This window comes from Psychrobacter sp. 4Bb, assembly GCF_002836735.1.
In the GTDB taxonomy this organism is placed as follows: Bacteria; Pseudomonadota; Gammaproteobacteria; order Pseudomonadales; family Moraxellaceae; genus Psychrobacter.
This window is the reverse complement of sequence record NZ_PJAS01000052.1, coordinates 115,344-173,014: the sequence shown is the minus strand read 5'-3', so window position 1 is coordinate 173,014 and position 57,671 is coordinate 115,344. Positions and strand designations below refer to the sequence as shown.

The window sequence follows — 57,671 nt, the reverse complement described above, 5'->3', positions numbered from 1 at the left end:
TAGTAAGCGCAGTGCTTCATCCGATTCGTTTTGTTGCCACAAGATATCGGCTTGCATGACAAAAGTGTCAGGCGCGAATACTGTGAAGTCTTTGCGCAGCTTTTCTAAAGTCGCGATTGCTCCATCGACGTCGTTATCGAGTAATTCAAACGCTACTACCTTTCTACGCGCTTCTAATACCAAATCCTCTTGCATGACGCCATTGAGATAGTATTTGGCTTGATCGAACAACTGCTGACGCTCAGCACTGATACCTAGATAATAGTAGGCTTGATCAAGATAAGCTGGACTCTTAGCAAGCATATTGAGTAGCTCATCGGCACTAGCGTACTCTTCAATATCTAGGCTTACTAAAGCTGCGAGCAGCGTAATCTCAGAATCATCATTGAAACGGCTATGCGCTTCAAGTAGTAACTTCCAAGCTTGTTCGCTTTGCTTTAAATCTAATAGATAGCGAATCTCATATAAATATAAGCTTTTGCTATCAGGGTTGCGTAGACGAGCTTGACTGACATAATTGATGACGGTTTCTGCGGTCACTATTTTACGCAATATATCGGCTTTTAACGTAATGAAGGGCACGTAGTCTGGCTGACGCTCTAGCGCTCGATTGATATGAACGATAGCCACTTCAGGTTCGTTAAACTGATAGAGTAAACCCGCTTTTAATACAGATAATGAGGCATTTTGCTCGCTATCTAATGGCTGCAACGCGGCAAGCAGCTCGCGTTTGTCATCATCATTATTTGGGTAAATACCTATGAGGATTTCGCTTAAGTCTGCGCGTGGATCATAGCGCAAGATGCGGTTTAACGTTTCACCCGCTAATATATAGTCGTGGGCACGTAAGGCTAAATGCGCGACATAAAACCACGCAGGCACATGGTCAGGGTTTTGGTCCTGCCATGTCTTGGCAAACTGTAATGAGTCTTCAACCCTTTCGTTACGCAAAGACAGGCTAAGCGCTCTCTCAAACACCGCTGTCGCATCTTCTTTAAAAGACTGTTGCTTATAAATAGAGACCGCACGTCGTTTGTCATCGCGATCGGCAGCAAACTCGGCATCCAGTAGAGCGTACAAGCTTGGTTCACTAAGCTCAGGCTGCCATAGACTGGCTGGTGCTAGGCCATTAATGTTTTTTACGTTCTCTATGGTGAGCGTATCTTCATTATAAGGTGTATCAATCGCAGCACTACTATCATTTACTTTATTGCCATTTGGCTTATTGGCAGTTACCTTATTGTTAGCTGCCTTATTATCGGTAGCAACGGATACCTTAGGGATTTTTGCTTCTAGCAATACATCGGGATGGCTAGCATGAACAGGGGCTGCCAAACACAGGCACACAGCTAGAGACAACGCTAGCTTGTATCGTTGACACAGGCGCTCAATAGCAACATGCAACAAAGCACGGAAGCTAGAGTATTCGCTATAGGGATGTGGTGACCGAAGTAATGACCCAAAAAAAATCATAGATAGCCGTATTCGCCCATGGTTTACCTACACAGATAAGGCAAGTTTGTTTTAATCATTTTAAGTTAAATATTGGCAATATGTACCCATGACGAACATTATAAGAGTAGACCGATGAGATAAACAATAGCATCCGTGTTACTCAGATATTGGCATGTCTGACTATATGAATGTGCTACTAGTAGCGAGTACGTTACCAAAGAATGATGCTGAAGATGATTAAATATAGATATGTTTGTCGAACTGAATATTATAGAAATATAACAAGTTAAGATAGAGTAAGCGAATGATTTAACATTATATTATTGACCATAAGTCAAAACCCAGCTATTGATTTTATAAATCGTATGAGTAGTTGATTTGTTACATTTGCGACCAGATACAGAGATATGGTTATCATAGATGGGTGAGTGTTAATTAAAGCCCGCAATAATGATATAATAGGCGGTTTTTAGGGTCTTCCTTTTTAGCGCTGTCGTCAAAAACTGTCTTTTAAAAATAATAAGATAGCGTAAGGGGCAACTGAGCGTCATGTTTATGGTCTATCGATAATGAGATTAGTGGTCATTGGGGTCAATCACAAAACTGCACCAGTCGCTCTGCGAGAGCGCTTGGCGCTTGTGGGTGACGATGTAAATGTCGCACTCAAACAAATAGAAGCCTTTACTGATGGTAGCGTGATCGTCTCTACTTGTAACCGCACCGAAATCTATGCGCTAGTGCCGCAAACTTCAACGTCGCAGCCCGCTAATAGCCAATTATCTGACTCACAATTATCTAATGTGCAGGATATCAAAGCTGCTGGCCAATCATCATCCAATAATACTTTTAGTAGTAGCATGAATATCTCGTCTGCTGCGATTAGTGCGCACATTACCAAAATCAAAACGTGGTTGGCTGACTTCAAGCAATTGCCACTCGTTGATATTGATCCTTATCTCTATGTACATCGTGATACCCATGCATTGACTCATTGGTTAAGAGTAGCGGCTGGTCTCGATTCTATGATACTGGGCGAGCCGCAGATTCTCGGGCAAATCAAAAACTCTGTGCATCTGGCTCAAGACCAAAAAGTACTCAGCAATCAGCTCGGCTGGATCATCGATCAAGTATTCGCTGCTGCCAAACGAGTGCGTAATGAGACGCAGGTTGGCGCACAGGCTGTATCGCTTAGTTTTGCTGCCGCCAAATTAGTCACACAGATATTTGATGATTTACCCAGCCGTACTCTACTGGTCGTTGCGGCAGGCGAGATGAATCGCTTGGTGGCCACCCATATCGCAGGCCTAGGGGTTGGACGAGTCATTATCTGTAACCGTAACCCCGAACGCGCCGAAGCATTAGCGGCTGAGCTACGTGGCCCTAATCGCCGCGTAGACGTTAGACCCTTACAAGAATTGCCGCAAGTATTGGCGGAAGCTGATATCGTTAGCAGTTGCAGTGGTAGTATGGATTTGTTGATTGATAAGACAATGACCATACAAGCGCTCAAGCGTCGCCGTTATCAGCCGATGCTTATGATAGATTTGGCCGTACCGCGCGATATTGATTCTACCATTAGCCGTATTGATGACGTTTATCTGTACTCTGTCGATGATTTGCAGCATGTCATTGCAGGTAATATCGAACAGCGTCGCCAAGCCGCAGTGGATGCTGAGCTGTTAGTCAGTCAATTGGTGGTTGAGATAGATCGCCGCTTTCAGGTTCGCCAAGTTGGCAAAGACATTCAGCAGTATCGTGCGTGTACTCAAGGTCAGGTGGATAAGCTGCTGCATGAATCTATTGCTAAGCTGCAACAAGACGATGTCAGTCCAGAAGATATCATCACTGAGCTATCACGACGTTTGACTCAAACATTGACCCATGCGCCATCGAAATTGATGCGCAAAGCCGCACGCGAAGGTGATAGTGAGTTGCTAGACTTCGTAGTGTCAGGACTACAAGATGCTCATCGAGGGCATTGATGCTTTCATCGTGGCTTTATAAATCAAAACTTATCAATCAATCAATACCTACCAATAAATGCTCGATAGCGCAAGTCATATCGTTGCCTGAGCGTATCGTTGTCAACCTTCAGTATCAGTGCTAATATCAAGCTCTCATGGATGGCTTAGGTCAAGATATGTGCTGGTGTTTGCTCGTAATATGACTATAAATATATTAACTTCACGTTAGTAGACCTCATCAGTGTCCGTTGTTTTTTGTTTGTTTAAAAATAATGCATCTCTAGACAGCGCAAGATCTCACCATCAAAAATAATAGTACTTGATTATAGCGCTATCTAATCCATGTCGCATATTATCTAACTATACACTAGGAGTGTTCAATGCCTGCATTACGTCAAGATATCGATCCAAACGGCTTATTAGAGTATTCAGTGGTTTACACCGATCGTGCGCTGAACCATATGTCAAAAGCCTTTCAGCAAGTGATGAATGACCTATCTAGTGATCTAAAATCTGTGTATAACGCGGACGCAGTGGTGATCGTTCCTGGTTCTGGTACTTATGGTATGGAAGCCGTCGCTCGTCAGTTGGCAAATGATGAAGACTGCCTAATCATTCGTAATGGTTGGTTCAGCTATCGTTGGACGCAAATCTTAGAAAAAGGCAAAATCGCCAAGTCATCTACAGTCCTCACGGCCAATCGTGCTGATGATAGTGAGTCGCCAAAGCCGTTTGCTCCAGTCGATATCGACGTTGCTGTAGCCAAAATCAAAGAAGAAAAGCCAGCAGTGGTATTTGCGCCGCATGTCGAAACCTCATCGGGCATCATCTTATCAGATGACTATATCAAAGCGTTGAGTGAGGCTGTGCATAGCGTTGGCGGACTGTTAGTCATTGATTGCATCGCTTCAGGCTGTGTATGGCTAGATATGAAAGCATTGGGCATCGATGTACTGATTAGCGCACCGCAAAAAGGTTGGAGCAGTACGCCGGGCGCTGGTTTGGTCATGCTAAGCGATACTGCTGTCAAAAAAGTAGACAGTACTGAATCTGATAGCTTTAGTATCGACTTAAAGCAATGGTTGAACATCATGCGTGCTTACGAAAATGGCGGTCATGCGTACCATGCGACTATGCCGACAGACAGCTTACGTCAGTTCCGTGATGCCGTGAATGAAGCCAAAGCAATCGGTTTTGACAAATTGTGTGACGCGCAATGGGCACTTGGCAAACGTATCCGCGAAGTACTAGAAGCCAAGGGCGTTGAGAGCGTTGCTGCAGAAGGTTTTAAAGCACCTGGCGTTGTCGTCTCTTATACCGATCGTGATGACATACATAAAGGTAGTGCGTTCGCTGAAATCGGGGTGCAAATCGCGGCTGGCGTACCATTGAAAGTGGGCGAGCCTGATAACTTCAAAACTTTCCGTTTGGGTCTATTTGGTTTGGACAAATTGACTGATATCGATGGCACAGTAGAGCGTTTTGAAACGGCACTTGATAAAGTGCTGAGCCAGTAAAGATACCAATTAAGAGGGCTGATAAAGACAGTAATGTGATAGCTTATTAAGTCTTTTTTAAAGCCTTTACAGTATAGTCTTTACAGCTATAAAAAATACTGAACTATTAGTGTCATGCTAGGTTCAGTATTTTTTTACCTTTTTATTATATTTTATAATATAATGTATTTTTATAAATTAAAATTTGATCGTGTATTTAATAAACTTAATTAGGTAGTCCGTTATGAGCATACAAATAGACTGGCAAGCATTTACGTCGATCTCCTTAGTTGGGGGTCTGATGCTAGGCGTAGCGACGGTTATCTTACTGCTGGGTATCGGTCGTATAGCAGGTATCAGTGGCATTTTTTCAAGCCTACTAAAACCCAAGCGTGTAGAGATGTGGCAGGTGCTATTTATACTGGGTCTGGTCATCTCACCACTGCTATATCAGTTGGCAAGACCACTACCTGAGGTAGCTATCAGTACTTCCGTGCCATTATTGATTGGTGCAGGGTTACTGGTCGGTTTTGGCACGCGTTTAGGTTCAGGATGCACGAGTGGGCATGGTATCTGCGGTAATGCACGGCTGTCTCCACGGTCATTGGCAGCGACCGTCACCTTTATGCTGTTTGGGATTGTGACCGTTTATATCGGTCGTCACGTACTAGGCCTGCTATAGCTAACTCATGGCCTATTGCCAGATGAAGACTGATAGTCGGGCTCACGCGCGAACGACATATGATGGTTAATAAAAAATAATAATAGCGAGATACGACGATGCTAAAAAATATAATCGGATTGCTGGCAGGACTACTGTTTGGACTGGGACTACTGGTATCAGGTATGACCGATCCTGTAAAGGTACAAGGGTTTTTGGATATCTTTGGTGCATGGGATATCTCCCTTGCACTGGTGATGGGCGGTGGTCTGATCGTCGCTTTCTTCGGTGTGCGATTAGCAAAGCGTCAACAAAGCAGCTGGATCGGCACACCGATTGATATGCCAAGCAAAACTGTCATTAATAAAAAATTACTTATCGGTGCGATGTTGTTCGGTATCGGCTGGGGGCTGGTTGGTATCTGTCCAGGACCAGGAATTGTATTGCTTGGTACTGGCCAATGGCAAGCCTATGTGTTTATTCCTGCCATGATTATAGGAATGCTAGTTTATCAATGGCTTGAGCCTAAGCTTGGCTAATATAGTTAGTTCTCTATAAATTGGATACGGTGTCAGCCTCGTTTAGTCTACTATTTGTAGTACTTTCACTTGGCTTCCTTGTCTCCAAATTATATTGAACCAACTATAGTATAAATAGGCTAGCACTCGAAAAAAGGTCAGCTATATATCGCTGACCATTTTTAATGGGTGTTGATTGATGATATGACTTAATAAGTTGCCGTTTTATTTCACACTAGCGGTTACTTTTGGCGTTTCGTGTGCCAATGATTTTGCTGCTTGACGTAGCTCAAATTTTTGCACTTTACCGGTACTGGTCTTCGGTATTTCTGCAAAGACAATATATTTCGGCACTTTAAAACCTGCTAGGTGCTGACTACAATGTTCCATCACCGTATCACGTTGCAGAGTACTACCGGCGTGAATTTCGATAAAGGCGACAGGTACTTCGCCCCATTTGTCATGCGGCGCGGCGACGACAGCACAGCTTTCAATCGCAGGTAATTTATACAAGACGTTTTCTACCTCGATACTAGAGATGTTCTCACCACCTGAGATGATGATATCTTTGAGTCGATCCATAATTTTGATATAGCCATCAGGATATTTGACGCCCAAATCGCCTGTACGGAACCAGCCATCAGCGAATGCCTCTTCGGTAGCCTTGCGGCTTTTTAGATAGCCTTTCATCACCATATTACCACGTAGCGCCAGCTCGCCCATCTCTTCCCCGTCAGCGGCGACTGGTTCAGTCGTACCTTGCTTAAATACTTCAAACCCTGCCATCAAGTGTGACGTTACGCCTTGACGTGATTTCTTTTGGGCACGGGTAGCTACATCAAGCTCATTCCATTCTTCCTGCTCAGCGCAGACCGTCACTGGCCCATATACTTCAGTGAGACCGTAGACATGCGAGATATGAAAGCCCATTGCTTCCATTGCAGCCAGCATGGTTTCAGACGGCGGTGCACCCGCGACCCAACCTTTGACCGTATGGGTGATAGCTTCTTTATACTCTGGTTTGCCGCCAGCAATCATATTGTGCACGACTGGCGCAGAGCAATAATGGCTAACTTGATGCTTGGCAATCAGCTGCAATATCAAATCAGCATCAATTTTTCTCAAGCATACATTGACTCCAGCACGTTCAGCGATGGTCCACGGAAAGCACCAGCCGTTACAGTGAAACAGCGGCAGCGTCCACAGATACATCGGGTACTTGGGCATGTCCCAATCTAAAATATTAGAGATAGCATTGAGAGTTGCGCCGCGATGATGATAGACCACGCCTTTAGGCTTGCCTGTCGTCCCAGAGGTATAATTTAGCGCAATGGCATCCCATTCATCTTTCGGCATCTCCCAGTTATTCAGGCTGTCTGAACTGGCTACTAATGCTTCATAGCTCATGTGCCCAAAGCGCTCGACATCGACAGCCTTGTCCGTTGAGTGAATGACGATTAAGTCTGGAAAAGTCTCATTGATGATTTCAGCATGTTCAGCAAATTCGCTGTCTAAGATTAAGACCTTCGCTTCGGAATGCTGCAAACAAAAGGTAAGCGCATTGATGTCGAGACGAGTGTTCAAAGTACAGAGGACACCGCCTGACATCGGCACACCAAAGGCGCATTCGACCATCGCAGGCGTGTTTGGCAGCATCACGGCTACGGTATCATTTTTATCGATACCCAACTTGCGCAGGCCATCAGCCAGTTGACGACAGCGAGTATAGGTCTGTTGCCATGTCTGAGTCAGGTTATTGTGTTCTAGGTCGTCATAGATGATGGCAGTCTTATTAGGATAAACTTGCGCGCTGCGAATGATAAAATCAATAGGGGTAAGTGGTTGATGGTTGGCGGCGTTTTTGCCGAGACCTGTATGGAAATCTGTCATGATGATAGTCCTTTATCGTATTTCTATAATGCGTCAGTACATTAACGTCAGTATATTGTTTAGTACAGTAATCTAGCATAGAAATTATAGGTATAAGTCGATATTTATCGATTTATATCTTAGTCTAATTTTTAGGTGACATTAAGCTAACGGTATATAATCTACCTTAAAAGTTGGCTGGGTTTTGTGGTGTTTGCTTAACCATGTGCCACAGTACAGCCTGATACACAGTCCTGCTCGTTATAGCAATTAATATAGTGCTCACTCATCAGTCGCTTGTCTGCATAGCTGACAATAATCGCGGTGTGTTACGATATCGATGATGCTAAACCCCTTAGGCCCACTAATTCTAAAAAGCCGTTTTTAAAAATTAGCCTCATAAACTATTCATAAGGAAAATGATATGTCTGCCAGCCATAGTGCCAATACGATCCAAACCGCTAGCACCAATGAACACTATCCGCATTTGTTTGAGCCGCTAGATTTGGGCTTTACTACGCTAAAAAACCGTCTGGTGATGGGCTCAATGCATACTGGGCTTGAAGACCGTTTCTATAATTATGGCAAGTTGGCGGCGTATTTTGCAGAACGTGCCAAGGGCGGCGTGGCAATGATGATCACTGGCGGCATCTCGCCCAATCGCGAAGGTTGGTTGTTGCCTGCTGGCGGAACGATGAATACTAAAGCTGACGTTATCAATCACCAGCGCGTCACCCGTGCTGTGCACAAGCACGACAGCAAAATCATCATGCAGATATTGCACAGTGGTCGCTATGGCTATCATCCATTTGCCGTATCATCTAGCCCGATTAAGTCACCAATCTCACCGTTTAAACCACGCAAGATGAGCATCAAAAACATCGAGCAAACGGTAAAAGACTATGCTCGCTCAGCCAAACTTGCCAAGCAAGCAGGCTATGATGGTGTCGAAATCATGGGTTCTGAGGGTTATCTGCTCAACCAGTTTTTATCAAGCCATGTGAATAAGCGTAAAGACATCTATGGTGGTGATATTCATGGACGTATGAAGTTCGCTGTCGATGTGGTTAAAGCGGTACGTGAGGCGACTGGCGAAGATTTTATTATTTTATTCCGCTTATCAGTGATTGATTTGGTCAAAGACGGTAACGTCATGGATGAAGTCATCACCGTGGCTAAGGCGCTAGAAGAAGCGGGCGTGACCATCATGAACACGGGTATCGGCTGGCATGAAGCGCGTGTCCCGACTATCGTGACTAGCGTACCACGTGCCGCTTTTGTTGATTTCACCGCTGAAATCAAAAAGCATATTAGTATCCCGATGATGGCGGCTAACCGTATCAATATGCCAGAAACAGCAGAAGAAATCGTTGCGACTGGTCAAGCTGACATGATTCAGATGGCGCGTCCATTCTTGGCTGATGCACATTGGGTCAATAAAGCCAAAAATGGACAGACAGATCGCATTAACACTTGTATCGCCTGTAACCAAGCCTGCCTCGACCATACGTTTGAAAACAAACGCTCAACTTGCTTGGTCAACCCACAAGCCTGTTATGAGACTGAACTGGTCTATAAGAAAACCAAAAAGCCGAAAAAAGTCGCTGTCATCGGTGGCGGTGTCGCTGGTATGTCAGCCGCTCATGTGGCGGCCCTACGTGGTCATGACGTGACTCTGTTTGAAGCTAAAGATGTGCTGGGCGGACAGTTTAACTACGCCAAAGTCATCCCTGGTAAAGAAGAGTTCTTTGAGACTATTCGCTACTATATTAATGAGCTTGAGCATCTAGGTGTTGAGATTAAACTGAACACCAAAGTCGATAAAGACATGCTTGAAAAAGCCAAGTTCCATCATGTCATCGTGGCAACGGGTGTCGTACCGAGAAGTCTAGAAGGTAAGCTAGAAGGTGCTGAGCTGCCACAAGTCATGAGCTATGCTGAGCTGCTGTCTGGCGAAAAAGCAGTGGGCAATACCGTAGCTGTTATCGGTGCTGGTGGTATCGGCTTTGATGTCAGTGAGTATCTGACAGCCAATCATGGTAAGTCACTGGATGAGATCGGCCCTGAGGGACTCAAAGATCCAAGCTATCGTCCTGAGCCACAGTCTATCAGCGAATGGCGCGAAGAGTGGGGTGTGACCAACGATACCGACTATCAAAGTGATGGTGGTCTGGTCAGACCAGCAGCGATCAAACCAATCCGCCAAGTTTATCTCATGCAGCGTAGCAAGGGTCGTTTGGGCAGTGGACTAAACAAAACCTCAGGCTGGGTGCATCGTGCGCATATCAAATCTCATGGCGTCATCCAAGTCGCTGGCGTGCAATATGACAAAATCACCAACGAAGGTATCTGGGTGACTAATCCACAAGGTCAAAGCCAGTTATTACGCGTTGATAGCGTCGTTGTCTGTGCGGGTCAAGAGTCAGTCGTTGAGCTGATGCCAAACGTTGGTGATGCACCAGACGCGCAATACCATCTAATCGGCGGTGCTAAACTAGCAGCTGAACTAGATGCCAAACGTGCGATTCGTGATGGTGCTGAAGTCGCCGCTCAGATCTAAACTCTTTAGCATGAATGTTAAATAATGGACGGCGAGGGGATATCTCTTGCCGTCTTTTTTTATTTAGAATGAAAAATTGACTTATTAAATTAGATCTTCAGTTCAGCTTATGTTTATTCTGAGAGAATAGAGAGATCTTGTTCACTTACTCATGCTCTAATACAATACCGTCAAAATATCCTCGCGCACCACAACGCCCCCACCTAAACTGATCATCAATATCTTTTAATAACAAATGCGATTTACCTTTATAAGTTGCTGGATACAAGCGTAGTTCTAGGGTTTCATCTGGCTGATTATTATCGTTAATGACCCAATGGTTTTGTGACCACTTTGCGATACTATCTCCAATACTACAACTATGATAGTTAGTAAAAACCAAATCACTTTCAATCACAGAAAGGTAAGGTTTGTTATTAACCTCATTGATCGATAAAGTATTTTTTGCGTCTTGCAAAGTGTTTTTGCGCTTACCATCTACGTTATAGATCGAAAGCTGGAAATTCTTGGAAAATTCTCCAAAGGCGTTTTTGCTCGGTAAATCAGAAGAATTTAATTCATCTGAAAAATTCCAAGCCACACCGTAATTGGTTTGCTCTTCGATGTGTTCTGTATACTCACGAATGAGGCATTCGGTATCTTTACAAGTATTGCGTTGGAAAGTTAGCCATAATTTCTGATCTATAATCACATTGTTTCTATAGACTTCACTGTCTTCGTTGTTAGCTGCATTGTTGATATCTTCTCTATATTTTTTTGCCATAGCTTCGTCAAGATCAGACAATTCAGTGTTCGTACAAATAGTTTTTTCTATCCAAGTAGTCGCTTTATTGCAATCGAAACTTGCTGCATTTGCATGAGTGGAGAGTAGGCAAGTGCCTAAAATACCGATTGTAGCGATGCATAACTTTTTCATATTACCCTCATTTTTTAGAGCTTGATTGTATTTTAAAAACGCTATAACTGTGATATACGTGTCATCATCACTATCTTCAAAAAATGAATCAGCCTAGTCAGCCTCACTTACCTACCAACTGCCAATATTCTCCATCGAAATCCAAGGCTCAATAGGCTCTAGGTCTTCGCCATTTTGTAGCAGCTCAATTGAGATGTTGTTAGGGTCTTTAACAAAAGCCATATGGCCATCTCTAGGTGGTCTTAATATCTCGACCCCTGCCTGTATGAAGGTGTCGCACTGTGCGTATATGTTGTCGACTCTAAAGGCAAAGTGCCCAAAATTATCGCCATTGGCATATTCTCTTTCATCCCAGTTGTGTGTCACCTCAATCTCTGGCGCACCCTCATGCGTTGCTAAAAAATATAAGCTGAATCTGCCTGATTCAGAGTCTCTCTTTCTTAGAAGTTGTAAGCCCATAAGGTCACAATAGAAAAATAACGTTTCTTCTAGTTTGTTGGTTCTAATCATTGCATGTAAGTACTTCATGAAAATACCTTAATATTGATTATTCATAAAAAATGGAGTAATGGCAGGGTGCTTGTTATGCATCATTAATATACAAAATCTCAAATGGCGTATGTACGATGTCAATACCGTTAACTATATACAGCGCATTTGTGTCAGTAACTTTTTATCAAGCAGTGCAAGCGGCACACTCTGGGATACTTGCTAGATTAAATCTGACGTCGCAAAATCTAACCTTCCATCTCACCAACCAACCATTTTTCAAAATCGCTCACTTGCGTTGCCAATTCAGATTGCGCTATTGCTAGGTCATCGAGCTTGTTTTTAATCTCAGGCTTATTATATTTAACGCCCGTCAATGTATTCTTAAGCAGATCAATAAGCTCAACATTTAGCGCATCAGAGAAGATGACAACTTCGGTAATCATTGCCTGCTTCACATCCATATGTACATCCATCATGCCCCAATCAAAGCGAGTCTCGATATGATGAGTGAACTCAGGCGTTTTACCAAAGCGCCAATCCCAATCTGCCATTTGTTGATAGTAAGCGTTTAGAGTGGGCTGCTTAGCAAGGCTGGCCTCATCTAATTGCTCAACCTGTGCACTCTCTCCATGATATTCACAAAACGCTTCGATAATCGCATCAGACAATGTCTCGTGATTGATAGTCTCATTAAAATCTACCAAGTTTGCCACACGAGCACGCACAGACTTGATGCCTTTTGCTTTCAGCTTTAGCGGATGCGGGTTCAGATAGTCGCCAAGCTTTTGCATATTGGCATTGACCAGCAATGTGCCATGATGAAAGCTGCGATCGGCTGCATGTTTAAATGCGCTGCCCGATATTTTGCGGTCGCCGACCTGCATATCGTTACGACCAGACAGCGTGGCGTCTATGCCGAGTTTCTTAAGCGCATTGATGATGATGGTGAAGTTTGCTTCTTGGTCGTAAGCATCACTGGGGGATAAAAAAGTAAAATTGGTATTACCCAAGTCATGGAACACTGCGCCGCCGCCACTCTGACGCCGCGCTAAAAACACATCATCTGCTTCCATCTTATCGGTTTTGCACTCTACCCATGGATTTTGTGAGCGTCCAATAACCACGGTCTCAGAGTTACGCCATAAAAATAGAGTATGCGAGTCGGGGTTGAGCGTATTAAATATCCAATCTTCGGTGGCAAGATTAAACCAAGGATTGGTCACAGCAGATTTTAGAATGCGCAGTTTCATGTATTTGACTCGTTAATAAACTGGGTTGGTGAGTAGTTTTATAAATAGGTAGCACCATTCTTACCGATGCAGGGTTGTAATTCAATGGCTGTCTAACAGGGAGGAGGATTTTATCAGTGGCTTTGACAGTGGTGAAGACGTTGAGTATATAGAAAAACGGTGAAAAAATTTCATAGAAGAGAGTGCTAAGGTTGATGCTTCAGTTTTAGCGGGCGGTAATAAAAGCCAAGCAAAACGCTCAGCTTTATTACAGTTTAAAACAATAAATTTTGAGAATACTTTGTTCTATTTAGCACAAATCTCCCACTGCGATTTTGTACTAAGATAACATTGCATAACTGCTTTACCAGACTGCGCATAGGCATCACTGACGATACGCTGATTGGTTGGCAGACGATATCTGATGATCGCGGGCTCGTCATTGACGGTCGTCGTCCATCCAGTCACTTCATTACGGTCATTATAGTTTGCACTGGTAGAGGTTGCCATTTTGCCAAATCCTGGCAGGTTGTAGGAGACCTGTCTAAAACTATAACTCATCGCTGCACCCTCAGCGCCCTCATACTGACAGTTTAACTTCTTTTGCAGTTTATCTTGTTTATAAATATAGCAAGTGGTCTCATCTGAGAACTGACCAACCCCGCAAAAACCTGCCGTTGCAACTGACATCATACCGATAAATAACGCTATCCTTTTCATAATCATTCCTCAATAATTTATAAGTCCTACTAATGACGTTTGTCCTCTATTTTTTGTATTGCCAAATACTAACCAATACCTTGTAGATAGTAGAAAATTAGTAAACAAATATCAATTTATATATTTTAAGAAAATCTTGAACTGATGTATTAAAGCTACTTTTAACATCAGTATTATTAAGAGTAGCTGTTATAGGGTAGTGCTATAAGAAGGATTTACTATGACCATGAATCTGTTTTTATAGATATTGAACTGATCGTTTACTTAAGGATGACTTTGGAGTTCTTTAGTATATGAATAGAAAGGCGCTGGGATAGGCTAAAGTATAGGAGCTATAGGATAAGCGCTGCTTATTATATAGTACTTACTAAAAGGGATTTGTCCAGATTTATAAATTATCAAAAGGTGAAAACCTTAAAACTGTGCTAGGAAAATTAATAAGTGGATAAAAACTCACTATAAATTTTATAAAAAATTACCCATCAAACAATTAAAAAGTTATCATCATGAGTTTTTAACTACATGATAATTTTTACAACGCATCAGACGCTTATGACCGACACGAGTTGGCAAACGCAGTCTAAGCGCTTAATAGGATTACCCAATGACCAACCGTGACCTCATCATCTTTGTGACGCTCTCTTTTATGTGGTCACTCTCTTTTGTCTTTTATCGTATTGGCGTGCCTGAGTTTGGCTCATTGGCATTCGCCAGCTTGCGTGTGATATTCGCCGGATTGGTCATGTTGGTCTTTGTATTGCTCAATAAGAAAAACAGAGTAGGCATCAAGGAGCATTGGAAAATGCTAGCGCTCGTTGGCTTGTTTTCAGCAGCGCTGCCTTTTGTGTTGTTTTCGTTTTCCGCGCAATCAGTGAACGCAGGCGTGCTAGCCGTGCTAAATGCTTCTGTACCGATGATGAGTGGTTTTATCGCTAGAGTCTTCTTTAAAGATAGGCTATCGAAAAAACAAGCACTCGGTTTGGTCATTGGGGTGATTGGGGTAATCATACTGATGAGCGAAAGCTTGTTTGGTGGCGGCGAGCCAGGCAAAGGATTGATCGAAGGACTCCTACCGATGGGCTACGCGCTACTAGCCTGTGTAGGTTATGCGCTTGGGGCCAACATCACCAAAAACTACCTGTACGAAGTATCGCCAGTCGCTATCACGGCAGGCTCACTAATTATTGGTAGCCTCATCATGCTGCCGGTGGTTTTTACAGAGTTTCCTTATGGCAAAGCGATCAGCATAAAGGCGTGGGTATCGGTGATCTGTATCGGGGTATTTTCAACCGCCATTGCCCTTATTTTTATGAATCAGTTGATCAAAAATATTGGGCCAACGCGTGCCACGAGTATCACGTTAGTCATTCCAATTTTTGCGATTATTTTGGGCTATCTATTGCTTGGCGAGGCGCTAAATATACAAGCCATCATTGGTTCGATTGTGATATTGATCGGCACGTATTTGTCATTAGAGCTGTCAATTAAGAAAATGCTAAAGCCAAAAGACAAGACTCAGATGAACAGTATTTAAGGCTTAGTAAACAGTCTTCGTAGTAAACGAGTACGAAGATTTGTATAGGTGAATATTGTTGTATCTGTTTGTAAATATTGCTTGGAATAATGAAATCTGTTCCCTATAAAGGTAGGCGCTAAACGTAGATTTACTAATGATATTATAAGTTTTTCTAAACAGCATTCGATAATAATTAGTATGATTGATGGTTGCTATAACTAAAGATCATAGATAGCAGCAATAACCAATAGGACAGATTATGGCACACGATATTTTATTTGAGCCTGTAAAAATGGGCACACAAACGCTAAAAAACCGCATTATGATGGCCCCACTGACACGTCTGCGTGCCGTTGAGCCAGGCGATGTCCCTATCACATGGGCAGCAGAGTACTACTCGCAGCGTGCAGGGGCGGGCCTTGTCATCACTGAAGCGACGCAAGTATCGTTTCAAGCAAAAGGCTATGCAGGCGCACCAGGGCTACATACTCAAGATCAAGTCACTGCATGGAAAGCCATCGTTGACAATGTCCACGCTAAAGGTGGCAAGATCGTCGTCCAGCTATGGCACACAGGACTTGTCTCACATGAAAGCGTACAACCTGAACGCCGTGCGCCAATTTCAGCCTCAGATGTCGATGTAGGTATCCGTACCTCATTGCGTGATAGTGACAACCAAGCCATTCGCGCGGATGCCACGCCGCCGCGCCCAGCCAGTCTTGATGAGATTCAGCAAGTGGTTACTGACTTTGCGCATGCAACCAAGTGCGCGCAGGAAGCGGGGTTTGATGGTATTGAGATTCATGGCGCGCATGGTTATTTGCTGCATCAGTTTTGGGCCGAGCATACCAATCAGCGTGACGATGAATACGGTGGCAGCCGCGAAAACCGCGCGCGTCTAACCTTGGACGTGATTGATGCTTGCGTAGAGGCATGGGATGCAGATCATATTGGTATTCGTATCTCGCCACTGGGCACATTCAACAATGTTGAGGGAGGCTACGAAGAAGACGATAACATTTGGCTGATTGAACAAATCAATAAGCGTGGTCTAATGTATTTGCATCTGTCAGAGCCAGATTGGGCAGGTGGTACGCCGTATAGCGATGAGTTCCGTCAGCGTGTCCGTGATGCGTTCGATCAGACCATCATCGCGGCGGGTGGCTATGATGCGGACAAAGCTGAGAAGAACATCAAAGCAGGCTATATCGATGCGGTAGCATTCGGTCGTGATTATATTGCCAACCCTGATCTCGCTGAACGTATTCAAGAGGGCGCACCGCTCAACGAGCAGCATCCAGAGAGCTTCTATGGTGGCAGCACGGTTGGCTACACTGATTATCCGTTTATGAATGAAGTGTAAGCAATTATCCATCCGTCAGTATCACTGAATAGGCAGACAAACGCGTTATAAAAAAGCCCTTTGACTATCGATAGTTAGAGGGCTTTTTTTTACGCATTTATTTTGATTAATATCCAAAATTGCCTGTTTGATAATCACGGAACGTTTGACGTAGTTCTTCTTGGGTGTTCATGACAAAAGGACCATGACCTGCGACTGGTTCTCCGATTGGCTCACCGCTTAGCAGTAGCAACTTGATAGGTGTGTCTTCATCGGTAGTTGCAGGGTAGGTCAATTCGATAGTATCAGTAGCAGGTAATGATGAATGTTCAGATTGAGTGCCTACATGATTTCGAATAGGCGCTGAAAATTCAATTAGGCTGCCTGCGCTGACGGCTGTACCGTTGACCAATATTTGACCTTCTTGTACCAGGAGTAGGGTATTGTGCGTTTTCGGTACTTGTAGCGTGGTTGTACCTGCTGTATGTAGCTCAATATCCCACATATTGACTGGCGTAAAGGTCGTTGCTGCTCCCGCTATCCCATGCCAGTCACCGGCAATAATGGCAGCTTGGCCAATGACAGTTTGCTCGTCGCTATTGTCTATCAGATCAACGATAGGCATATCAGCACGTTTGATAGATTGATACTTGGGTTGGGTCAACTTGTGGGTACTTGGCAGGTTGACCCATAACTGTACCATACTAAATATGCCACCACGCTGACCGAATGCTTCAGAGTGGAACTCTTCGTGCAGAATGCCGCGTCCAGCAGTCATCCACTGTACATCACCTTCTAAAATATCACCGCGCCCACCTGTCGAATCTACATGACTAATCTCACCTGCATAAGCAATGGTGACAGTTTCAAAACCTTTATGTGGGTGTTGACCAACGCCATGTGGCTGCATTTTATAAGCGGGGTTGGGTGAAAACGTTGTTGGCTTGGCATAGTCTAATAATAAGAAAGGATCAGTATGGCTATAATTAAGGTCTGGATTATCATCTAGATGACTGATCAGAGTTTTTACAAAAAAGCCGTCACCTACCCAGTGCGACTTTTTTTCACCGTGAATGTGTTTAATTGAACGCATGGGTCACCTCATTAGTCTAATTAGAATTACTATCAATAGAAAAGCTATTATTAAGTAATACTACTATGAATATAAGAGTAGATTGTATGAGTTTTTATTACTATTTCATTCCTAGTGCTGTCAGCAGCGATTAAGCAAACGTTAAAAACTTATAAGTGTCCATGATTAGACGATCTCACCACTCACAAAACCACTTGCCCATGCCCACTGAAAATTATAACCACCAAGCCAGCCGGTCACATCAAGCACTTCACCGATAAAGTATAATCCGTCTTGTAAATTGCTTTGCATCGTTTTTGAAGAAACCTCATCAGTTTTGACGCCGCCGCGTGTGACCTCAGCGGTTCGGTAGCCTTCCGTGCCAGAAGGTTTGAGCTTCCAGCCATTAAGGGTAATACCAAGCTCTGTGAGACGTTCGTCTTTAATATTAGCAAGCTCCGTATCTTTGATGTCTTCCCACAGATGCGTCTGTAGTGCTGCTAATAGCTTCTTGGGTAGCGCATTGTCCGTATTCTCTGCCAATACGGTACGAATCAGTTGGCGTGGGTGTGATTTTTTGCGAGCAAGTAAAAGCTCAGTGACATCTATCTCAGGCAACAGATTGATACTGATGGTTTCGCCAGTCTGCCAATAGTTGGAGAGCTGTAGCATGGCAGGGCCAGAGAGACCGCGATGGGTAAATAGGACGGGCAATTTAAAAGAGATACGCTCGTTACTGGCAATAACTGGCAGACTGATACCCGCCAAGGCACGGATAAGCTCGCCTGTTTTATCAGTGAAGGTAAACGGCACAAGACTGGCATCAGTAGGCACGAGCGTATGCCCGAACTGCTGTGCCAACTCATAGCCGATACCACTTGCTCCCATGGTCGGGATAGACAGACCACCAGTAGCGACCACCAAAGATTCACAGCTATAGCCTGTTTGCGAAGATTGAGCACCGCGCGCGATGTCTTTTTTACCAAGCTTTTTGCTCGTCGTTAGACAAAAGCGTTCGCCGTTATCATGAGCAGCAGTTTTAACATGATCAATTTGAGCATTAAGCTTTACTTGTACGCCTACGGCCGCACATTCATCTAGCAGCATAGACAAGATGTCTTGTGCTGAGTCGTCGCAGAACAGCTGACCATGTTCGCGCTCATGGTAGGCAATCTTATGCGACTCTACCATACCGATAAACTCCCAACTCGGGTAACGACTTAGCGCTGATTTGCAGAAGTGGGGATTGGCACCGATAAAATGCTCAGGCTCCACAAAGTAATTGGTGAAATTACAGCGACCACCACCTGACATCAAAATCTTTTTACCAGCTTTATTGGCATGATCCAAAACCAATACGCGGCGACCGCGCCGTCCGGCAGTCAGTGCACAGTACAACCCTGAAGCGCCAGCACCAATAATAACGACATCATAGTGAGTATGGTTTTGTGCATTGCGTTGATTAGTCATTGCGGTCTCGTAAAAGGATGGGGTGAAAAAAGTATAACCAGGCCAAGCATTGTTTTTATTAAAAACGCGGCTGACATTTTGTTAAATGAAGCAGTATGTTTAGTGTAGCTATTGTCCATATTTCACTAAAGGTTACAAGGATTAAATGCCCTAAGCCATACGCTGTTACCGTGTGATCACAACCAGCTGTCATTTTAGTACTATCGTTATGATAGCTGCCCCTATGAATAGCATTATACGTACCAGTATAAGTACTAATATAATTATCTAAACATACAGATGTACAGTGAAATTGTTATGTTTGGCTTTTGATGTCTTGCAACCGTCACGCTTATTTGTCAAACTAACGATAAGTGTCACACATTATGGAAGATGACTCTTATCGCTTACATGGGGCGCGTCATAGACGTTTATCCGTGTAGGTCATAATAATTAAAAGGGACCCAACACTATGACTCAGAAATCATTTCCTATCTCAGCCGAGTTTATGGCTGCTGCCAATACCACACCTGATAAGTACCTTACAGACTACCAGCAATCTATCGAATCAGCCGAAGCCATTGATGCTTTTTGGGCGAAGCGTGCTGAGCTAATCGATTGGATAAAAAAACCGACCAAAGTCAGTAATGTCAATTATGACTTAGATGATTTTCGCATCAAATGGTTTGAAGATGGTGAGCTAAATATCTCAGTTAACTGTCTTGATCGTCACCTCGAAGAAAACCCATATAAGCCTGCTATCATCTGGGAAGGTGATCACCCTTCATTACATAAAATCATTTCTTTTAAAGAGCTGCACGAAGCTGTCTGCCGCTTAGGTAATTCATTACGCAAGCTTGGCGTTGTAAAAGGTGATCGCGTAACACTATATATGCCAATGATACCGGAAGCCATGGTAGCGATGCTGGCATGTGCGCGTATCGGTGCGGTGCATTCAGTGGTGTTTGGTGGTTTTTCTGCCGAGAGTTTGGGTAATCGCTTGATAGACAGTCGCTCAAAAGTTGTTATTACCTCTGACGAAGGTTTACGCGGCGGCAAGCACACACCGCTCAAAGCCAATGTCGATCACGCACTCGACATGGATGGCACTGAGAGTGTCGAAAAAGTCATTGTCGTTCATCGTACGGGTAACTCTATACCGATGAGTGGGCGCCGTGATGTGTGGTATCACAATTTGGTCGATGGTCAATCAGAGATCTGCGAGCCTGAAGTTATGAATGCCGAAGACCCACTATTTTTATTATATACTTCTGGCTCGACTGGTAAGCCAAAAGGTGTAGTGCATACTACAGGCGGCTATATCACCTATGCTATCTCAACGTTCCGTGATGTGTTTGATATTAAAGAAGATGACGTCTACTGGTGTACAGCAGATGTGGGCTGGATTACTGGCCACACGTATTCAACCTATGCACCACTGGCCAATGGCACGACGACGGTAATGTTCGAAGGTGTGCCAGAGCATCCAACATGGGCACGTATCGGTCATATTATCGATAAGCATGACGTGACTATTTTATATACTGCACCGACAGCCATTCGCGCGATGATGAAAGAGGGCGATGCTTTTGTTCGAGAGTCGGACCGTTCTAGTTTGCGTCTGCTAGGTTCGGTCGGTGAGCCGATCAACCCAGAGGCGTGGGACTGGTATTACAATGTCGTCGGTGATGGTAAATGTCCTATCGTCGATACATGGTGGCAGACCGAGACTGGTGGCATCTTAATGGCGCCAATACCAGGTACGGTCGACCTCAAACCGGGCGCGGCAATGACACCGCTATATGGGGTAAAACCAGAAATCGTTGATAGCGATGGTGCGATTTTAGAAGGCCCTGCAGAAGGCAACTTGGTGATCAGTAGCGGTTGGCCAGGGCAAATGCGTACTATCTACAATGACCATCCACGCTTTTTGAAGACTTACTTTAGCGATTATCCAGGTCATTATTTCACGGGTGATGGCGCTCAACGTGATGAAGATGGGCACTACTGGATTACTGGTCGTGTTGACGATGTACTCAACGTGGCAGGGCATCGCTTGGGTACAGCAGAGATTGAGAGCGCCGTGGTTGCGCATCCTGCAACTGCTGAAGCTGCGATTGTCGGTATGCCGCATGAGATACGCGGTACAGGTATCTGTGCATTTATCATTCTAAAGTCAGGTGAAGAAAAGACCGACGATCTAAAAGCAGAACTAAAACGTCATGTGCGTGCCGAGATTGGACCAATTGCGACGTTAGATGCCATCTATATGGTTGATGCACTACCAAAAACGCGCTCAGGAAAAATCATGCGCCGTATCTTGCGTAACCTTGCAGCAGGGCAATATGTGGGACTGGGCGATCTATCTACGCTTGCCGATAGCTCAGTGATTAATGATTTGGTCGAAGAAGTCAAAGCAGGTCGTGGAGAGTAATTCAGCCTGATAACAAACCTGCAGTATTAAGGATAGTGACTCAATACTAGCCATCAATATTTGCATATCAAAGTTAAATAAAAGCCATGTTATCGAGAATAGCATGGCTTTTTTACGTAGACGATATTGATATTGAGTCACTTTAAAGGTTCAATAATACTAACAAGACAACATCGCTACCATTTCAATTGAGGATTAATTGACGAGCCACTCGGTACTTACTAGGCTAGATAATTAATATAGTAGCGACTCATAAATACTTTATAAGGTCTACTGTCATCATGACTGATCATGCTTTGTGCTCAACTGTTCTATCTGACCCAAAAATTGCCATCATCGGTGGCGGCCTAACGGGATTGCTCACCGCAACACTATTAGAGCGTGCGTTAAACCAATTAAGCTCGTCATCTAACACCCCGCAAATCACTATCTTTGAAAAATCACGCAGTGTAGGCCGTTTAGCGACCCGTTATCGCAGCGATAGTAAAACTGATAAAAACTGGCAATGGTCGTTCGGTGCACAGTTTTTTACTGCGAAAACTGCTGACTTTCAACAATTTATCGCGCCTTGGTTAGATACAGGGTTGCTACAGCCGTGGTGTGCCGAAGTGGTTGAATTAACTCCTGCAAGTAACAATGAGCAGTCGCCTAATATCCAAAGCAAAGAGCAATGGGACGCGGTGCATGCACGCTATATCAGTAAACCAAAAATGACCAGTTGGGGCCGTGAATTGGCCGCCGCGCTTAAGCACACGACCATAGTATTTAAGACCCGTGTTGCACCGCTTGCTCATGATTTGCAGTCTCAAAACCAGCAGCAGTCTCAGAAACAAACTTATAATCAAAACAGCAAGCAAACTGAGCTGTTCGACGAAACTGGAGCCAGTCTCGGTTGGTTTGATTGGGTGATCTGCACAGCGCCAAATGTTCAGGCGGTAGAGCTGATGGCGGATAGCGGCTTTGCTCAGCAAGACAAAATTACTAAACCGCAAATGCAAGCCTGCTATACGCTAATGCTTGGTTGGGATGATGTACGAAAGTTACCTGAGACGTTAAAGGATCAGCTAGCACCGCAATGGGATGTCGCTTATTTAAATAGCGCTATTCTCGATAGGATATTCATTGAGCATAAAAAGCCTGCTCATGGTGAACTACTACCAAGTGTCACCATTCATGCACGTAATGACTGGTCAGAATCCCACGTCGATGATGATATTGAGTTGGTAAAAGAACAATTATTACAGGCGGCAAAACAAGCATTAAATTGGAATGAAGACAGCGCACCTAGCCAAATAGATTGCCATCGTTGGCGCTATGCCGCTACTATTGTAAATAAGGATACTGAAGAGTTGGGCATCTTAATCGATGCAACTAAGCAGTGGATCGTCAGTGGTGACTGGTGTGCAAAAGGTAATATAGAAAGCTGCTATCGAATGGCGCAGCAAACCGTTAAGGCAATTATGCAAACGCAGTAAGCTGAGTATCCATGCTCATTATTTTGCATCGTTTAACGATATTTAGGTTTAGCAAAACGTAAGCAAAAAAAGGCCCACAGAGGAGGTACTGTGGGCTGAGGAAAACGGGTCATGTATTAGCTACACAGGCCGTGGTCAAGAGTTGTTGTAATTATTGGTGCTCTCTACTGTTATTTATAAGGGTAATAATTATCAATACAATAGGTGGAGATATTTACTTAGCTATTTACATCTACTGATTTAAGTGTACAAGTGTTCTGGTACAGTCGCTATGATAGCGCAATTGAGTGCTGTCTGGCGGTTTTGGTTACAGTATATTACGTTGTAAAAATCCAAAAGACGCAAAGACTGGTATGAAGCACTGATATTTAGAGCAAGTAGCGGAGCTTTATGGTGAAATCATTCATAAAGGCTCTCAATAATTTCAATACCTTATGTCGATAGAAGGTCATCTAGTCAGCCTTGATATCTTTGATAACTTAATCGCTGCAGAGATGGCATGACGCCTTGTCCGAAAAATGCTAAGCTATCTGCCATTATTATGTTCATATTAAACTGGGTTTGCCATGACTGACAGCACGCATTTGCATACGCAGGAAGAACCGCCAAGTTCGCAAAATACCAAAAGTATTTTTAACTTGCCTAACAACCTTACGATTGCGCGTATCTTGATGATTCCGCTATTCGTCGCGATTGCCTATTGGCCGCCAGCCATGGGTATTGGTATGCCTGCGATTTCAGATAATGTCATTGCGCGCGTTGGGATGAGCGAGTTTAGTGATAGCTTGTTGCGCCATTTGTTATTGACTGGCGTCTTTATTATTGCCGCGATTACCGATTGGCTTGATGGCTATTTCGCTCGTAAACTAAACGTCATGTCAGCCTTTGGTCGCTTTTTGGACCCTGTTGCTGATAAATTGATGGTAGCTGTAGCGCTCATTGTCCTTGTACAGTGGCATCCCAATATCATTATGGCGATAGCGGCTATCGTCATTATCTCGCGTGAAATCGCAGTATCAGCGTTACGTGAGTGGATGGCAGAGTTGGGTAAAAGCACTAGCGTCGCGGTATCTTATGTGGGCAAACTAAAGACCACGTTTCAGATGGTAGCGATTACCGTACTACTGCTTAATTGGCAGTCGCTTGAAACCATCGGTTATGTATTAATGGTCGCCGCTGTGATACTTACCTTATGGTCGATGATGATCTATCTAAAAGCTGCTTGGCCTTATTTAAAGCAAAGCGGTTAACTCCATAAGACAAAAATAGTTAGCATAAAATTTAAACAATAAAAAACACCAGTCGCATTAGCCACTGGCGTTTTTGTTTTTGCTACTTATAAATCAGACAACTTATAGCGTCACTGAGTTGTTTTCACCCAAGTTAGTCGCTTTTTTGCCATCCATTACCGCAGCAGTGGTCATTTTAAACATGTTGACGACTGAGCTACCGCTTAACCAGTATTCGGCACCATGTGGGACGACTTTGATTAATTGGACATTTGGATCTTCTTTACCTTGCTCATAAAATGCATTGTAAATTGGCGACCATAGCTCATCTAGTTTCTCTTGGTCTTCGACCAATTCTGCTTTACCGTTAATTGAGACATAATCTTTTGAATCTTGACTGACATAGGCCAAGTTTACTTGTGGGTCTTTTTCAATATCTTTGATGGTCTCAGTGGTTTTATCACCAATAAACCAAATCTCTTTTGCGCCAATGCTCGTCTCGCTAGTGGTCATTGGGCAGGCATGTAAATGGCCTTCATGAGTACGAGTGGTCATCATGGCAAATTTCACTTCTTTTACCAGTTCTTGTACTTTATCGATATGGTCTTGTCTACTCATAATAAATTTCCTTTTTTATAGTGTTTTAATTGAGCTTATATAGCATTGTTTTAATTAGCCGAATTGAACAGTTGATTATTTATAGTAATTTTTCTTTAGGCTAGATATGTTTAACTCTTAAATATATATGTAAAGGTTAAACGTCATCGTCGCCTTAACAACTGAGACTAGAATACCGAGTTGTCACCCTATATTTATATAGGTTCCCAGTAATGCGATGTGAGTGTTTGTAAGGACTATAAGCTTTAGGTAAAAATTGTGACGACATCGCTGTTAAGTTTGTGTTGTGAAAGTAGCCTGTTGTAAAAGTAACAAGGGTTTCAATAATGGCAAAGATTTCACTATTATGGAATAGCAAGCATCAGCAATTTATCTTGGTTTTGACCTGCTTATTACAGGGCTTCTTGTTATAATACCCAGACCATTTACTTTGCATGGCAGAGATGCCTTGATCTTACGGATTATGCCTTTATGATGACCATCTCCGGACAACCGTTTCTTACCGATTTTCAGACGCAGCAACTCATCAGTCAGTTCCAGCAAAAAACCGAGCTAAATGTCAGCCAGATCCATACCCAGCAAGTGTATGTGTTATCACGAGAACTCGAAGGTGATGAGCATAAAAAAGCGCTAGACTTACTTGCTGTCGATAGTAGCACTGTCCTTGAAGCCCCAAAAAGCAATCAATTACAAGTCATCGTAGGTCCACGTTTTGGCACGATTTCGCCATGGGCAAGTAAAGCGACTGATATCTTTAACAACTGTGAAATTGCGATCAATCGCGTTGAGCGTGTCGTTGTCTATACCCTAACAATCGATGGTGAAGTCAGTGAAAAGCTATCGACTGCCGCTGAGCAGGTGTTGTTTGATCGTATGACGCAGAGCTTGGTCTATGATTTGAGCGATGTCAGTAAATTGTTCGACGATCAAGCGCCAGCATCACTGAATCATATCGATGTCATCGGACAAGGTCGTACGGCGTTAGAATCAGCCAACACAGAATTCGGCTTTGCGCTATCTGTCGAAGATATTGATTATTTGATGAATGCGTATGTTAATGAGCTAAAACGCAATCCAACCGATGTTGAGCTGATGATGTTTGCACAAGCAAACTCAGAGCATTGCCGTCATAAGATTTTTAACGCTGAATGGACAGTCGATGGCGCAGTACAGCCAAAATCACTGTTCCAAATGATTAAGAATACTTATAAAGCCAATCCACAAGGTATCTTGTCAGCGTATAAAGACAACGCTGCGGTGATGGCAGGGTCTGAGGGTATGCGTTTTTATCCAATTCCTACCGACGCGATGGATGCCAATTCAATTCATCCTTATTACTTTCATCAAGAAGCAATCGACATTTTAATGAAGGTCGAAACCCATAACCATCCAACCGCGATTGCCCCTTATTCTGGTGCAGCGACGGGTGCTGGTGGCGAGATTCGTGATGAAGGCGCGACTGGTCGCGGCGGTAAGCCAAAAGCGGGTCTAACGGGCTTCCACGTGTCACATCTACATATCCCAGAGCTCGCTGAGAAATGGGAGCAGTCAGGTCAATTGAGTACGCAGGATTATGGTACGCCAGATCGTATGGCAACCAGCCTTGAGATCATGACCGAAGCGCCATTAGGCTCAGCCAACTTCTCAAACGAGTTCGGTCGTCCAAATCTATGCGGTTACTTCCGTAGTTTTCAGCTAGATACCTCTGCGGCAAAAGACGGCAGCGAGATGCGCGGCTATCATAAGCCGATCATGCTGGCAGGTGGTTACGGCAATATCAAACGCAACTTGATTGAAAAAAATGCCATCCAAAAAGGTGATTTGCTCATCGTCCTTGGTGGCCCTGCGATGCAAATCGGTCTGGGCGGCGGTGCCGCATCGTCGGTCGATAGTGGTGACCTTGATGAAGGCTTAGACTTTGCTTCAGTTCAGCGCGATAATGCTGAGATGGAGCGTCGTTGCCAAGAAGTACTTGACCGCTGCTGGGCACTAGCGGGCGATGATGTCGATGTAAGCAATAACAGTAAAGACGGCAACCCAATTGTCTCACTACATGATGTAGGGGCAGGTGGTCTGTCTAATGCGATGCCAGAGCTGGTCAATGATCATGAAATGGGCGCGCATCTGAACTTGCGTAAGATTCCATCATTAGAAGCTGGCATGTCGCCAATGGCCATTTGGTCAAACGAAGCGCAAGAGCGTTATGTCCTCGCGATTCGCCCAGAGAGCAAAGATCAGTTCGATGCCATCTGTGCCCGTGAGCGCTGCCCATATGCTATCTTGGGCGAGGCAACCGATATTCGTCAGCTAATCGTTGATGATGAGCTGTTGGACGAGCAACCAGTCGATATGCCGATGCAAGTACTGCTCGGCGGTACACCGAAAATGCAACGCAGCTTTGAGCGTACCGAGAGCACGTTGCCAGCATTAGAGCTTGATGATGTGAATCTAGCTGAATCAATCACCGATGTATTGCGTCACCCAACCGTGGCGAGCAAATCATTCTTGATTAGCATTGGTGACCGTTCCATCACGGGTATGGTCGTGCGTGATCAGTATGTGGGTCGCTATCAAGTGCCTGTATCAGATTGCGCAGTGACCGCTTCTGGCTTGGTGGCGCTAGATGGTCAGCCAATGACTGGCGAAGCAATGAGTGTCGGCGAGCGTACGCCTGTTGCGCTTATCAGTCCAAAAGCCTCGGCGCGTCTAGCGGTCGGTGAAGCGATTACCAACATCGCTGGTGCGCGTATCGCTCAGTTGTCTGATATCACCATGTCAGCGAACTGGATGGCCGCGTGTGGTGATGACGTAGAAGATGCTGCCTTGTTCGATGCCGTACATGCCGTTGGCGAAGAGCTATGCCCAGCACTGGGTATCGCTATCCCAGTCGGTAAAGACTCGCTATCTATGCGTGCTAACTGGACTGACAATGCTAACGATAATGGTGAAAACCAAGACAAATCAGTCGTCTCACCAATGAGTTTGGTCGTGACTGCGTTTGCCCCTGTCGTTGACGTCGCAAAAACGCTAACCCCTGAGCTAATCAATGGCGACAGCGCGTTCTATCGTATTGACTTGTCAAAAGGTAAATTGCGTCTAGGTGGTTCAATCCTTGCACAGACGCTGAGCCAACTAGGCAACGACTGCCCAGATTTAGCACAGCCAAGTGATTTGATCGACTTCTTTAACTTTATTCAAGCGGGTAATGAGCAAGGCGTCATCAGTGCCTATCACGATATCGGTGATGGCGGTCTGCTTGCGACCATCGCTGAGATGCAGTTCACTAGCCGTCAGGGTATCAAGCTGTCATTAAATGACGATAATTTACTCGGTCAACTGTTCAGTGAAGAGCTAGGTGCAGTTATCCAAGTATTGCCAGAAAACGTTGCGGCGCTCATGCAATTGGCAGAAGAATTTAACGTTGCTGACATGCTGAGCCTCGTCGGTCAAAGCTCTGAAGAAGACAGCCTACTGATCCAAACGCCAACGCTTATGGGTGACGACACCCTACGCTTTAGCCGTACTGAGTTGCAGCAAGCATGGACTCAGGTCAGCTATCAAATCGCGCGCCGTCGTGATAACCCAGCGTGTGTACAGCAAGAGTATGACTTGATTAGCGACGCGAGCCATAAAGGTCTGATCGCTGCGCCAAACTTTGATCTCAATCAAAAAGTTGAAGAGCCATACTTGGCTAGCCGTGAAAACAAGCCAAGAGTCGCTATCTTGCGTGAGCAAGGCGTCAATGGTCAGACAGAGATGGCAGCAGGCTTTACCCAAGCTGGCTTTGAAGCGGTTGATGTACACATGAGTGATCTACTCAGTGGTCGCATCAATCTACGTGACTTCGACGGTCTGGTCGCTTGTGGTGGCTTTAGTTATGGTGACGTACTTGGTGCAGGCTCTGGCTGGGCGAACTCTATCTTGTTCCATGACGAGCTACGCATGCAGTTTGTGCGCTTCTTTGCCCGTCCTGATACCTTTAGCTTGGGTGTCTGTAATGGTTGTCAGATGATGGCTCAGCTCAAAGACCTGATCCCAGGTGCGGAAAACTTCCCACGTTTCGTCGCTAACAAATCGGCTCGTTTTGAAGCACGTACGGTCAACGTAAAAGTTGAGCGTACCAAGTCTATCCTGTTCAAAGGGATGCAAGACAGCATATTGCCAATCGCGGTGGCGCATGGTGAAGGCTATGCCACGCTAGATAATACCGAGATCGACGGTATGGCAAACCACGGTCAGCTGGCGATGCGTTATGTCGATAGCCAAGGTCATCCAACCGAGACGTATCCGCTCAATCCAAACGGTTCGCTCGGCGGTGTCACGGGTCTGTGTAGCACTGATGGTCGCGTCACTATCATGATGCCACATCCTGAGCGTAACCTAAAAGCCTATAACCACAGCTGGAAACCAGAAGAGTGGGACGAGGACGGCGCGTGGATGCGTATGTTCCGTAACGCTCGAGCTTGGTTGCGTTAAGATATAGGGTAATTTGTTCTAAGCTATAGTTTTAAATAGCTGTTTGTTAAATAAGAAGGTGGGCTTAGGCTCACCTTTTTTGTGTTTAGGGTTTGGATTTTTAGAAATAGGGGTTAGCGTTTATATCGTGTTTTCACGAATATAAGTAATGACACCCATGCTAAAATCGCGGTTAACAAACAGCGAAATTAAGCAAAATAAGGAAGAATAAAATGTCAGGAATTACAGATATTAATGAGCTATTGAGTTCGATGCAGCCAGCACTGGTTGATGAATTATTCGTGTTTTGTACCGTCACAGGGCAGCTAGCAGAATACGTAAGCTTAGCGCCAATTGCGACGTTTATAGAGGCAGAAGGGCTGACTCTGGTGTTAACAAAAGACAAAGCTGATGAGGCAGGTTTGCATTACGAAGGCGTGTTTCGCCAAATCACTCTGACGGTGCATTCAAGTTTAGAAGCGGTAGGTCTAACCGCAGCCGTGTCAACCAAACTGACCTCAAAAGGTATCAGTGCCAATGTGATCGCTGCCTATCATCATGATCATATATTTGTATCGGATGATAAGGCGGAGCAGGCGCTATCTGCGTTAAAAGAGCTGAGTAATATATAAGGTTTTTAACGTTCTCAATTGCTCCTTTAGGATCAGCTGAGTTAGTTAAGACAATTGTTTTAGACAGCTGTTTTTTAAAATAAGAAGGTGAGCGCTAAGCTCACCTTTTTTATGTTTGGGATAATAACTTTAAAGTAGTTTCAGTCTAGGCTTAGTATTTTCACTGATTAACTTGAACGTTATATCATCCAAGATCTGATAGCCAAAATCGATATTTTCATAAAAATTCCTACCTTCTTTTTCCAGAAGAACCTTAATTATCTTACTTAACAGAATAGGTTTTTCACGCTCAATAGGTTCAGGTTCTGTCTTGTTATATCCTTGCTTACTGAATTCGACACAATTAGAACGATAAAGCCAGTCAGTTAATAGTCTATGTTCATGAAGGTTATAGTTGAGAGCTGCAAGCGATACCTTCCAATATTTTTTATAACTTATTAAGTTCGCCAAATTCAAATTATTTGGAGCCATAGCAACAAAGGCCTCTTTAGGCATCAAAAAGCTAGATGCAAACCTATCAGCTTCGTGTTCTTTATCCTTCATATTTTCAAGCACGTTTCTATCATCACTATGAAGTACTAAGTGACCAAGTTCATGAGCAGCATCAAAACGCATTCTTTCTGCTGACTTCGCTGTATTCAAAAATACTATAGGTCTTCCATCATGATAAAAAGAAAATGCATCAACTTCTTTCACTTCCATTGGCAAACGGAATACCGCAATACCATGTGATTCTAGTAAAGCAATAATATTTTTAATCGGTAATACGCCTAACTGCCAATCACCACGAAGGGTTAAAGCAGTTTTCTCAGGTTCATTAACTAAGGCATCAATATCGAAACCTTGGAAAATGGGAAGATTGGAAATTGTCTTATCAAAATACTCCAAGGTTTGAATTGCAAACTCACTGTAAGCAAGCGCAGAATTTCTATACTGGGCTTTTATACGGCTATATGAGCGAAAGAAAATTTGCTCATCCACTATTTGTGTTTTAAAGGTGGAGTTAAAGAAACTAAAAGGTAGGTTTAATGACTCACTTAAATTAACTACTTTTTCAAAATCAGGTACTGAAGGTTTACTCTCGTTTAGATAGTTTGAAATCGTAGCTTCAGTACATGACAAGATATTTGCTAGATCTTTATTTGTTTTCCCCTTTAAGTCTTTAGCTATTTTTAGACGGTGCTTATTGAATTCAAAGTTACTCTTCATTGCTCGCATTTTTATACCCAATTTCAAACGAGTCCTCATTCACTGATTCATCAGCAAACTCACTCATATATGACTGAACCTCATTTTCTAAATCTGAAGAAAACATTAATCTACAATCATGATCAGTTGGAAAGATTTTACCATCATCCATTTCTATATAAGACATTGGTCTTGCAAGTTCGTAAATTAAACTTGGGACATCATCTTGATAAATTTCATGTTTTCTAGATGGATAGTATAAGACCCAAGTTTCCAATTTCTCGCCAGTCATATTTCTATATTTATTTATATCAATTTTATGCTTGGTTTCAATACCTTTTGAACAGTTTGACGATATTGGCAAGTCCATATTGCCTAAGGCATCATTACTAGACATAATAATAATCTGAATGTTATTACCAATGATGGTTAAGGTGGGTTGTCCTTGATCTCGGTTGAATTCAACTTCATTAGAAATAAGCTGGAGAGCTATATTTTCTCCAATGTCACCCCAGCGTGCTATACCACTTGCGCAGTTCACTGTAGTCTTCATATTGAAGTTTTGATCAGCTTTTTGTATAGCGTCAAATACAATTTGCGGAGTAAAGCCAAATTTTTCTTTCAGTACTTTGATAGCTTCTTCATTATTTATGAGCTCACCGTCTTTGTTACGGCTATTTAAATCACTGAACATCTCATATTGCGGTGCTTGGTATGTCATATCTGTCTCACCCATGTTATTTTTATAAATTATAACATCATATGATGTGTTAAAAAATAAAAATATGAGTTAAGTTCATTCTTTTTACAAAGAATAATTTAATCAAAAATATCCATATCCTAGTAAACAAGCCTTACGCTCTATCTTAGCCTTAGCAATCAACTCATGAATCTCATCACTCTTTAATACCCAAAAAAAATGGCACTGAAATCAGTGCCGTTTTATCAGTCGTGGCAACTTAAAAGTTAACCACGATTCCTTAAATGTTGAATCACCAAAATCAATCCCAGCTTAAAATCACCTTACCGCATTGCCCACTTTCCATGATATCAAAGCCTTCTTGAAAGTCATCAATGTGCATGCGATGGGTAATAATTGGTGTCAAATCAATACCGCTAATCAGCATTTGCTCCATCTGATACCACGTCTCCCACATCTCACGACCATAAATACCTTTTAGGGTTAACGCCTTAAAGATAATCTTGCTCCAATCCACCGTGGTGGTGTTGGGCAAAATGCCCAAGAGCGCAATTTTAGAGCCGTTATACATATTGCTAATCATCGAATCAAAGGCCTGAGGCGAGCCTGACATCTCAAGCCCAATATCAAAGCCGTGCATTTTTAATGTATCGATAGTGCCTTCGATGGTTTCACCCTTGGCTGGGTTGATGGTCATCGTCGCGCCCATTTTTTTGGCAAGCTCTAAGCGATAATCGCTGATATCACTGACCACGATATTACGCGCCCCTGCAAATCGGCAAATCGCCGTTGCCATTGACCCAATCAGCCCCGCACCCGTGATTAGAACATCTTCACCCAGTACAGGGAATGAAAGGGCAGTATGCGTGGCATTGCCAAAAGGGTCCATAATAGCGGCCATCTCATCGCTGATACGTTCATCGAGTTTGATGACATTATCGGCAGGTATCACCAAATATTCGGCAAACGCGCCATCGCGGTCAACGCCCACGCCGATGGTGTTTTCGCACACATGTAGCTTACCGCGGCGGCAGTTACGGCAATGCCCGCAAGCGATATGTCCTTCGCCTGTGACTCGATCACCTACTTCAAGATGCTTGACGCCATCGCCCATTTCACTAATGACACCGACATATTCATGTCCGATGATCATTGGCGTGTTTATGGTTTTTTGTGACCATTCATCCCACTTATAAATGTGCAAATCTGTGCCACAGATGGCGGTTTTTTTAATTTTTATTTTAACGTCATTGATGCCGACCGTTGGTTCTGGCATGTCTTGCATCCAGATGCCTTTTTCGGCATGAGCTTTAACCAGTGCTTTCATACTTTTCTCTTATTTAACGGTGTTGTACTTAAGGGTTGAATCTAGATAAATATCGAGCGACGCTTAATCAATCACCTTCATTTGCTTGGCGACTTTGATAAAGGCGGCGATACACTGGTCGAGCTGCTCGCGAGTATGGGCGGCAGAGAGCTGCACACGAATGCGAGCCTCATTTTTGGGTACGACAGGATAGAAGAAACCAATCACATAAATGCCTTCTTCAAGCAGTGCGTCTGCCATCTGTTGCGAGACATTGGCGTCATAGAGCATCACCGCACAGATGGCCGATTCGGTAGGCTTGATATCGAAGCCTGCGTCTTGCATTTGCTTCACAAAATAGGCAGTATTTTCATGCAATTTATCTTGTAAGGTATTGTCTTGCGATAGCATTTCAAACGCTTTTACCCCAGCGGCAGCCACCATAGGAGGAATAGAGTTGGAAAACAAATACGGGCGTGAGCGTTGACGCAGCATCTCAATCATTTCTTTTTTACCCGTGGTAAAGCCGCCAATAGCACCGCCAAACGCCTTGCCTAAAGTACCCGTGATCAGCTCAATGTCACCACGTAGATCAAACAATTCAGTCACGCCGCCACCAGTGCGACCGACTACGCCTGCTGAATGCGATTCGTCAATCATCACCATGGCATCATATTTTTGTGCCAACGCATAGATCTCATCCATTGGCGCTACGTTACCATCCATTGAAAACACACCGTCAGTGACAATCAAACGAAAACGCTGTGCTTGCGCCGCTTGCAATTGCGTTTCTAAATCTTGCATATCCGCATTGGCATAGCGATAACGCGCGGCTTTACACAGGCGCACACCATCGATGATCGAGGCATGATTTAACGAATCAGAAATAATGGCATCTTCGCTGGTCAGCAGTGGCTCAAAGGCACCACCATTGGCATCGAAACAGGCGGCATAAAGAATCGTATCTTCAGTATTAAAAAACTTAGAAATTGCCGCTTCTAATTGCTTATGCAAATCTTGCGTACCACAAATAAAACGCACCGATGACATGCCGTAACCTGAGTCTTCAATGGCTTTGATCGCCGCCTTTTTAATCTCAGGATGGTCAGACAATCCAAGGTAATTATTGGCACAGAAGTTAAGCATCTCACGGCCATCGGCGATCTTGATGAGCGCATCTTGCGGAGAGGTGATAACGCGCTCGGTCTTATATAGTCCTGCCTCGCGTATATCGCTGATTTCTTGTTGTAGGTGTTTTTGAAAGGCTTGATACATAAATATTCCTTTTTTAGTATTATTGGTATTCGTTTGATAATAGAGATATTGGGACTGGTAATAGAACTAGGCTATCAAAGCCAAGCTATCAAATCTGCGCATCATCCTAGCCATCATTAAAATCAACGATAAAACCAAAGATGCAGGAAGACAATGAGATGGTGCGAGCAGTGATACTATCTATAACCCTGTGAGTGGTGATTTTATCATTAGCCTATCGCAATAAATAGCCTAAATAGTTGGTAGATAGGCTTTCTTTTATAAAGTGATATAGCGTTGTTTGGTTATAGTATTGGTCTTATAGCAGCTTAGAAATGTCTCAAAACATAAGACATCAACTTGCGCATTTACATAATCTTGGTTGGTAAGCATTGATAAGTACTGTCTATCCAGTTATTCATCTTTGGGACGCTTCTGAGCCTCAGCGATCAACTCATGAATCTTGGCGCTTTCCTTTAGCACACAAGCATCATAAGCAGAAAGCGGCTCAGGTTCTTGCTCCTCTTTCTTTTCCTGCTCTTGCTTGGCTTTTTCTTCTAGATACTTTTGTAGATTGTCTTGCTCATCTTTTTGAGAATTATTCATGGCTTATGTCTCCTGATAGTCTGTATTCTTTAATAAAAATCATCCCGACCAGCATACTTCTTATTTAGCGCTTGCAATATCGCATAGGTCTCGCTATCCATATGACCCGTTGGCTGCTGCGCTCTAAAGTGCAGCTGAAACGCATAGACGACATCACGACTGGCTTTGTCCCACGTATCGGTATCGTTGATTTGATAGCCGTATTTGCGAAACGCTTGCTTAATTTCAGGTATCGTGGCCGACGCAAATCCATCTTGATTCATAAAGAACTGCTTATCAAATTCATCATACCAAGCGCCGATACCGTAATCGAAATACAGTCTCTCCCACGGAAATTTGGCACCGGGGTCTATCTTGCGCGAGGGTGCCATATCGGAGTGACCGATGATATTCTTTGGTGAGATGTCATAGCGTGTGGCGATATCTTGCACCAGTTGTGCGACTTTTTTAATCTGCAATTCATCAAATGCCACATAGTGCGCATAAGGATGATAATCGAGCGTGCCATTTTTTAGCGCGTCTCGATATTCAGGCTTGATACCGCTATTGACAATCTCGATACCGATAGAGGTATCGTTTAATATCGTCCGTCCTGCAAAGCCGCCATCACCTGCATGCCATGCGCGCTCGCTCTCTGGTACTAGGTTATAGATTTTATCGTCATCATTGTCTAATACCAGATAGTGCGCGCTCACATTGCCCGTGGTCAATGTCTTTATCGAGCGTTCATTATCTGAGACTGTATAGTGCAAGACGATGGTTTTGACGCGCTCGCTTTTGCCAGTAGCTTGGTAGGTTTTACTATCCACAATGTAGCTGTCAGTAGTGGCTACTGGAGAGGTAGTCGTGACGCAGCCAACCAACGGCAGTGTTAGGCCAAACGCTAAGAAACTATTTTTTACCATGAAGTGCTCTGTATGGGAAAGTTACGGTTATAGCATCGTTTGCATTTGATGCTGCTGGTGTTTATTTCGCTCGACAGCTAAATGCTGCTGGTCGTTAATTAGGATTGAGGTTAGGGTTAACCGCGATTTTTTTATAACCAATCGCCCCGAGCAGAATAAAAAGCCCTAGCAAGACATAAGCGTTGAACGACAGCGCTGCTGGTGAAAATGGTAGCAGCAATAGCGATATAAAGACCACACTGATTAATACAGAGAGATAATTTAGCAAACCCGCTTGTTTCTTTTTTCGCTCATTGATGAGGTCGGCGGTCGTGACATAAGCAAAGCCAACGGTTATACCCAAGGACGCCATTGTCACGATATCGAGTAGATAATTTCTACCTAGCCAAGGAGAGAGTAGGCACACCAAGCATATCAATATAACGGTCTTTTGCTTACTAAATTGGTTGTGTTTATCTGTAAATATACTAGGCAATAATGACGTGTCGCCCATAGATTCTAAGAGCTTGACCGATGACAATATAAAGCCATTGATACCGCTCATTATCGAGCCAATCATAGCGATCGATAGCAGCCAAATGCCGATGCTACCAATCCGATTGTCTATGCCTTCACCCGTTGCCCAGTGGCTGTCTTTGATCGCTTGATAGTCAAAGCTCATGTTTAGCGCGGTAAAGTAGTTGATCAAAAAGTAAAATAACACACCAGCGATGAGTGAAATTAGGATAATACTTTTGGTCTTGGTTTTTGAATCGCTAATGGCTTTTGAAATCTGCGGTGTGGTCTCAAAACCGACATACGCCCACGGCATAACGGCCAAGATAGGTAACCATGCCAGACTGGTGATAGAGCCGCTAGACATATCAGTTGGCAAAAATGTTTGGCTCGTTGGTGTCATCCAAAGCGAGGCAAAAAATAGCGCGGTGACTGATAGAATCATAAAGAGGGCGATATAGAGTTGGATTTTTGCGCCGACTCGTACGCCTTTTAGATTGATATAACTGAACAGAATAATAGCCGCGCTGCATAAGAACACTTCACTGGCGTAGACTTCCCAACCAGCAATCGTATACAGATAACCTAATTGTAAGCCGCTAGGTAACAGATAGCGCAGTAGCAAAGCGACGGCTGATATATTGAGCGCGATAATAGAGATATAGCCTATCGTGACGCCCCAACCATAGATATAGGCATGCTTGCGATTGATGTATTTTTCAATCCAATAGATACCGCCTGACTCGTTCTCTGGCGTTTGAGTCAGCAAATTAATATAGGCACGCGCAACCATATAGATGGCTAAAGTACCGATAATAATAGCAACAGAAGAGCCTAATAGCTGTGACTGTGGCAAAAACAAATCGCCTGGCATGACATAAGCGCCCCAGCCGATGATCGCACCAACGCTAATCGCTATCGCTTGTAGGTAGCTGATACTTCCTGTCTGTTCACTCATGGAGTGCTCCTTCACGATCAAAGATGTAGAAGGAGAGCGTGTTTATTATGGAACTGACATAGAACATGAAAAACCTTGTGACGCCATTACGCAGGGTAGTGGCTATCTTTTATAAATAGAAAAGTCATATTAAAGGTTTTTGTTGAGTGTTACCTTTTCAATCCTGTTGGATTTTTTTAGCCAGAACCTTTTTCCAACTGTCCTCTAAACAGTCAATCGCGAGCCACGGTTCAATCACATTGGTATCAAACTTTTCTTTAGAATTGGCCAGTTGCCATAACATCTTTAATGTCGCAAACGGATAAGGGCGCTCAATCAAATATACGGGCAAATCAGCGTCTATAATGCCATCACGGACGACTTGGAAGTACCAGCCAGAGATACCTTGCTTGCTGACCCATGCCGCGATATTTGGTACTTTGGTAAATTGGCCGATTTGGTCGTTGATTTTGTAGCAGGGGCGGCGCGGTTGGACGATACGTAGCTGAACGCTAGTATCATCATTACTAGTGTCTTGACCGTTTTCAAAATGCCCACCATATTGAAAAACATCACCAATGCAAACCGTAGATTCGGTCATTTCAGGCAAACCATCGACAGCTTCAGTCGTAAGGTTTTCTCCTAGCGTACCGACACGAACCTTTAAACTGAATTCTGCATTGATTTTTTCATATGCTGCAGGCGCTAGCTGATGCACGGCTTTTAATGGACCACCATGATGCTTACGGTCAGCCTGTTCATCAGTGGCGAGGCCCATAAAGTTGACGGCGACAGGAGATTTGATAGGTGCTTTATCAATGGCGCTCATTTCTTCACGAGCGAATGGCATAGACTTGCCAGCGCGGACACAAGTGAGGGTAGCGATATGTAGGGGCAGGTCTTGATTAAAGTCTGTTAGTGTTTGCTCAGGCGATTTTGTTAAGGTTTGCTCAGGTAATGACGTGTTCGATTCTGCGCTCATAAGGTTTCCTAATAGGTAGAATGAATAGGCTAAGGCGGCTTAATTTTGGCGGTTTAATTTTAATGTCTAATAAATATTGATACGAAATGAGCTTATCTGTACTCAATGATGTATCTGATTATACTGGTTCATCACCATAAAATTTACATAAAAAAAGACCAGAATAAGTATTCTGGTCTTTTTGATGGAGCGTTTCTTAATCTTGAACGAATATCGTCACTGACAAGCTTATTTGTTTTTGTTACGACGACCCGCAGTTTTCTTTTCGCGAGGGGTAGCAACTAGCTCAGCCAACTGCTCAGGTGATGACCATAGGCCTTCTAAGTCATAAAACTCACGTGCTTGCGGCGTCATCATGTGGACGACAACTGCGCCCAAATCAATCAACGTCCAGTCAGAGTCGATGCCACCTTCACGGCCAAGTGGCATAAAACCAGCTTGCTTAGCTTCAGCGCCGACGCTATCAGCCATCGCACGTACATGACGCTTTGAAGTACCATCAGCGATGATGATGCGCTCTGTTACGTCAGTCAACTCTTCTACATTCATTACAGTGATGTTCTTTGCTTTCATATCATCTAGAGCGCTTTGTACTAGGGTCAAGCATTCTGTTAGGCGTTCTGCAGTCATGGTGTTGGTCATAAATTTTAATCTCTTGAATCGTAAATATGTAAAATAAAGGGGTAAAACGTCAATTTGTCTTATCCGACTGATCATATGTTGTCAGTCACGCATAGAGACAGGATAGGCAAAATGACATAGATAAGGCGATTTTAACGGAATTGAGCAGCAGAATATAGCTGATGGGCGATAATATATTGATAAACAGCAGGATTTAGCCATTTAGCTAATGGATTAGATTCAGTATTGCTAATGATATCATTTATTGATGCTATAGATGCGATTTGCCTCTCAGCGACTGGCATTTTATTTGTTTGATCGTCTATTCTCTGTAGCTGCTCACGTATTTGTGTGCTTGATACCGCAGTAATAGGTCTCGAATCTATATAAATGCGTCCTTGATCGGCATTTTTCAAGTCAGTGCTATTGGGGTCAGTGTTATTTAGATTAGTGCTGTTTGAACTTGAGCTATTTGACGAACGTCGAATAGTGGGTGTTAATAGCTCGATAGGTGAGTCCGTTATATGGGGCTGCAATGACAACGGCAATTGCGATTGTAGAGTAGCAATATCTTGCACGGTCGCTGTATTGTTTTCAGAAGAGATAGTGCTGTCAGAAAATTTATCGCTAATACCATCGCTCATATCAGAACTGCACTGACGATTAAACACCCATAGATTGACATGGTCAGTGAGACGTAAGCCATCTTTCCATTTATCCAAACTATGGGCGCTGTCCATACCCATGATAAATATCAAGCTGTCATTAGGATATTGCTGTCTTAATGTGCGTACGCTGTCGATCGTATAGACAGGCGGCGCTTGCCATAGCTCCAGCTCATTAATCTGTATCGGCGTACTCTCCGTCGCTAGCTTTAGCATCGCTAAGCGATGGTTAGGGTCTGTACTTTGCGTCTTAAATGGCGAGCGCGCATTGGGTAATAAGGACACATGTAGGGTGCGCTGTAGCTGCGTTGCAATTGGTAGTAGGTGCTGATAGACAGACATCGCGACTTCTAAATGACCGTTATGTACGGGATCGAACGAGCCGCCAAGGTAGGCACGAATGGCAGGTGTAGGTGTTTTTTCTTGAGGGCTGTTGCTCGTATTTGGCATAAATAAATGTATCAAAGTAGATAGGGCGCATGTGGTCGTTGATGCACATTGCTCTTTTACTGGCTGGCCTTTTTAGGGTAAATAATTTGATGATAGCGCTATTGTAGAGGGCAGACGAGCATCTGTCACCATTGTCTGACCCCACAGTACCAATAAAAAACCGACCATCATAATGATAGTCGGCTTTGTATAGGACTTTAATGAGTGAGTCTTATAGCGATTAAATCAAATCGCTATAAGCTTGAATGGCAGTTAACGCGATGGTATAGACGATATCATCGACCAAGGCACCACGTGATAAATCATTCACGGGTTTATTCAAGCCCTGTAGCATAGGGCCGACACTGACGACGTTGGCACTACGCTGTACTGCTTTATACGTCGTGTTACCAGTGTTGAGATCAGGGAAGATAAAGACGTTGGCTTGTCCAGCGACAGGTGAGTCAGGCGCTTTTTGCTTACCGACGCTCATGACAGACGCCGCATCATACTGTAGCGGGCCGTCGACCTTGAGGTCTGGTGCGCGCTCACGAACGATTTGAGTTGCACGGGCGACTTTTTCGACATCCGCGCCTGCGCCTGATGAGCCAGTAGAGTAGCTGATCATCGCAACTTTTGGATCGATACCAAAGGCAGCAGCAGACTGTGCTGATTGAATAGCAATCTCAGCCAGCTCTTCAGCGTTAGGATCTGGGTTGATCGCACAGTCACCATAGACGACCACTTGCTCAGGCAACAGCATAAAGAACACTGACGACACGAGCGAATATTGCGGCGCGGTCTTGATCAACTGGAATGCTGGACGTACTGTATTGGCAGTGGTATGAATCGCACCTGAGACCAGACCGTCGACTTCGTCTAGTTGGAGCATGATAGTACCCAAATAGACCGTGTCTTTTAGGTATTCAGCAGCGACTTCCGCAGTGGTTTTGCCTTTACGGCGCTCTACGACAGCGGCGATATATTTGCTCATATCGAGGTTATCAGGATCGATGATCTCTAACCCTTCAGGTAGCGTTAGATCACGGTTTTTAGCCACTTGCTCAACGTCACTACGTTTAGCAAGTAATACGCAGTTGGCGATACCGCGACTCTGACAGATACAGGCCGCTTCGACTGTACGTGGTTCAGCGCCTTCTGGCAGTACAATGCGTTTCTTAGCGTGTTGTGATTTTTTGACCAATTGATGGCGAAATGCTGATGGTGACAGACGCGGCTCATGATTGCGGCTGAAGTATTCTTTAATCCAGCTCAGATCCAAATGCGCCGCCACATAACGAGCCACTTCATCAGCACGTTCTGTATCATCACTTGGAATCTCAGAACTCATATGCATCAGGCTCTGTACCGTCTCGTAGCTGTCGCTTTCGACACTCATGACAGGTATGCCAGTTTTGAGCGCTGACTGCCAAAGCTCAGCAACTGTATCGCTTGGAGTGATACCACCTGTTAATACTAGACCTGCCAATGGAATTCCATTGATACAGGCTAATCCAGCGGCTAACAGTAAGTCATCACGATCGCCAGGCACGACCATTAACGTACCACGCTTAAAGACTTCATTGACGCGCGCCACTGAACGAGCGGTTAAGCTGATACGATTGATACGACGTGTCTTTGCTTCACCAACATTTAGCCAAGTCGCATCGAGCTCAGTCGCGATATCCCATGTGCGTGGCACAGATAGGGAGTCACTAAAAGGCACCACCCCGATAAGGCGGAATACTTCGGTATTGAACGAAGGCGATAGACGCTGAACCTCTTGTAGGAAGTTCGGATCTAAGCTGACAACGGCCTCACCCGGCGCGACAGGTTGATTGTCAAACGTGTTCGGCACGTTTTGTACCCGCATCAATATCACGCCTAGCGTCCGTGAATCGATGACACCGCCAAACTCACGAGCATGGACATCCAGTTTATCTGCTAAATAAGCAGGTTTACTGATATCAGCAGTACTGACAAATATAATCTTGGCATCGAGCGCGTGGGCAAGTGCACGGTTGATTTGTGAAGCATAAGAGGTCTCAGTGGTTGGCACCAGACCTTCACAGATAATCACGTCATGACCATCATCGATCGTATGAAAATTGGCAATCACTTCTTCCATCAAGTCATCAAGATTGTCATCGCCTAGCATACGCTCGACGTGTTGACGGCTGATAGAGTCAGGTGGATTTAGGCCAAATGCGTGCATGGTCAATGCGCTTGAGCTGTCTAAGCTGTGCTGTTTGTCTAGCGTATCATCTTGCAAAAACGGCTTCATAAAGCCCGCTTTGATACCGTTATAATCAAAGGCACGGATTAGCCCTAGTGCGGCTGATGTCACACCGATACCGCGACTAATGGGAACAAGTAAAATGGTTTGCATAATATGTCCTACAATTTATTTTATTTTAGACGTCGAGTCATTTTGAGCAGCATGAAAAATGCAGTATAAAAACGCCAAGCACTTTATCTTATTTGTTTTCAGCTTTTTATAAGCGTCTAGAACGATAAGCGCTAGGCATTATAATCAATCGTCTTATACTAAGTTCAATGCTTGACGAGTCTCTTGAGCGATGCGGTATTCTTCATCTGTAGGAATAACCCACAGCTCGACACTGCTACCTTCTGCTTGGAAGCTGCCTTCTTGGCCACCGTACAATCCAGCGTTCTTTTCAGCGTCCATCTTGATGCCGAAATGACGCATGACGGCTAAAATACTTGCGCGCGTGGTGACAGAGTTTTCGCCAATACCACCAGTGAAAACAATACCGGTAAATTCAGGCAGTGCACAGCTTAAGCTGGCGAGGTATTTACCAGCGCGGTAGCAGAACATCTCGATGGCGAGCTGCGCATCTTTATGGCCTTCGCTCGCAGCTTGTTCAATAGTACGCAAATCATTTGATAGGCCAGAAATACCAAGCAGACCGCTTTCACTATTTAGCATCTTATCCGTTTCTTCTAGACTAATACCGAGCTGACGTTTCAGATGCATATGTAAGCTTGGGTCGACATCGCCGCTACGTGTGCCCATCATCAGTCCCTCAAGTGGGGTCAGACCCATGCTGGTATCGAGACTTTTGCCATCATATACGGCAGTTGCTGAGCAACCATTGCCTAGATGTGCGGTTATCCAGCCATGAGGACCTTTTGCTTCAGTAACCTGGCTAGCACGTTCTGAGACGTATGCATGAGATGTACCATGGAAGCCATAACGACGGATTTTGTGCTCTTCGTATAGATATTTTGGCAACGCATAGCGGAAGGCGACCGGTGGCATAGTTTGGTGAAAGGCGGTGTCAAATACCACAACTTGTGGAATATCAGGATAAATAGCTTGAACCGCTTCAATACCCAAAGCATTTGCAGGATTATGGAGTGGAGCCAAGATTTTTAGGCGTTTCACTTCCTCTAACGCATGCTGATCAACGCGAACGGCTTGAGAGTATTCACGGCCGCCATGTACCACACGGTGCCCGACTGCGATGAAATGATATTGCTCTAATAGCTCTAGGATTTTTTGCAGGGCAAGTTTGTGACTACCCCCAGGAATAGAGATTTCTAACTTATCGCCATTTAGCGTGGTGTGTTTGATACGGGCTGTATCGAGACCTAAGTTTTCGGCAAGACCGGTGATACGAGTAGAGTTGTCATCGCTGATCAACGCGTATTTGATAGAAGACGAACCGCAGTTGAGGACTAAAGTGGGGCTGGTTAGGGTTGATGTTTCGCTATTCTTATCATCAAAAGTGGTGCTTAGGTTGGCGCTCATACTCTATCCTTAGATTGGTTTTTATAAAGGGCAAATCAATTATATCGTTCGTTCGATACAAAAAAGACGTCTATTGCCACGTCCTGTTTTATTAGCATCAAATGCTACATCGCTGATATCTCAAGTGCTGTAGTAAAGGTCACTGAGATGTGATGTCATTATTATATGGAATTGATGAAGTTGATAACCGTCGAGTAAATAAAAATCAGCTATATATACTAATAATATCAAGCAAGCATATTGGCCATTTTGTTTATACTTGGGCTACTGTTTGACAGTGCTATGCATCCATGCTTATGAGGTAATGCGTATGCATCTCAGGCTAGCATCCTATTGCCGCCGCAAACTGGGAATATAATGTAACACATTTTTGTTTCTGCACCACGACAGGGGCAAGGTTTAAAATGTGTGATTAATAAATGGCTAAATATGAAATAAATCAATTACATTCAATGAGTTATAGAACTATAAATGGATAACTTATATGGGCGACATAGTAAGGCTATGACTCACAAAATTGTAAGAAATATTGTCGAGGCACCCATATGACATACATCCATATCTAAACTCGCAGACGATATTACTATAAAAATTCGACTAATGTTCTAGAAAATATCCAACATCACGCAAATTTATTCACCAATCATATTCAGTATCCGTACAGCTTTATGTAATAATGCTATGATGAAAATGGTCATAACGGCAGTGCTTTAACTGCTGGTTTTGCTGTCCGTTTGTTTTTATTTATCACGATTTACTAATGCCATTATGCCGTCGTAAGCTCACAGGTTATCTATTATATGTCTACTATACACAGCCCCTCAGCAGCCAAGCATGCTAGCTCGTTCGCTCGTACCAGTCGTCAGGCTGTTGCCACTTTATTTATTGGCAGTGCGGTTATGCTAGGATTGTCAGGCTGCGGGCAAAAAGGCGATCTATATCTGGCAGACTCTAGTAGTCAAACGATAGAGGGCAGTGTGTCTGTACTGGATAGTACTAGCCATCCACAAGATGCAGCCTTTGCGGGTATCGACGATGATAACTATCAAAAAAACCGCTACCTAGAAGAGAAAATGGTACTGCCTGAGCCTAGTACTGACCCCAACGACTATTAATTGCTAAGCTATTAATTACTAGACTAATAGTTGCTAGGCTAATAATCACTAAGCTGAGCCAATAGTTAGTGGTTAGGTGCTTGTTAATTAACAGTTTAATTGACTGCTTAACTAACCATCGATTCTGTTATGGCTAAATAGCTTTGCTACCTAAATTTAAATTTCACCCTTGATAATCTGATTATATTAGAGATGTTTATATGAGTCATTCTGAACTACCTGCTGACTTGACCGATTCTGCTACTGGCGAATCCGTTACTATCCAAACTGAGCAAGGGTTGTATGTTGACCCGAAAGCGTTGAGTGCTCACTTGCCAGCGCTAAGCTATCGCGGCGATGCGCTGTATATGGAGCAGGTCAGTATCGATGAGTTGGCAAAACAATATGGCACACCATGCTACGTGTATTCAAAGCAAGCAATATTGGACGTTTATCAAGCTTATACTGATAGCTTTGCCAGTCTGAATCATCAGGTATGCTATGCCGTAAAAGCAAACTCTAACCTTGCTGTGCTTGGTGTATTGGCACAGGCAGGCGCTGGGTTTGATATTGTCTCTCGCGGTGAGTTGATGCGTGTGTTAGCGGCAGGTGGCGCAGCATCACGTGTGGTATTCTCAGGTGTGGGCAAAACGTACAGTGATATCGAATATGCGCTGACTCAAGGTATTGGCTGCTTCAATGTTGAGTCTATCAGCGAGCTGAATTTAATCAATGACGTGGCAAAGTCACTTGATAAGCCTGCGCCAATCTCGTTACGCGTCAATCCTAACGTCGATGCCAAAACCCATCCATATATCTCAACAGGTCTCAAAGACAACAAGTTTGGTATCACTCACGAAGACGCATTAGCGGTTTATCAGCAAGCGGCTGATTTATCACATATCGACATCGTTGGTATTGATTGTCATATCGGCTCGCAGTTGACTGAAGTAGAGCCATTTGTTGCAGCATTAGATAAAGTTATTGAGCTGATACATAGCCTGCGTGACGCAGGTATTGAGTTGCAACATATCGATTTGGGCGGTGGTTTAGGTGTGCGCTATATCGATGAGACGCCTGTCTCTATCGATGATTTTGCCCAAGCGTTGTTACCAAAGCTTAGCGAGCTTGGTTTGACTGTGTTCTTTGAGCCAGGTCGTAGTATCGTTGCCAATGCTGGCGTGCTTTTGACCCAAGTTGACGTACTCAAGCCGACTGAGCATAAAAATTTTGCCATCGTTGATGCCGCTATGAATGACTTGATTCGTCCTGCTTTATATCAAGCTGAGATGGCCGTGATTCCAAGTGTGTTACCTAATGCCGGTATCGATACGGATGGTACGCAGCCGTGGGATATCGTTGGCGCGATTTGTGAGACGGGTGATTTCTTGGCAAAAGACCGCCTATTATCACTGGCAACAGGTGATGTGTTGGCCATCACTGGCGCAGGGGCTTACGGTTTTACCATGAGTAGTAACTATAACTCACGCCCACGTGCTAGCGAAGTGATGGTGTCTGGCGATAGTCATCAGCTTATTCGCAAGCGCGAAACGATTGAGGCGTTATATGCAGATGAAACATTGTGGCAGGCGCAGTAAGGTTATTAAAGACGAGCCAAAACTATCGCCGTATTTGATGATTGAAGAGAACCCATTGTGATAATGACAATGGGTTTTTTTATGACTGGATTTTGAGGAAAGTGTTTTTTAATTAAAGCTGATTTTTAATTGAAGGCATGCCTTTAGTTGAAGGCAACACCATTCACAAAAATTAGAGTAGCAAGGAAAACGAGTGCAAGTACTACTCACTGTAGACTAAACAAGTTTGACACCGCTAATCGTATTTTTTGGGATTGGTATTATTATGATTGTATCTGACAGCGTGCTAAGATAAGGCATACATAAAAATAGGATAGGACATCAAAGATATGCTAATAGAGTTTACTAAAATGCATGGGTTGGGTAATGATTTCATGGTCATTGATTTAGTGACCCAACGCTTAGATTTGACCAAGGATTTGGTGCAGTTATTGGGCGATCGCCATCTAGGTATTGGCTTTGATCAGCTGCTCGTGGTTGAGCCACCGATGCGCCCTGATGTCGATTTCAGTTATCGTATCTTTAATACTGATGGCACCGAGGTCGAACAGTGTGGCAATGGCGCGCGTTGTTTCGCGCGTTTTGTGCAGGCACGTAAACTGTCATTTAAGCAGCGTCTACGCGTTGAGACGGCCAGCGGTATTATTTCCCTGACTACTGATCGTTACGGTTGGGTAGATGTCGATATGGGCAAGCCTAAATTTGAGCCAGATGAGATTCCATTTAGCCCAAGAGCGACGACCAAAATCCAAAACACCTATCATCTTGATGTAAATGGTACGCCGGTACAGCTGTACGTTGCCAATATGGGCAATCCGCATGCTGTGATAAAAGTCGATGACGTACTCGATGCCGAGGTTGAGACTCTAGGCAAGGCAATTGAGTCGCATCCTGCCTTTCCAGACCGCGTCAATGTAGGCTTTATGCAAGTGATGAATCAGCGCCATATTCGTCTACGTGTGTACGAGCGCGGAGTGGGTGAAACGCAAGCTTGTGGTACAGGCGCGTGTGCAGCAGTAGCCGTTGGTATACGTGAGGGTTGGCTCGATGAGGGTGAGGAAATTCGCGCACAGCTATATGGTGGCAGTATGATTATCAAGTGGCAGCCAGGCTATTCAGTTACGATGACGGGTCCGACCGCTTTCGTCTATGAAGGCGTATTTAGTCCTGATGGCCTGATGGCACAAGCGGGCCTTAAACTCAATGCTGAAGGCTGATAACTGTTGTTAGGCCGATCGTATAAATGCCAAGGATGGTTCTAATATGGTTATGTCTACAAATAAAGACACTCAGGCGGCGAGCTCAGCACCTTGGCTATCTACTGAGCTGGCCGCCACTATAGAGTCGGACGCTGCATTGCGAGAGTTACTCGCACCTGTGCATCGTTGGCTCAATACATTGTCTGTGCGCAACCATTCGCCGCATACTCTGACCGCTTATTTCGCTGGTTTAAATCAACTAGCGTTATTTTTGCGTGGGAAGCGTCTAACGTGGACACGCTGTGATAAACGGCAACTGGCCCAGCACATCAGTCAACGTCTTGATGAAGATAAGTTGGCGCTTGCCAGTGTCCAGCAAGAGTTGTCTGCGATTCGGCATTTTTATGGTTGGATGATTGAAGAAGCGCTAGCACGTATCAACCCAACCACTGGCTATCAGCTTAAACGTAGTCCTAGACCGCTGCCTTCTATCGCTGATGTCGATTTACTGACTCAGCTACTCGATCAAGAAATGCCTGATACACCAGAGCAAGCGCGTTTATGGTTACGTGACAAAGCTATGTTTGAGCTGCTCTATAGTAGTGGCTTGCGCGTTGGAGAGTTGGTCGCACTCGATATGGCAGATGTAGACTTATCTGATTTACGGGTACGAGTCACGGGTAAAGGGAATAAAACACGCCTAGTACCATTAGGGATAAAGGCTGCAGAAGCAATTAGTCGATACTTGCCGCATCGTAACCTATGGGTAGAGCAGATGGATAGCGCATTGTTCATCAGTGAAAAGCTCGGCACCAGATTATCAACACGGGCAGTGCAACAGCGCTTAAAAGTTGCTGCTACTCGCGCAGGTATCGCACAAAACATGTATCCACATCTATTGCGTCATTGTTTTGCATCACATATGCTGTCAGGCAGTGGTGACTTGCGAGCCGTACAAGAGATGCTCGGGCATAGTGATATTAGCACCACGCAAATTTATACCCACGTTGATTTTGCAAAATTAACACAGGTTTATGATCGCGCCCATCCACGAGCAACTCATGCTCAAAATGATAAGAATCCTAACTAGTATTTGAATACGAAATTTACCGTACTTACTAACCTACGCCAAACGATGACAATCAAAGATAGGCAGCTTCTGACGGCCTTGCTCTTGCGCTTGCTTGTCTAATGACGCCATGATGATGGCATATTGTTTATCCAACTCGCTATCGTCATAGCTTGCGATAACACTACTATCAAACGCTGTAATGGCTGCATGTCCCCATGTTTGACGGGTACTACCATCTTTGTAAAGATGATCACCACCTTGTGCTGCGCCGATGACCATACATTGACTATCTAGAGCACGCGTCCGTAATAACAGCGACCAGTGCGCTTGTCCAGTCAAGTAAGTAAAGGCAGAAGGTGCACTCAATAGTTCGGCACCTGCTTGTCGCAGACGCTGCGCCAATGCTGGGAAGCGCAAATCAAAACATACCATCATGCCGAGTTGATAGACTGTATCGCCTACTGCTAGTGGCGCAATTACGGTCTGCGTACCCGGTTCAAAGGTTGCTGCTTCGTTATAGCTGCCATGCTTATCGGCCACAGTTGCGGTAAACAGATGAATCTTGTCGTAGCGTGCGACACGGGTACCATCTGGTGCAAACAGCTGGCTCACTTGGCGTAATCTACCATCAGGAACGACATTGCCATCAGGGCGATAATGGCAGGGTAACGAGCCTGCTAGTACATGGATACCAGCGGTGCGGGCGTAGTCTGCTATCGTCGCTGATAAGTCGTCAAAACGCTCAGCAGTAGCAGATTGCTGCCCCATGCTGCAGCAGTTCTCAGGCAATACAACAAGCTCAGCCCCTTGAGTTTGTGCATCTATGATAGCGGCTTTGATATCTGCTAAATTATCCTCAACATTCTGCTGACTGTTCATTTGAATAGCAGCGACGTTAAGTTGATGGTTACTTGAATTCATGACAATATTCCTATTGGGTGTGAGCTGTATTGGCCATTTACCGTAATTTATTTATTATAATATTTTCGCGGTAATGAGCAGACTGCTCGTATTTATGGGTTGCTCATCCTTGCCAAGATGATAGTTTACTAGCGATAGCAAACCAAACGTATCCGGACAAAACATAAATTATCATAGCAAAATTGTGGCAAAAAATGCTATCGTCATGTCCTGATAAGATTTATCTCGTTACCTTTACTGACAGAATAAACACAATATCACTAAGATCGGAGTGCAATAAGCCGCCCATGAGTATGTCGTTCGGATTGGCGACCACGCTGAGCAACTCACAAAAGCTAACCCCGCAAATGCAGCAAGCCATAAAATTGCTGCAGCTCTCTAGTCTTGAGCTCGCACAAGAGGTTCAGGCAAAGCTAGATAGTAATCCATTACTTGAACGTATCGAAAATGATGACGAATACGACAGTGGTGACGATGAAATAGAGGAATGGAACGAGCCGTTGACGCTTGATAGCTGGAATCAAAGTAGCAGTGACTCATTCGACTCAGTACCTACTACCAGTATAGAGTACAGTGGCGATAGTAGCGATAGCTTCAGTGATAGTTTGGATAAATTACAACAGCCTAATATCGATGATAGTGCAATAGATGTAGATAGCTACGGCAGTTTAGATGCCGATAGCTTTGACACGGGTAACTATGCTTCTACCGCAACGGGCTCTGGCAATAGTAGGGGTGATGAAGATTTTGATAGTTACCAAGGCGGTACTTCGTCCACCATTCAAGATCATGTGCGCTGGCAGCTGAACTTTAAGCGTTTATCAGAGGCCGATACGCTGATTGCAGAATATTTAATAGACTCCATGGATGATATGGGCTTTATTCGAATTGATATAGATGAGCTACTGCAGAGCTTTGATACGATGGCAAGTTTCTATCAATGGGATGAGCGCGTTGAAAAAGAAGAAGTCTTGACGGTATTACGTATTATTCAGTCCTGTGATCCCGTTGGCGTAGGGGCGCGTCATTTAAGTGAGTGCTTATCGATTCAGCTATCCAAACTAGATGCCCACACCGAATACCTACAAGAAGCTCAAGCGCTATTATCAGCGAGCGAGCATTTAGTCAGTAATAACATCAAAGCACTGACTGAACGTACAGGGCTTGCACCAGAATACATCACACCTGCGCTTACGCTACTACGTACCTTAAATGCTTCACCAGGGCTATTGTTTCAGTCTAGCCAGCCCGACTATGCCCAGCCGCCTGAGAGCTACGATATTCCAGATGTGCTGGTCACACCTGTTAGAAACAATAAGGCGACAAGTAACTCTGAAGTAAAAGAGGATGGCTGGTATGTACGCCTCAATCCAGACACCCTACCAAAACTACGCGTAAACCAAGAATATGCCAATTTGGTCAAGCGCGGCGATGACAGCCCTGACAATCAATATCTGCGCGAAAACCTTACCGATGCTCGACTGTTTATTCGTAGTATCGAAGAGCGTAATCAAAACCTGCTCAAAGTAGCGACTAGCATTGTACGCTATCAACAAGAGTTCCTGCAGCATGGTGCAACCGCCATGCAACCTCTGATACTAAAGGCCATTGCTGAAGAAGTTGACTTGCATGAGTCTACGGTCTCACGCCTTACCACCAGTAAAACCATCTTGACGCCGCAAGGGTTGTTTTCTTTGAAACACTTCTTTTCATCTCACGTAAGTAGCGCTGATGGAGATATCTCATCGACCGCTATCAGTGCCATGATTAAAAAGCTCATCGCTGACGAAGATCCTAAAAAACCATTATCAGACAGTCGTATCAAAGATGAGCTGTTAGCAGATGGTATCGATATAGCCAGAAGAACCGTCGCCAAATATCGTGAAGCAATGAATATTGGCTCGTCTACTCAGCGCAAACAGAAATACTAATTATCTAAGCTTATCTTTATATAAGGTTAATGGCTACCTGTCTGTATAGTGCAATACAGATATAAAAAATAAAATTTTTTGATTATATAGAAACCAAGTAGAAATAATAGGTATTGTTACACTTAATTACAATTTAATGGCTTGCTACTGGGCGATTTTCATGACAAATTAGAGTCATACCAACAACGAAAACCAAGTGCCGATTTATAGTATTTATTTACAACTAATAAAGGAGACGATAAAAGGATACGTCGACACATTACTAGAGGCATTGGAGTAGTTAGTGGTAAGGCAGGATGACAAAAGCAAGAATGCTACCTCATCTGTTGATTGTAAGTTACAAATAAAAGGACAACAATATGAATGTTTCTATCAGTGGTCATCATATCAGCGTTACAGAAGCTATGGACACAGCAGTACGCGAGAAGCTTGAAAAAGTAGAGCGTCACTTCGATCAGATACAAAGTATTCAAGTGATTTTATCGTTAGACAATAGCGGTACTAGTGACGGCGGTAAAAAGAGCCATAAAGCTGAAGCAATTATGCGTGTCTCGGGTCAAGAAATGTTTGTCCAAGCGTATGAAGATGATATGTATAAAGCCATTAATGAAATGGCAGACAAGCTAGATAGACAAGTACGTAAGTACAAAACCCGTCAAGAGCGCAAAAAGACTCAGGGTGCAGGACGCGATAGTCGCTATCAGGATCTAACCCCTGCAGAAGCAGTACCAGCCGCATAGTTCGAGTCTAAACTTTGAACATTATCGTTACAAGATAGTGAAAGTAGACTAAGAGAATAAAAAATTTATAAGTAGCTACTGCATTAGTTTGTAATTGACGTAAAAAAAGACCTCTAACATGTAATACGTTGAGGTCTTTTTTAGCATTAGTAAACTTAGTTAGTAAACTTAGAATGAAAATGAACTAGCTATCAGCTCAAGCTTATCTATCTAAACATTATTAACCACCGCCGACGGCTTGTACTACTTCTATATTCATACCTTCTACAATACGTAGTTGAGCAAGCTCGCTTTTTGGCATCAGATCGCCGTCGACTTCTACAGCGTAACGACCCTGACTAAGACCAAGCTCATTGATAACCAGTTGTACAGTCTGATGAGTGGTTTGCAAACTTTTACCATTGACAGTAATGGTGCTCATATTAAATACTCCCTAATATTTGGAAATTCCTGTTCATCTGCTATTCACTGCGTATCTTTTGCTTTATTACTGATAGTTTGTTGCAGCTGATGCAAAGAGCTAACAATAACTATTCTATTAAACAGCTCAGTTAACTGAGTCCTTCAATCGAAAGGCATAAGTGGCTAGCCATAGCCAACCTGCAATCATAAGAACGCCGCCAATAGGCGTAATCGCACCGAACCAGCGCGGTGCACCAAGCGTCATGGCATATAAGCTACCAGCGAAAATAATAATGCCAATTTGTAGTAACCAAGCGGTTGTCTGAGTAATATATTTCAAACGAATCAGTAAGCCAACAAGCAGTAGTCCAAGCGCATGTACGAACAAATACAGCGTTGCCGTATGCCACCATTCAAGCTGTTGAAGACTGACATGACCTTCTAGACCATGCGCCCCAAACGCGCCCAAAGCAACAGCAATAGCCATATTGACTGCTGCAATACCGATCCAATTTAACATTGAACAACTCGTATCATCTTAAGGCTACTGGATATCATCTGGCAGAATCACACTATCAATGGTCATCGCATCACGGATTTTGTCCATGGCATTTTTCTCAATCTGACGGACGCGTTCAGCTGAGATAGAGTAAACTGCTGCTAACTCATGCAGTGTAGATTTTTGCTCAGATAACCAACGCTGTTCGACGATATCACGCGAACGATCATCTAAGGTACCCATAGCAGCGATGAGTGCTGATGAGTTGTTTTCTTCCCAATCCGCTTCTTCTAACTGTTCAGCTGGATCGATACCGTCTTCCAAAAATAGCTGAGGGGCGTAACGACCATCATCATCGTCGCTTGACTGCGCCTCAAACGAAGCATCATAAGAGGTTAGACGTGATTCCATCTCTAACACTTGCTTGCGCGTAACATTTAAGTCATTAGCGATAGCGTCCGCTTCTTCTAGTGTCAGCTGATTATTGGTCTTCTTAAGGCTACGCAAGTTAAAGAACAGTTTACGATGAGCCTTGGTGGTCGCAACCTTGACGATACGCCAGTTGCGAATCACAAACTCATGAATTTCAGCTTTGATCCAATGCACGGCAAACGATACCAAACGTACGCCTTTATTTGGGTCAAAACGTTTGACTGCTTTCATTAATCCTAAGTTACCTTCTTGGATTAAATCTGCTTGCGGCAATCCATAGCCCGAGTAGCTACGTGCGATATGAATTACAAAACGTAGATGCGACATTACCAGTAGACGAGCGGCTTCGACATCACCTTCATCATAATAGCGATGTGCCAGCTCTTGCTCTTGCACTGGCGTCAAAATAGGAATTTGATGGACAGTATTGATATACGCACCCAAATTTACCCCTGGCGCTGACAGGTGAGTTGGCATAGCTGGTACCAAGTCGCGCGTACTGGTATTGCCCAATGCACTCGCGTCATAGGGTGGTCGCTGAGCAGCGGCTTTTAATGCAGCATCGCGTGCATCGTTTTTTATAGGAGCTGAGCCATCTTTTTTATTTGTATTTACAGCATCAGTAGAAGTATTAGCCATATTCTTGACCTTGGTTAAATAGTTAAGCAAATAGTCAGATAAAAATCTTTATGATTTAATTGTAAAGGATAGCAGCGCTTAGTTGCTATCAGTTTTGGTAATGATGAAGTGATATATTGTAGCGAAACGCTGTAATGAGGTGCCCTCAACTGACGAATGGTCAGTAACTTCATTGACCACTAGCTCTAAATAATCTGTCGCCTGTGATTGCTGACTTTGTCGACAAAACGCTGTGATATCAGCTTGCGAGTTAGGGTCGGTTGCAACCACATACAGTGATTCGCCAACTGTTACGTCACGTAATGCGACCTTAGTTTTTAACAATGGCATAGGGCATGCAAGACCGCGTCCATCAACGAAACCTTTTATATTTAGTTCAGATTGCGATGTAGCTATAGTATCTGAGTTATGAATTTCAGTCGGTAGCAGCTCTAATAAACTTGCAATGTCGTTCTGCTGTGCATCAGTTAAATTCGCTGATAACTGTATAGAATGCGATACACGTTCGATGACTAATTCACTAGCAGCGGGCATAACTTAAACCTTGTAGATATCTATATTTTAATTTGCTTTATTAATAATAGGCTTTGTTATTGAGTACGAACATAATCCATCAATCATAAATTATGAGGTCGTCATCACAGTCACCTAAACCTACTATCATTGTTGCTTATTATACCAAATAGACAATGTATAGTTGCAGTTGAATATAATCAACGCTGCGTTCGGTTCACTAGAATCATATAACCAAGAGTTGCGCGATTAGCAATTGCCCGATGAATAGTTATACGATTGAGACTTACTGCATAAATAGTAGCCTAATTAATAATTACACAGCCATGTTGCGCAATCGTGACGGGTGGCTAAGTTATTGGTAGTTAAGTGCATTGTAGAATTGACCTTGGATAAACAAGCTCGTATAGTCGAAAAGACGTCGTCAATTATCTTATAGGATATGCACTTGTACCATGCTCATAGAACGAAGCGACCCGACAGCAACAACTCTTTAGTAGCCAAAAACTCTGTAGGCTTACCAATTATGTTATCTAAGCGAAAAGATAAACGTCATTTCATGAGTTTAGCTTTGCCAAATAGTATCAAAGTAGGGTTGTCAATGATGCTACTAGCCATGGCTAGTGGTGCGCATAGTCGTGAGAGTCAAACGCTGCCACTTGCTGATAGCTCGTGGCAAGTCACAGATCCGCAAACGCTAGATCTACCAAATCTGCGCGGGCAAGGCTTGAGCTTTGCTGAGCAATATCAGAATAAAATGCTTGGCGAGTGGTCATTACAGAATATCAATGGCCGTGTCAGAATGGAACATGATCCTTGGGTACAAGAAACGATAAAAGACATGACGTGGCGTCTCAATGCCCAAGCTCGTCAGCAAGCACCACTTGGCGTTGTTATCATTGATAATCCCAGTATCAATGCCTTTGCAGCGCCTGGTGGCGTAATCGGTATCAATACTGGAACGATACTGTCAGCTAGTAGCATGGATGAGCTGGCGAGCGTCGTCGCGCATGAAGTTGCGCATATCAGTCAACGACACTACGAAAGCGGCGCTGACGAACGTAAAAAAGCCTTGCTGATGCAGCTAGGCGGTATGCTAGCCGCGATTGCTGCCTCAGCTGTCGATGGTGATGCCGCTGCGGCTGTGATGATGGGCAGTCAGACGGCTTCGATGAATAGCAGCATGGCGTTTAGCCGTAGTAACGAACGTGAGGCTGACCGAGTAGGAATGCAGATTATGACCCAAGCGGGTTATGATCCTCGGGCGATGCCACGGTTCTTTGCCACGATGAATCAGCAGAGTCAGTTAAATCAAGTTGAGAATCAATTCTTACCGAGCTTTGTACGCTCACATCCTCTGAGTAATGAGCGGTTGAGCGAGTCACAAAGTCGCGCTCAGCAGTATCCAGCGCTCTCATTGAGCCAGCAGCAGCGCCATCAAGCATTGTTTGATTTGTTGTATTGGCGTGTGCAAGTGACTGGTAAACATGCGTCTGAAGTGACGTTGACAACGGCCGCCAAAAACAGTCTTGGGGCCAAACTTGCGCTAATGCATTGGTATGGAGAGCAGCAGCGTTTTACAGATGCCAACAAGGTATTGGCCGAGATAAGTGCGTTATCAAGCACACAGCGTCAGAGTTTAGAGCCTCTATTGTCGATTACGCACAGTCAGTTATTAAGTGAACAAGGTAAGTGGCAACAAACCGTAGATGTCTTAGAGAGCCAACAGCGCCTCTATCCTGAGCGTCGAGACTTACGCCTTTATCTGGCCGAAGCGCTGACTAACAGTAATCAACCGATAAAAGCTCAAGCGCTGTTGAAGCCACTAACAGAACAGCAGCCAAGCGATCGTTATGCATGGCAAAGCTTGCAACTTGCCAATGAAAAACTTGCTAAGACCACCACTTCACCACAGTTAGCCAATATCGCGACGATTAATGCATTGCGCTATCGCAGTTATGATCAGCTATGGAATGGACGCTATGAGAGTGCGCTGACCTCTTTGACGCAAGCCAAACAGTTGACGGAAAACCTGCAAACCACGGATCAAGCCAATAGTGCGCGTCCGTTATTGGCCAATATTAATGCAGAACTCAAAGCAATAAAAACCGCCAAAGACTTTAAGCCTTAGGCGGTTATTTGTACAGAGTAGCCTGCCAATCAATAGCAAGTGCTAGCCTTGTAGCGCATCTTTGACCATTTTAGAAATCAAAGCAGGATCAGCACGGCCAGCTGTTTTGTTCTTTAAGACACCCATGACGCTGCCCATATCGCGCATAGACGTAGCACCTTGCTCAGCGATTTCAGCATTTACCAATGCCATGATCTCGTCTTGATTCATTTGCTGCGGCATAAACTCGTTGATAATATCAATCTCAAACTGCTCTTTGGTGGCTAAGTCATCACGGCCATTTTCTGTAAAAATAGTTAGTGACTCTTGGCGCTGCTTTAGCTGTTTTTGCAAAACTTCTAATACTTGCGCATCATCAAGTTCTGTCTGACGGTCAATCTCGATTTGTTTCACTACTGACTGTACGTTGCGCAGTACTTTGACGCGCTCAAGCTCACGAGCTTTCATTGAAACTTTGATATTATCTGATAACGTCTGTTTAAGTTGGCTCACTGCTATTATCCTTATCGATCTGTTAAATGCTATTCGTTAGAGG

The 57,671-nt window shown here is 44.0% G+C and carries 46 protein-coding genes (1 of these 46 only partly in view); 19 read left to right on the top strand and 27 right to left on the bottom strand.

All coding sequences use genetic code 11. The features are described from left to right. Window positions 1-1,473: the 5' portion of a tetratricopeptide repeat protein gene (locus CXF60_RS03875; RefSeq protein WP_102090870.1), read on the bottom strand. It extends 498 nt beyond the left edge of the window; the window shows 1,473 of its 1,971 coding nt (coding positions 1-1,473); the start codon lies at window positions 1,471-1,473; the stop codon falls past the left edge of the window. Window positions 1,474-2,024: 551 nt separating this feature from the next. Between CXF60_RS03875 and hemA the strand changes: the two genes are divergently transcribed. From hemA to CXF60_RS03855, 4 genes are all read left to right on the top strand, one after another. Next, entirely contained in the window at window positions 2,025-3,437 is a 1,413-nt protein-coding gene (gene hemA / locus CXF60_RS03870) for a glutamyl-tRNA reductase (RefSeq protein WP_102090869.1), read from the top strand. A gap of 362 nt (window positions 3,438-3,799) precedes the next feature. After that, a complete protein-coding gene (locus CXF60_RS03865; RefSeq protein WP_102090868.1) occupies window positions 3,800-4,936 on the top strand; it encodes an aminotransferase class V-fold PLP-dependent enzyme in 1,137 nt (378 codons plus the stop codon). Between the two features lie 223 nt (window positions 4,937-5,159). Then, window positions 5,160-5,597, top strand: a complete 438-nt coding sequence (locus tag CXF60_RS03860; RefSeq protein ID WP_102090867.1) for a YeeE/YedE family protein — start codon at window positions 5,160-5,162, stop codon at window positions 5,595-5,597. A 98-nt stretch (window positions 5,598-5,695) separates the two neighbouring features. Then, complete coding sequence (locus tag CXF60_RS03855) at window positions 5,696-6,115, top strand: DUF6691 family protein (RefSeq protein ID WP_102090866.1); 420 nt, start codon at window positions 5,696-5,698, stop codon at window positions 6,113-6,115. A gap of 204 nt (window positions 6,116-6,319) precedes the next feature. Here CXF60_RS03855 and CXF60_RS03850 read toward each other — a convergent pair whose 3' ends face one another. Beyond that, entirely contained in the window at window positions 6,320-7,984 is a 1,665-nt protein-coding gene (locus tag CXF60_RS03850) for an AMP-binding protein (RefSeq protein WP_102090865.1), read from the bottom strand. A gap of 403 nt (window positions 7,985-8,387) precedes the next feature. Between CXF60_RS03850 and CXF60_RS03845 the strand changes: the two genes are divergently transcribed. Beyond that, the gene (locus CXF60_RS03845) at window positions 8,388-10,523 is read left to right on the top strand and encodes an NADPH-dependent 2,4-dienoyl-CoA reductase (protein WP_102090864.1); all 2,136 of its coding nucleotides are present in this window, start codon (window positions 8,388-8,390) and stop codon (window positions 10,521-10,523) included. Between the two features lie 145 nt (window positions 10,524-10,668). Here the strand turns inward: CXF60_RS03845 and CXF60_RS03840 are convergent, their stop codons facing one another. The 4 genes from CXF60_RS03840 to CXF60_RS03825 form a co-directional block, all read right to left on the bottom strand. Then, window positions 10,669-11,439 (bottom strand): lysozyme inhibitor LprI family protein, encoded by a 771-nt coding sequence (locus CXF60_RS03840; protein WP_102090863.1) that lies wholly within the window; start codon window positions 11,437-11,439, stop codon window positions 10,669-10,671. A 111-nt stretch (window positions 11,440-11,550) separates the two neighbouring features. After that, window positions 11,551-11,967 (bottom strand): VOC family protein, encoded by a 417-nt coding sequence (locus tag CXF60_RS03835; RefSeq protein ID WP_180958083.1) that lies wholly within the window; start codon window positions 11,965-11,967, stop codon window positions 11,551-11,553. A 209-nt stretch (window positions 11,968-12,176) separates the two neighbouring features. Continuing rightward, window positions 12,177-13,181, bottom strand: coding sequence for a lipoate--protein ligase (locus tag CXF60_RS03830; protein WP_102090861.1), 1,005 nt, complete (start codon window positions 13,179-13,181; stop codon window positions 12,177-12,179). 285 nt (window positions 13,182-13,466) lie between these two features. Beyond that, window positions 13,467-13,880 (bottom strand): hypothetical protein, encoded by a 414-nt coding sequence (locus tag CXF60_RS03825; RefSeq protein ID WP_102090860.1) that lies wholly within the window; start codon window positions 13,878-13,880, stop codon window positions 13,467-13,469. 604 nt (window positions 13,881-14,484) lie between these two features. Here CXF60_RS03825 and CXF60_RS03820 point away from each other — a divergent pair. Together CXF60_RS03820 and CXF60_RS03815 are read left to right on the top strand one after the other, a co-directional pair. After that, a complete protein-coding gene (locus CXF60_RS03820) occupies window positions 14,485-15,414 on the top strand; it encodes a DMT family transporter (protein WP_102090859.1) in 930 nt (309 codons plus the stop codon). A gap of 241 nt (window positions 15,415-15,655) precedes the next feature. Beyond that, entirely contained in the window at window positions 15,656-16,759 is a 1,104-nt protein-coding gene (locus CXF60_RS03815) for an alkene reductase (RefSeq protein ID WP_102090858.1), read from the top strand. A 106-nt stretch (window positions 16,760-16,865) separates the two neighbouring features. On the opposite strand, the gene CXF60_RS03810 is transcribed toward CXF60_RS03815, so the two are convergent. Together CXF60_RS03810 and CXF60_RS03805 are read right to left on the bottom strand one after the other, a co-directional pair. Further along, a complete protein-coding gene (locus CXF60_RS03810; protein WP_102090857.1) occupies window positions 16,866-17,831 on the bottom strand; it encodes a pirin family protein in 966 nt (321 codons plus the stop codon). Between the two features lie 165 nt (window positions 17,832-17,996). After that, window positions 17,997-19,280 carry a BaiN/RdsA family NAD(P)/FAD-dependent oxidoreductase gene (locus tag CXF60_RS03805; RefSeq protein ID WP_102090856.1) on the bottom strand — a complete coding sequence of 428 codons (1,284 nt, stop codon included), beginning with the start codon at window positions 19,278-19,280 and terminating at the stop codon, window positions 17,997-17,999. Window positions 19,281-19,731: 451 nt separating this feature from the next. Here CXF60_RS03805 and acs point away from each other — a divergent pair, with 451 nt between their 5' ends. From acs to pgsA, 3 genes are all read left to right on the top strand, one after another. Then, entirely contained in the window at window positions 19,732-21,693 is a 1,962-nt protein-coding gene (acs, locus tag CXF60_RS03800) for an acetate--CoA ligase (protein ID WP_102090855.1), read from the top strand. A 281-nt stretch (window positions 21,694-21,974) separates the two neighbouring features. After that, on the top strand, window positions 21,975-23,168 hold the full coding sequence (locus CXF60_RS03795) for an NAD(P)/FAD-dependent oxidoreductase (protein ID WP_102090854.1): 1,194 nt from the start codon (window positions 21,975-21,977) through the stop codon (window positions 23,166-23,168). Window positions 23,169-23,734: 566 nt separating this feature from the next. After that, entirely contained in the window at window positions 23,735-24,418 is a 684-nt protein-coding gene (gene pgsA / locus CXF60_RS03790; protein WP_057758088.1) for a CDP-diacylglycerol--glycerol-3-phosphate 3-phosphatidyltransferase, read from the top strand. A 102-nt stretch (window positions 24,419-24,520) separates the two neighbouring features. Here the strand turns inward: pgsA and CXF60_RS03785 are convergent, their stop codons facing one another. Then, entirely contained in the window at window positions 24,521-25,015 is a 495-nt protein-coding gene (locus tag CXF60_RS03785; protein WP_057758090.1) for a pyridoxamine 5'-phosphate oxidase family protein, read from the bottom strand. A 471-nt stretch (window positions 25,016-25,486) separates the two neighbouring features. On the opposite strand from CXF60_RS03785, the gene purL reads away from it, so the two are divergent. Both purL and CXF60_RS03775 read left to right on the top strand, forming a co-directional pair. After that, window positions 25,487-29,491, top strand: coding sequence for a phosphoribosylformylglycinamidine synthase (purL, locus tag CXF60_RS03780; protein WP_102090853.1), 4,005 nt, complete (start codon window positions 25,487-25,489; stop codon window positions 29,489-29,491). 212 nt (window positions 29,492-29,703) lie between these two features. Then, on the top strand, window positions 29,704-30,102 hold the full coding sequence (locus tag CXF60_RS03775) for an ACT domain-containing protein (RefSeq protein WP_102090852.1): 399 nt from the start codon (window positions 29,704-29,706) through the stop codon (window positions 30,100-30,102). A gap of 129 nt (window positions 30,103-30,231) precedes the next feature. Here CXF60_RS03775 and CXF60_RS03770 read toward each other — a convergent pair whose 3' ends face one another. The 12 genes from CXF60_RS03770 to CXF60_RS03715 all read right to left on the bottom strand — a co-directional run bounded on the left by CXF60_RS03770 (window position 30,232) and on the right by CXF60_RS03715 (window position 43,965). Continuing rightward, window positions 30,232-31,320 carry an XRE family transcriptional regulator gene (locus CXF60_RS03770; RefSeq protein WP_180958082.1) on the bottom strand — a complete coding sequence of 363 codons (1,089 nt, stop codon included), beginning with the start codon at window positions 31,318-31,320 and terminating at the stop codon, window positions 30,232-30,234. Then, window positions 31,301-32,011: a hypothetical protein gene (locus tag CXF60_RS03765; RefSeq protein WP_145990196.1), complete on the bottom strand. Its 711-nt coding sequence runs from the start codon at window positions 32,009-32,011 to the stop codon at window positions 31,301-31,303. The genes CXF60_RS03770 and CXF60_RS03765 overlap by 20 nt, the downstream gene beginning before the upstream one ends. 280 nt (window positions 32,012-32,291) lie before the next feature. Then, window positions 32,292-33,317, bottom strand: a complete 1,026-nt coding sequence (gene tdh, locus CXF60_RS03760; protein WP_102090849.1) for an L-threonine 3-dehydrogenase — start codon at window positions 33,315-33,317, stop codon at window positions 32,292-32,294. A 63-nt stretch (window positions 33,318-33,380) separates the two neighbouring features. Continuing rightward, window positions 33,381-34,571, bottom strand: coding sequence for a glycine C-acetyltransferase (gene kbl / locus CXF60_RS03755; protein ID WP_102090848.1), 1,191 nt, complete (start codon window positions 34,569-34,571; stop codon window positions 33,381-33,383). A 393-nt stretch (window positions 34,572-34,964) separates the two neighbouring features. Beyond that, entirely contained in the window at window positions 34,965-35,156 is a 192-nt protein-coding gene (locus CXF60_RS03750) for a hypothetical protein (protein ID WP_102090847.1), read from the bottom strand. Between the two features lie 29 nt (window positions 35,157-35,185). Continuing rightward, window positions 35,186-36,061, bottom strand: coding sequence for an N-acetylmuramoyl-L-alanine amidase (locus CXF60_RS03745; RefSeq protein ID WP_102090846.1), 876 nt, complete (start codon window positions 36,059-36,061; stop codon window positions 35,186-35,188). Between the two features lie 94 nt (window positions 36,062-36,155). Then, window positions 36,156-37,514, bottom strand: coding sequence for an APC family permease (locus CXF60_RS03740; protein WP_102090845.1), 1,359 nt, complete (start codon window positions 37,512-37,514; stop codon window positions 36,156-36,158). Window positions 37,515-37,671: 157 nt separating this feature from the next. Continuing rightward, window positions 37,672-38,343, bottom strand: coding sequence for an MOSC domain-containing protein (locus CXF60_RS03735; protein ID WP_228707038.1), 672 nt, complete (start codon window positions 38,341-38,343; stop codon window positions 37,672-37,674). A gap of 360 nt (window positions 38,344-38,703) precedes the next feature. Then, on the bottom strand, window positions 38,704-39,117 hold the full coding sequence (gene rsfS / locus CXF60_RS03730; RefSeq protein WP_057758112.1) for a ribosome silencing factor: 414 nt from the start codon (window positions 39,115-39,117) through the stop codon (window positions 38,704-38,706). A gap of 131 nt (window positions 39,118-39,248) precedes the next feature. Continuing rightward, window positions 39,249-40,211: a nicotinate-nicotinamide nucleotide adenylyltransferase gene (locus CXF60_RS03725; RefSeq protein WP_102090843.1), complete on the bottom strand. Its 963-nt coding sequence runs from the start codon at window positions 40,209-40,211 to the stop codon at window positions 39,249-39,251. Window positions 40,212-40,431: 220 nt separating this feature from the next. Next, the gene (pta, locus tag CXF60_RS03720; RefSeq protein WP_102090842.1) at window positions 40,432-42,579 is read right to left on the bottom strand and encodes a phosphate acetyltransferase; all 2,148 of its coding nucleotides are present in this window, start codon (window positions 42,577-42,579) and stop codon (window positions 40,432-40,434) included. A 153-nt stretch (window positions 42,580-42,732) separates the two neighbouring features. Then, entirely contained in the window at window positions 42,733-43,965 is a 1,233-nt protein-coding gene (locus tag CXF60_RS03715) for an acetate/propionate family kinase (RefSeq protein WP_102078029.1), read from the bottom strand. 800 nt (window positions 43,966-44,765) lie between these two features. On the opposite strand from CXF60_RS03715, the gene lptM reads away from it, so the two are divergent. The 4 genes from lptM to CXF60_RS03695 all read left to right on the top strand — a co-directional run bounded on the left by lptM (window position 44,766) and on the right by CXF60_RS03695 (window position 48,946). Then, window positions 44,766-45,080 (top strand): LPS translocon maturation chaperone LptM, encoded by a 315-nt coding sequence (lptM, locus tag CXF60_RS03710; protein WP_102090841.1) that lies wholly within the window; start codon window positions 44,766-44,768, stop codon window positions 45,078-45,080. 347 nt (window positions 45,081-45,427) lie between these two features. After that, window positions 45,428-46,657: a diaminopimelate decarboxylase gene (gene lysA, locus CXF60_RS03705; RefSeq protein ID WP_180958086.1), complete on the top strand. Its 1,230-nt coding sequence runs from the start codon at window positions 45,428-45,430 to the stop codon at window positions 46,655-46,657. Window positions 46,658-46,986: 329 nt separating this feature from the next. After that, window positions 46,987-47,874, top strand: coding sequence for a diaminopimelate epimerase (gene dapF, locus CXF60_RS03700; protein WP_102090839.1), 888 nt, complete (start codon window positions 46,987-46,989; stop codon window positions 47,872-47,874). Window positions 47,875-47,920: 46 nt separating this feature from the next. Continuing rightward, window positions 47,921-48,946 carry a tyrosine recombinase XerC gene (locus CXF60_RS03695; RefSeq protein ID WP_102090838.1) on the top strand — a complete coding sequence of 342 codons (1,026 nt, stop codon included), beginning with the start codon at window positions 47,921-47,923 and terminating at the stop codon, window positions 48,944-48,946. A gap of 33 nt (window positions 48,947-48,979) precedes the next feature. Here CXF60_RS03695 and CXF60_RS03690 read toward each other — a convergent pair whose 3' ends face one another. Beyond that, window positions 48,980-49,849, bottom strand: a complete 870-nt coding sequence (locus CXF60_RS03690) for a nitrilase-related carbon-nitrogen hydrolase (protein WP_102090837.1) — start codon at window positions 49,847-49,849, stop codon at window positions 48,980-48,982. A gap of 287 nt (window positions 49,850-50,136) precedes the next feature. Here CXF60_RS03690 and rpoN point away from each other — a divergent pair, with 287 nt between their 5' ends. Both rpoN and hpf read left to right on the top strand, forming a co-directional pair. Further along, complete coding sequence (gene rpoN, locus CXF60_RS03685; protein WP_102090836.1) at window positions 50,137-51,780, top strand: RNA polymerase factor sigma-54; 1,644 nt, start codon at window positions 50,137-50,139, stop codon at window positions 51,778-51,780. A gap of 359 nt (window positions 51,781-52,139) precedes the next feature. Then, window positions 52,140-52,520, top strand: a complete 381-nt coding sequence (hpf, locus tag CXF60_RS03680) for a ribosome hibernation-promoting factor, HPF/YfiA family (protein ID WP_102090835.1) — start codon at window positions 52,140-52,142, stop codon at window positions 52,518-52,520. A 220-nt stretch (window positions 52,521-52,740) separates the two neighbouring features. On the opposite strand, the gene thiS is transcribed toward hpf, so the two are convergent. The 4 genes from thiS to CXF60_RS03660 form a co-directional block, all read right to left on the bottom strand. Next, on the bottom strand, window positions 52,741-52,941 hold the full coding sequence (gene thiS, locus CXF60_RS03675) for a sulfur carrier protein ThiS (RefSeq protein WP_102090834.1): 201 nt from the start codon (window positions 52,939-52,941) through the stop codon (window positions 52,741-52,743). Between the two features lie 126 nt (window positions 52,942-53,067). Further along, window positions 53,068-53,442, bottom strand: a complete 375-nt coding sequence (locus CXF60_RS03670; protein ID WP_102090833.1) for a DUF423 domain-containing protein — start codon at window positions 53,440-53,442, stop codon at window positions 53,068-53,070. 24 nt (window positions 53,443-53,466) lie between these two features. Continuing rightward, complete coding sequence (rpoH, locus tag CXF60_RS03665) at window positions 53,467-54,330, bottom strand: RNA polymerase sigma factor RpoH (RefSeq protein WP_197099889.1); 864 nt, start codon at window positions 54,328-54,330, stop codon at window positions 53,467-53,469. Between the two features lie 240 nt (window positions 54,331-54,570). After that, window positions 54,571-55,026 (bottom strand): sulfurtransferase TusA family protein, encoded by a 456-nt coding sequence (locus CXF60_RS03660; RefSeq protein WP_102090831.1) that lies wholly within the window; start codon window positions 55,024-55,026, stop codon window positions 54,571-54,573. Window positions 55,027-55,564: 538 nt separating this feature from the next. Here CXF60_RS03660 and CXF60_RS03655 point away from each other — a divergent pair. Beyond that, on the top strand, window positions 55,565-57,136 hold the full coding sequence (locus tag CXF60_RS03655) for a M48 family metalloprotease (RefSeq protein WP_228707034.1): 1,572 nt from the start codon (window positions 55,565-55,567) through the stop codon (window positions 57,134-57,136). Window positions 57,137-57,178: 42 nt separating this feature from the next. On the opposite strand, the gene CXF60_RS03650 is transcribed toward CXF60_RS03655, so the two are convergent. Beyond that, window positions 57,179-57,628, bottom strand: a complete 450-nt coding sequence (locus tag CXF60_RS03650; RefSeq protein ID WP_057758141.1) for a GatB/YqeY domain-containing protein — start codon at window positions 57,626-57,628, stop codon at window positions 57,179-57,181. Between the last annotated feature and the right edge of the window lie 43 nt (window positions 57,629-57,671).

Excerpts from the sequence above, each read along its gene's own strand:
- CXF60_RS03810 (WP_102090857.1), bottom strand. The coding sequence starts at position 17,831 with ATGCGTTCAATTAAACACATTCACGGTGAAAAAAAGTCGCACTGGGTA.
- CXF60_RS03795 (WP_102090854.1), top strand. The coding sequence starts at position 21,975 with ATGACTGATCATGCTTTGTGCTCAACTGTTCTATCTGACCCAAAAATT.
- pgsA (WP_057758088.1), top strand. The coding sequence starts at position 23,735 with ATGACTGACAGCACGCATTTGCATACGCAGGAAGAACCGCCAAGTTCG.
- CXF60_RS03865 (WP_102090868.1), top strand. The coding sequence starts at position 3,800 with ATGCCTGCATTACGTCAAGATATCGATCCAAACGGCTTATTAGAGTAT.
- CXF60_RS03725 (WP_102090843.1), bottom strand. The coding sequence starts at position 40,211 with ATGCCAAATACGAGCAACAGCCCTCAAGAAAAAACACCTACACCTGCC.
- CXF60_RS03775 (WP_102090852.1), top strand. The coding sequence starts at position 29,704 with ATGTCAGGAATTACAGATATTAATGAGCTATTGAGTTCGATGCAGCCA.
- CXF60_RS03750 (WP_102090847.1), bottom strand. The coding sequence starts at position 35,156 with ATGAATAATTCTCAAAAAGATGAGCAAGACAATCTACAAAAGTATCTA.
- CXF60_RS03745 (WP_102090846.1), bottom strand. The coding sequence starts at position 36,061 with ATGGTAAAAAATAGTTTCTTAGCGTTTGGCCTAACACTGCCGTTGGTT.
- CXF60_RS03660 (WP_102090831.1), bottom strand. The coding sequence starts at position 55,026 with ATGCCCGCTGCTAGTGAATTAGTCATCGAACGTGTATCGCATTCTATA.
- CXF60_RS03855 (WP_102090866.1), top strand. The coding sequence starts at position 5,696 with ATGCTAAAAAATATAATCGGATTGCTGGCAGGACTACTGTTTGGACTG.
- CXF60_RS03690 (WP_102090837.1), bottom strand. The coding sequence starts at position 49,849 with ATGAATTCAAGTAACCATCAACTTAACGTCGCTGCTATTCAAATGAAC.
- CXF60_RS03695 (WP_102090838.1), top strand. The coding sequence starts at position 47,921 with ATGGTTATGTCTACAAATAAAGACACTCAGGCGGCGAGCTCAGCACCT.
- CXF60_RS03655 (WP_228707034.1), top strand. The coding sequence starts at position 55,565 with ATGAGTTTAGCTTTGCCAAATAGTATCAAAGTAGGGTTGTCAATGATG.
- CXF60_RS03715 (WP_102078029.1), bottom strand. The coding sequence starts at position 43,965 with ATGAGCGCCAACCTAAGCACCACTTTTGATGATAAGAATAGCGAAACA.
- hemA (WP_102090869.1), top strand. The coding sequence starts at position 2,025 with ATGAGATTAGTGGTCATTGGGGTCAATCACAAAACTGCACCAGTCGCT.
- hpf (WP_102090835.1), top strand. The coding sequence starts at position 52,140 with ATGAATGTTTCTATCAGTGGTCATCATATCAGCGTTACAGAAGCTATG.
- thiS (WP_102090834.1), bottom strand. The coding sequence starts at position 52,941 with ATGAGCACCATTACTGTCAATGGTAAAAGTTTGCAAACCACTCATCAG.
- CXF60_RS03740 (WP_102090845.1), bottom strand. The coding sequence starts at position 37,514 with ATGAGTGAACAGACAGGAAGTATCAGCTACCTACAAGCGATAGCGATT.
- CXF60_RS03835 (WP_180958083.1), bottom strand. The coding sequence starts at position 11,967 with ATGAAGTACTTACATGCAATGATTAGAACCAACAAACTAGAAGAAACG.
- tdh (WP_102090849.1), bottom strand. The coding sequence starts at position 33,317 with ATGAAAGCACTGGTTAAAGCTCATGCCGAAAAAGGCATCTGGATGCAA.
- CXF60_RS03735 (WP_228707038.1), bottom strand. The coding sequence starts at position 38,343 with ATGCCATTCGCTCGTGAAGAAATGAGCGCCATTGATAAAGCACCTATC.
- CXF60_RS03815 (WP_102090858.1), top strand. The coding sequence starts at position 15,656 with ATGGCACACGATATTTTATTTGAGCCTGTAAAAATGGGCACACAAACG.
- lysA (WP_180958086.1), top strand. The coding sequence starts at position 45,428 with ATGGAGCAGGTCAGTATCGATGAGTTGGCAAAACAATATGGCACACCA.
- CXF60_RS03825 (WP_102090860.1), bottom strand. The coding sequence starts at position 13,880 with ATGAAAAGGATAGCGTTATTTATCGGTATGATGTCAGTTGCAACGGCA.
- CXF60_RS03850 (WP_102090865.1), bottom strand. The coding sequence starts at position 7,984 with ATGACAGATTTCCATACAGGTCTCGGCAAAAACGCCGCCAACCATCAA.
- CXF60_RS03860 (WP_102090867.1), top strand. The coding sequence starts at position 5,160 with ATGAGCATACAAATAGACTGGCAAGCATTTACGTCGATCTCCTTAGTT.
- kbl (WP_102090848.1), bottom strand. The coding sequence starts at position 34,571 with ATGTATCAAGCCTTTCAAAAACACCTACAACAAGAAATCAGCGATATA.
- rsfS (WP_057758112.1), bottom strand. The coding sequence starts at position 39,117 with ATGACCAACACCATGACTGCAGAACGCCTAACAGAATGCTTGACCCTA.
- purL (WP_102090853.1), top strand. The coding sequence starts at position 25,487 with ATGATGACCATCTCCGGACAACCGTTTCTTACCGATTTTCAGACGCAG.
- pta (WP_102090842.1), bottom strand. The coding sequence starts at position 42,579 with ATGCAAACCATTTTACTTGTTCCCATTAGTCGCGGTATCGGTGTGACA.
- CXF60_RS03670 (WP_102090833.1), bottom strand. The coding sequence starts at position 53,442 with ATGTTAAATTGGATCGGTATTGCAGCAGTCAATATGGCTATTGCTGTT.
- CXF60_RS03770 (WP_180958082.1), bottom strand. The coding sequence starts at position 31,320 with ATGCGAGCAATGAAGAGTAACTTTGAATTCAATAAGCACCGTCTAAAA.
- rpoN (WP_102090836.1), top strand. The coding sequence starts at position 50,137 with ATGAGTATGTCGTTCGGATTGGCGACCACGCTGAGCAACTCACAAAAG.
- rpoH (WP_197099889.1), bottom strand. The coding sequence starts at position 54,330 with ATGCCAACTCACCTGTCAGCGCCAGGGGTAAATTTGGGTGCGTATATC.
- CXF60_RS03840 (WP_102090863.1), bottom strand. The coding sequence starts at position 11,439 with ATGAAAAAGTTATGCATCGCTACAATCGGTATTTTAGGCACTTGCCTA.
- acs (WP_102090855.1), top strand. The coding sequence starts at position 19,732 with ATGACTCAGAAATCATTTCCTATCTCAGCCGAGTTTATGGCTGCTGCC.
- CXF60_RS03845 (WP_102090864.1), top strand. The coding sequence starts at position 8,388 with ATGTCTGCCAGCCATAGTGCCAATACGATCCAAACCGCTAGCACCAAT.
- CXF60_RS03765 (WP_145990196.1), bottom strand. The coding sequence starts at position 32,011 with ATGACATACCAAGCACCGCAATATGAGATGTTCAGTGATTTAAATAGC.
- dapF (WP_102090839.1), top strand. The coding sequence starts at position 46,987 with ATGCTAATAGAGTTTACTAAAATGCATGGGTTGGGTAATGATTTCATG.
- lptM (WP_102090841.1), top strand. The coding sequence starts at position 44,766 with ATGTCTACTATACACAGCCCCTCAGCAGCCAAGCATGCTAGCTCGTTC.
- CXF60_RS03805 (WP_102090856.1), bottom strand. The coding sequence starts at position 19,280 with ATGACTAATCAACGCAATGCACAAAACCATACTCACTATGATGTCGTT.
- CXF60_RS03830 (WP_102090861.1), bottom strand. The coding sequence starts at position 13,181 with ATGAAACTGCGCATTCTAAAATCTGCTGTGACCAATCCTTGGTTTAAT.
- CXF60_RS03785 (WP_057758090.1), bottom strand. The coding sequence starts at position 25,015 with ATGAGTAGACAAGACCATATCGATAAAGTACAAGAACTGGTAAAAGAA.
- CXF60_RS03820 (WP_102090859.1), top strand. The coding sequence starts at position 14,485 with ATGACCAACCGTGACCTCATCATCTTTGTGACGCTCTCTTTTATGTGG.